This is a genomic window from Myxococcus sp. AM011, assembly GCF_013372595.1.
In the GTDB taxonomy this organism is placed as follows: Bacteria; Myxococcota; Myxococcia; order Myxococcales; family Myxococcaceae; genus Myxococcus; species Myxococcus eversor.
In genome coordinates this window covers 1-57,671 of sequence record NZ_JABXEM010000006.1, presented here as the reverse complement: position 1 = coordinate 57,671, position 57,671 = coordinate 1, and the positions used below count along the sequence as shown (strand labels likewise).

The following is a 57,671-nucleotide window of genomic DNA, read 5'->3' as shown; positions in this document are numbered from 1 at the left end:
CGCTGGACCGCAAGACCTTCAACGAGTTCTTCTACCGTTATTACGCGGGGTTGACCGAGGACCGCCTCGTCACCATCGCGGAGGACATGTTCGAGGACGTGCTGCAGCCGGCGCTCTTCGAGCAGTCCCAGGACCTCATCGACCAGGCCCGCCGCAGCGGGTGCAAGGTCGTCCTGGTGACGGGGGCGCTGGACTTCACCATGCGTCCGCTCGCCCGGCACCTGGGCGCCGATGACCTGATCGCCAACAAGATGCAGTTCGTGGGCGGCAAGGCCACCGGCAAGGTGATTCCGCCCATCATCGAAGGCGCGAACAAGGCCAACTCCATCCGTGCCTATTGCGCCAAGGAGGGCCTGACGCTGGACAAGTGCCACGGCTACTCCGACAGCGCCTCCGACTACGCCATGCTCGCGGTGGTGGGCCGTCCCACCGCGGTGAACCCGGACCTGCGGCTGCGCTCCATCGCGCGCGCCTACAACTGGCCCATCCTCGATCTCAAGTAGCCCCCTGCCCGCCATGCGCCCGTTCAAGACGCTCCAGAAGCTGTACGACGAGGAAAGCCAGGTCGTCATCACCGAGAAGGGCAGCCCCCCGCGCGCCCTCTTCTACGGTGAAGGCTTCCTCCAGGAAGACCTGCCCGTGGGTACTCGGGTCATCTTCCCCCGCCCGCCCATGGCGGGAGTGCCCAACGTCAAGGCCGCCATCCGCTGGGCCATCAACAACCCGGATGGCATGGACCCGCTGCACGCGCTGCTCAAGCCCGGCATGCGGCTGACGTGCGTCATCGACGACATCAGCGTTCCGCTGCCGCCCATGGTGACGCCGGACGTGCGCCAGTCCATCCTGGAGGTGGTGCTGGAGCTGGCCGCCGACAGCGGCGTGGATGACGTGCACCTGGTCATCGCCAACGCGCTGCACCGTCGCATGACGGAAGGCGAGATGAAGCGGATGGTGGGCGAGAAGATCTACGACGCCTTCTATCCGGACCGCTACTACAACCACGACGCGGAGGACCCGGACGGCATCGTCGCGCTGGAGCGCACGTCCCACGGCGAGGAAGTCTCCGTCAACCGCCGCGTCGCGGAGAGCGACCTCATCATCTACGTGAACGTGAACTTCGTGCCCATGAATGGCGGGCACAAGTCCATGGGCACCGGCGTGTCCAACTACGCGTCGCTGCGCCACCACCACAACCCGAAGACCATCCGCGCTTCGGAAAGCTACATGGAGCCGAAGGCGAGCGCGCTGTACCGCAGCAACGAGCGCATCGGCCGCAACATCGACAAGCACCTGAAGGTCTTCCACATCGAGACCACGCTGAACAACCGCATGTTCGGCGCGCCCACGGACTTCCTCGCCAAGCGCGAGGAGGACTACACCGAGGGCGACCGGCTGAAGTTCCAGGCCATGCGCTACGCGTTGTCCAAGATGCCGCGCGCGGCGGCCCGCAAAATCCTCAACGCGATTCCGGCGCCCTACGACGTCACGGGCGTGTACGCCGGGGCCACCGAGCCCGCGCACGCCAAGACGCTGGAGACCAGTTGGAAGCAGTACGTGGTGCCGGTGGAGGGGCAGAGCGACATCGTCATCTTCCCGATTCCGTTCGTCTCGCCGTACAGCGTCAACTCCATCCTCAACCCGCTGCTGGTGCAGGTGATGGGGCTGGGCTACTTCTTCAACCTGAACCGCGGCGTGCCGCTGGTGAAGAAGGGCGGCGTGCTCATCCTGCTGCACCCGGCCTACGACGAGTTCGACCCGGAGCACCACCCCAGCTACATCGAGTTCTTCCACCGGCTGCTTCCCGAGACGCGTGACTCCATGAAGCTGGAGCACAAGTACGAGAAGGAGTTCGCGGAGAACCCTAGCTACGTGCACCTGTACCGGAAGAACAACGCCTACCACGGCGTGCACCCCTTCTACATGTGGTACTGGGGCGAGAACGGTCGCCAGCACGTGGGCAAGGTCATCGTCGCGGGCGCGGAGAACAACCACGTCCCCGCGCTGCTCGGCTGGGACCGCACCGACACGCTCACCGAGGCCATCGAGGAAGCGCGTGGCTTCATGGGCCGCTCGGCCACCATCAGCCTGTTGCGCATCGCCCCCACGGTGATGGTGGACGTGAAGTGAGGCCGGACATGTCACCGCAACCCGAGCTGAACGTCTCCCAGGTCTTCACCGGCAAGCGCCTGTTGTTCGCGGGCGCCACGGGCTTCGTGGGCAAGGTGACGCTGTCCATGCTGCTGCACCGCTACGGGCAGGAGCTGGAGCGCGTGTACGTGCTCGTCCGCAAGGGCAGCGCGGCCTCCGCCGAGCGTCGCTTCTTCGACAAGGTCGCCACCAGCGAGCCCTTCCAACCCCTGCGCGACACCTACGGGGAAGAGGGCGCGCTCGAGTTCCTGCGCAAGAAGTGCCACGTCCTCGACGGCGATATCACCGACCCGTGGGTGGGCCTGGAAGAGGCCCAGGTGGCGGAGCTGACGGGCAAGGTGCACGCCTTCGTCAACTGCGCGGGCCTGGTGTCCTTCAACCCCTCGTTGGAGGTCGGCCTCAACGTCAACACCCACGGCGTGAAGTACGCGGTGGAGCTGGCGCTGCGCTGGGCGGTGCCCCTCATCCACATGTCCACGTCGTTCGTCGCGGGCAACCGCAGCGGGCTCGTGTTCGAGGACGAGGAGGTCCGAGGCTACTTCCCGAAGAAGGACGAGCTGGACGGGCGCGACTTCAGCCTGGAGCAGGAGCTGAAGGACGCGGAGCGAATCGTGGCGCGGCTGCGCGAGCAGGCCGATGACCGGGCGCTGACGTCCACCTTCCGCAAGAAGGCATTGGACCGGCTGGCCGAGGAAGGCCGCGACGTCAACGACGAGAAGACGCTGCGGCTCGCGGTCGGCCGTGAGCGCAAGCTGTGGCTGAGCGGCGAGCTGGTGCGCGCGGGCATGGAGCGCGCGGCGCACTGGGGCTGGCCCAACACGTACACGTACACGAAGTCCCTGGGCGAGCAGGTCATCGCCGGCACGCCGGGGCTGCGCTACGCGATTGTGCGGCCCTCGATTGTGGAGAGCGCGCGGCACTTCCCGTTCCCGGGTTGGAACGAGGGCTTCACCACGTCCGCGCCGCTGGCCTTCGCCGGCATCAAGGGCCCGGGTGGCATCCCCGCGGGCGAGAACACCATCCTGGACATCATCCCGGTGGACCAGGTGGCGGGCGCGACGATTGGCATCACCGCGCAGTCCATCGACGTGGAGGAGCGGCGCGTCTACCAGTTGGCCTCCGGCGACGTGAATCCGTTCTACGCCAGCCGCTCCGTGGAGCTGGTGGGCCTGTACCGTCGGCGCTACTACCGGAACAAGGAGTCGGGCAACAAGGTGCTCAACTCGCTGCGCTCGCGGCTGGAGCCGCAGCCGGTCAGCAAGCTCGAGTTCGAGTGGATGAGCGCGCCCATGCTCGTCCGGGGCGCCAAATTCCTGAGGAAGGCCATCGACGAGGTGCGGCCCGCTTGGGGCGCGCCGGCCGTGCAGGCGATGTTGGACAAGGCCAAGGTGTCGCTCGAGGAGGTGGAGACGAGCAACGCGGGCCTCATCGCGATGACGGACCTGTTCCTCCCCTTCCTCTACGAGAACCGTTACGTCTTCCGCTGTGACAACACGCGCTCGGTCTACACGCGCATGGTGCACGCGGACCGGCTGAAGATTCCGTGGGACCCGGAGCACATCGACTGGCGCGCGTACTTCATGGAGACGCACCTGCCGGGCCTGGAGAAGTGGGTGTTCCCCGGCCTGGAGGAGGAGCGCGAGAAGCGCACCGTCATCCCCGCGCACCGCGACTTGCTGGAGCTGTTCGAGGCGACGGTGCATGCGTACCGGCACCGGGTGGCCTTCCGCATGGTGGCGGGCGAGAAGGAGGAGCGCTTCACCTTCGGCGAGGTGCACCGCTATGCGGCGCGCGTGGGCAGCTTCCTGGTGCGCTCAGGCGTGAAGCCTGGAGACCGGGTGCTGCTGGTGTCGGAGAACCGGCCCGAGTGGGGCACGTGCTTCTTCGGCATCCTGCGTGCTGGCGCGACGATGGTGCCGGTGGACCCGGGCCTGAGCGAGGCGGAGGTCATCAACATCGCGAAGCGGGCGGAGGCGAAGGTCTGCCTGATGTCCGAGGACGCGTCGCGGGACTTCTCTGGCCTGTTCGGCGCGCTGGGTGACAACGTCATCATCGCGAGCCTCGCGGAGGCGATGACGGGCGACCCGGCGTACCCGGAGGACCGCATCGGGCCGGTGCGCAAGTCGGCGTCGGCGGATGACCTGGCGAGCCTCATCTTCACGTCCGGGACGACGGGCACGCCCAAGGGCGTGATGCTCACCCACCGCAACTTCTCCTCGCTGGTGGCGAAGCTGGCTGGCGTGTTCAACGTGGGCGTGGGCGACGGCGTGTTGTCCGTGCTGCCGCTGCACCACACGTTCGAGTTCTCCGCGGGCTTCCTCACCCCGTTCTCGCGCGGCGCTGAAATCACGTACATCGACGAGCTGACGTCGGACCGGCTGGGCGAGGTCTTCGAGACGGGCCGCATCACCGCGATGATTGGCGTGCCGGCGCTGTGGCAGTTGCTGCACCGGAAGATGACGCAGGAGTTCGCCAGCCGTCCGCCGCTGGTGGAGCAGGCCATCAAGGCGATGATGGCCACGCACGGCGAGCTGCGGAACCGCGCCAACGTCAACCTGGGCAAGCTCTTGTTCTGGCCCGTGCACCGCAAGTTCGGCGGGCGCATCAAGGTGCTGGTGTCGGGTGGCTCGGCGCTGCCCGAGGAAGTGCACAAGGCCTTCCACGAGCTGGGCTTCAACATCACGGAGGGCTACGGCCTGACGGAGGCCGCGCCGGTGCTCGCCGTCGCGACGCCTGGCAACAAGCGCACGCCCGGCTCGGTGGGCAAGCCGCTCGCAGGCATCGAAGTGCGCATCCTCCAGCCGGACAACGACGGCATTGGCGAGGTGCTGGCCAAGGGCCCCAACGTCATGGCGGGCTACTTCGGGGACCGCGAGGCGACGGAGGTGGTGCTGAAGGAAGGCTGGCTGCACACCGGCGACCTGGGCCGCGTGGACGCGGAGGGCCGGCTGTACCTGGTGGGTCGAGCCAAGGACGTCATCATCGACCACAACGGGAAGAACATCTACCCGGACGAGCTGGAGGAGCTGTACCAGGAGCACCCGCACGTCAAGGAGCTGTCCATCGTCGGCCTGACGGACGACGCGGGTGGCGAGAAGGTGGCGTGTCTGTGCGTGCCGGACTACGGAGACCGTCCCCGCGAGGAGGTGCGCCGCGAGTTGGAGGAGCACTTCCGCAAGGTGGGCGCGGGCATGCCCTTCTACCGGCGCATGAAGGTGCTGCGCTTCTGGGATGGCGAGCTGCCGCGCACCTCCACGCGCAAGGTGAAGCGCAAGCAGGTGGTGGAGGAGCTGCAGCGGTTGGAGCGCGTTGCGGCCAGCGCCACCAAGGCGCGAGAGAAGGTGGCCGCCACGGTGGCGGGCACCGGCGGCGCGTCCGAGTGGCTCTACCCGCTCATCGCCGAGGTCTGCCACAAGCCGCTCTCCGACGTGCGTCCGGAGACGCACCTCACGGGGGACTTGGGCTTCGACTCGCTGATGCTCACGGAGCTGTCCTCCGCGCTGGAAGGCGCGGGCGTGCCGCTGCCGGCGATTGAGGATTTGACGCAGGTGCAGACGGTGGAGGACCTGCGCAAGGTGGTGATTGCGTCGGGTCGCCGGCCGTCGGCGGAGACGCGGGCGAAGGAGATCTCCAAGGAGAACGCGAAGGCGGAGGAGGTGGAGATTCCGGTGCCGGACGTCGTCGCGGACGTGGGCCGGCAGCTGCTGTCCTTCGGGCAGAAGGTCCTCTACGGCGGCGTCTTCGACGTGAAGGTGACCGGCCGCTCCTTCATCCCGATGAACCGCAACTTCCTGGTCATCGCCAACCACGCCAGCCACCTGGACGCGGGCCTGGTGCGGGTGGTGCTGGAGGAGCAGGGAGACCGGCTCGTCTCGCTGGCCGCGCGCGACTACTTCTTCGACACGCCGCTCAAGCGCGCGTGGTTCGAGAACTTCACCAACCTGGTCCCCATCGAACGGCACGGCTCGCTGCGCCAGTCGCTGCGTCAGGCGGGCGAGGCGCTGCGCCAGGGCTTCAACGTCCTCATCTTCCCGGAGGGCACGCGCTCGCCCACCGGCGAGCTGCAGGAGTTCAAGTCCACGCTGGGTTATCTGGCGTTGACGTACCGGGTGGACGTGCTGCCGCTCTACATCCACGGCGCCTTCGACGCGCTGCCCAAGGGCAGCGTCTTCCCCAAGTCCAAGGACCTCAAGGTGAGCATCGGCCCCGCGCTGGGACACGAGGCGCTGCGCGCGCGCTCGCAGGGCATGTCGCGCTCGGAGAGCTACCGCTACGCCACCCGCATCGCCGAGGACGCGGTGCGCGAGCTGCGTGACGGACGTGTCCTCAACCTGGGCGGACCGCCCTCGACGGACGTGGACGTCCTGCCCGCGCTTCCCTCGGGAGGGAAGAACTCGTGAAGCTGCTCGTCACTGGAGGCACGGGGTTCCTGGGCACGCATCTGGTGCCCAAGCTGGTGGCGGCGGGCCACACGGTGCGCCTCATCGGACGCTCGCGTCCGACGGGGCCGGCGTATGCGGGCACGGAGTACGTCGCCGGCGACTTGAAGGACCGGGACGCGGTGCGCCGCGCGCTGGACGGAGTCGAGGGCGTCTATCACCTCGCCGGGCTCGTCTCCTTCCAGCCGAAGGACGCCCGGAAGATGTTCGAGCTGCACGTGGACAGCACGCGCGAGCTGCTGCGCGACGTGCGCGAGGCGGGCGTGAAGCGCGTCGTCCTCGCGTCCACGTCCGGCACCACGGCGGTGTCGAAGGAGGAGGCGGTGCTCGACGAGTCCGCTGACTACCCGATTACCGTGGTAGCGCGGTGGCCGTACTACATCTCCAAAATCTACGAGGAGAAGCTGGCGCTGGAGTACTGCCGCAAGCACGCCATTCCGCTCGTGGTGCTCAACCCCAGCCTGTTGATGGGGCCCGGGGATGACCGGCTGTCGTCGACGTGGACGGTGGTGAAGTTCCTCAACCGGGAGATTCCGGCGATGCCGGGTGGCGGCATCTCCTTCGTGGACGTGCGCGACGCCGCGGAGGCGTTCCTCCAGGCGCTCACCCGGGGCGAGCTGTATGGCCGCCACCTGATGGGCGTGAACATGACGACCCGGGAGTTCTTCGAACGGCTGGAGCGCCTCACCGGCGTGCCCGCGCCCCGGCTGCGGCTGCCCAAGCAGGTGAACATCCTGGGCGGCCAGTTGCTGGAGCGCTGGGCGAAGCTGCGTGGCACGCCCGCGCCGTTGGACCCGCAGGAAGTGGAGATTGGCGAGCACTACTTCTGGCTGGATGCCGCCAAGGCCCAGGCCGAGCTCGGCTTCCACGCGCGCGACGTGCAGGAGACGCTCGTCGACACCGTGAAGCACATCTACGCGAAGCTGCCGCCCGGGAGCCTGCCCGGCACCAAGGGCCGGCTCGGCGACTTGCGCGAAGGCACCTGAGCTTCGCGCGCACGCGAGTAGGCGCCGCCTCATGAAGGGCGGCGCTTCACCCGTCTCCGGTGTGGTGCCCCGGACGGACGCTCCGCAGCGTCACCGCCGCGAGGACGGAGAGCGCGAGGAAGACCCCCGCGCCAATCACCGCGGCGGTGTTGAGTCCCAGGGTGAAGGACTCCCGCGCGGCCCCCAGCAGCGACGCCTGGATTGAGGAAGGCAGCGAGGGCGCCACGGCCGCCGCGCCGATGAGGCTCTCGCGGACGCGGTCGGCCACCTCCACCGGGACGTCGGGCATCACCACCGGGTCCATCCGCTTGCGGTAGATGAAGGTGCCCAGGCTCCCCATCACCGCGACGCCCAGGGCGAAGCCCAGCTCGTTGGCGGTCTCCGAAGTCGAAGCCGCGGAGCCGGCCTTCTCTGGAGGCGCCGAGCCCACCACCAGGTCCGTGCCCAGCACGGCCATGGGCGCGAAGCCGATGGCCGCCACGACGGTGCCGACCACCAGCAACATTCCTCCCCCCACGCTGTCCGCCTGGGTCATCACCGCATAGCCCAGGCTCGACAACAGGAGGCCCGCGGCCATGACGAAGCCCGGGCGCATCCGTCGGATGATGAAGGGCCCCAGGAGCGAGCCCGCCATCATCCCCACCATCTGCGGCACCATCCGCAGCCCGGCGTCCAGGGGCGACAGGCCCGCCACCAGTTGGAAGTACATGGGGACGAGCAAGGCCATCCCGCCCGAGCAGATGGCCATGAACAGCATGATGACCAGGGTCGCGCTGAACGCCCGGTTCGCGAACAGCCGGGGGTCCAACAACGGATGCGCCAACCTCCGCTGCCTCTGGACGAACACCACGCCCAGGGCCAGTCCTCCCAGCAGCACGGCCACGGGCAACGGATGCCAGCCATGACGGGCCAGTTGCTTGAGGCCGTAGACGGTGGGGAGAATCGCGGCCAGGGACAGCGCCACGCTGGTCAGCTCCACGCGCCCTCCCGAGGGGTCCTTGTACTCGGGGAGCAACAGCGGCGCCGCCACCAGCAACACGAGCATCACCGGGACGCCCATCAGGAACGCGGCGCCCCACCAGAAGTGTTGCAACAGCAGCCCCCCGAGCAGCGGCGCGACGACCATGCCCAGGAGGAAGCAGTTGAGCCACACGGCAATGGCCAGCGAGCGCTGCTGGGGCACCTGGAACATGTTGCTGATGAGCGCCAGCGTGGAGGGCATCAGCGTCGCGCCGGCCATGCCCAGCGCGGCACGCGAGGCGATGAGCATCTCCGGGGTGCGGGAGTACGCCGCCGCCACCGACGCGAGACAGAAGGCCGACGCGCCTATCAGCAGCAGCTTGCGCCGGCCGATGCGGTCTCCCAGCGTGCCCATCGTCACGAGCAGGCCGGAGAGCATGAAGCCGTAGATGTCCATGATCCACAGCTGCTGGACGCTGCTCGCCCCCAGCTCCGCGCTCAGGTGCGGCAGCGCCAGGTAGAGCACGCTGACATCCACCGAGATGAGCAACGTGGGGAGCGCGAGCACCACCAGGCCAATCCACTCCCGGCGTCCCGCCAGGGGAGGCCCTCCACCCACGGCATCCTCGGACTTCGTCATCGCGCCACCCTCTCATGCTTCTGACGCGGCCTCGACGAAACCCGGACGCGTCCAGGCACGCCGTGATGGCGAGCGAGGACTCACTCCAGCCCTCGGACAGCGTCCAGGGCGAAGAGCGGTCAGCGGGAAATCGGGAACGAACGGAGCTTCAGCGAACCTACCGCTTCACCGTCTCACGGGCGCGGTCCACCATCTGCCCCGCCCAGGGCTCGGAGCGGTGGCTCCACACCCACGCGGCGCCCAGGAAGCCCAGTCCGAGCAGCACGAGCACCAGTCGCGCCAGCATGGAGGGTCCCTGCTCGCCTTGCGCCATGACTAGCCCACCACCCTGTTGCGGCCCGTCTTCTTGGCCTTGTACAGGTTGGCGTCCGCCACCTTGATGAAGTGGGTGGGCTCCGCCATGTCCGCCGCCATCTCCGCCACGCCAATGGAGATGGTCACCGGAATCTCCTTGTCGTCGTAGAAGAAGGTCTTCTCCTCGACGAGCTTGCGAATCTTCTCCGCGAACAGGCGCGCCTTGTCCGGCCCGTCCTCGGGCATGACCACGGCGAACTCCTCGCCGCCGTAGCGAGCGAAGCACTGCTCACGGCGCACCAGTCGCTTGATGGACTGGGCCAGCTCCCGCAGCACGTAGTCCCCGGCCAGGTGCCCGTGCTCGTCGTTGATCTTCTTGAAGTGGTCGATGTCGAACATCATCAGCGACAACGTGCGCTGGTACCTGCTGGAGCGGCCCATCTCCCGCTCGAGGTACTCCAGGAAGAAGCGCTTGTTGTTCACGCCGGTGAGGCCATCCGCGATGGTCAGCGTGTAGATGGTCTCGTGGTACTGCGTCTCGATGTTGTCGCCATTGAGGAACTTGAAGATGGAGCCCCCGACCTTGATGAGGTCGCCGTTGCGAAGCGGCTGGGCCTGGAGCACTTCCTGGTCGTTCAGGTAGGTGCCGTTGGTGGAGCCCAAGTCCTCCACCAGCATCTTCCCGCCCCGGCTCAGCACGCGGGCGTGCCGGCGCGAGACGTTGTCCAGGTCCACCACGATGTGGTTGCCCTCTTCCCGGCCAATCGTCAGCTCGGAGTCGACAAGGTACTTCTTGCCGAGCTCCGGGCCGTGAATCTGGACGAGGCAACACTCGGCGCTGCGCTCGTTGCGCAGATCCAGGGAGGAAATCTTGGTGACGCGCGTTTCGTCTCCTGACATCGCCGCCAAGGCTAACACGAGCCCCTTTTCGGAAGCCAAGTAACCCCAGCGGGAACCGCGCTTCCCGGCGCGCCCGGGACGGCCCCGACGGCGACGATGTCCCACATCTGGGGAGTCCGGCCCGGTGGGGAGGACGTGGCCGGGCGGTTGGGCACTCAACGAAGGCAACCGAGCAGGCCTCGGCGGCCTTGTCGCCCGAGGGAGCCGGACTAACGTCCGGCCCAACTATGTCCAAAGTCCTGGCGATGATTCTGGCGGGCGGCGCGGGTACGCGCCTGGAGCCCCTCACCCGTGAGCGGGCCAAGCCCGCCGTCCCTTTCGGGGGCCGTTACCGCATCATCGATTTCGCCCTGTCCAACTTCACCAACTCGGGAGTCTACCGGGTCAAGGTGCTCACCCAATACAAGAGCGACTCGCTCAACAACCACCTGTCCCGCGCATGGCGGATGTCCGCGTTCCTCGGCCACTACGTCGAGGCGGTGCCCGCGCAGATGCGCACCGGCGTGGACTGGTACAAGGGCAGCGCCGACGCCATCTACCAGAACCTCAACATCATCACCGACGAGGAGCCGGACTACATCTTCGTCTTCGGCGCGGACCACGTGTACCGGATGGACACGCGGCAGATGCTCGACTTCCACATGTCCAAGAAGGCCGCGTGCACCGTGGCGGCCATCCCCGTCCCGATTGAGCAGGGGCGCGAGTTCGGCATCATCGACGTGGGCCCCGACGGGCGCATGCGCGCGTTCCTGGAGAAGCCCAAGAACCCGCCGCCCATGCCGGGCAACCCGAAGATGTGCCTGGCCTCCATGGGCAACTACCTCTTCACCACCGACGCGCTGGTGCAGGAGGTGGTGCGCGACGCGGCCAACGAGACGAGCGCTCACGACTTCGGCAAGTCCATCATCAGCGAGCTGTACAAGACGGCGCCGGTGTACGTGTACGACTTCGCGCAGAACGAGATTGCCGGGCAGGAAGGCAAGGAGCGCGGCTACTGGCGGGACGTGGGGAACATCGACATCTACTACCAGTCCAACATGGAGTTGGTGGAGGTGGACCCCATCTTCAACCTGTACAACGACCGCTGGCCCATCCACACGCAGTCCAACAACTACCCGCCGGCCAAGTTCGTCTTCGCGGACAAGGACAACCAAAGGGTCGGCCACGCCATGGACTCGCTGGTGGCGGAGGGCTGCATCATCTCCGGCGGGCGCGTGAATCGCTCCGTGCTTTCCCCGAAGGTGCGCGTCAACTCGTACTCGGAAGTGGAGGCGTCCATCCTCTTCGAGAACGTCACCATCGGCCGCCGCAGCCGCATCCGGAAGGCCATCATCGACAAGAACGTGGAGATTCCGCCGGGGACCACCATTGGCTACGACCCGGTGGAGGACAAGCGGCGCTTCCACGTCACGCCGGACGGAGTCGTCGTCATCCCCAAGGGCATGAAGGTGGTGTGAGCGGCCATGGTCTCATCGGGGGGCCTTCACCTGCGGCCAGCGCGCGACTCGGACCGTCGCGCGCTGTGGCGTGTCCACACCGAGGCGGTGGAGACGCTGTGCCAGGGTGTCTATGCCCCCGATGAGCTGAACACCTGGGTGAGTCTGCTCCGGCCGGAGGGCTATCTCCGGCCGGACCGGCCGCGCACGGTGTTGGTGGCGGAGCGGGGCCGGCGCCTGGTGGGCTTCGGCCAACTCCACTGCCGCGCCGGAGAGCTGGAGGCCCTCTACGTGGTGCCGGACGAGGTGGGTCACGGCGTCGGCTCCCAGTTGCTCGCCGCGCTGGAGTCGGTGGCCTGGGGTGTCGGCACGCCGCTGTTGGGCCTGGATGCCAGCCTCAACGCGGAGGACTTCTACCGGCACCGGGGTTACGTGTCGCTGCATCCGGCCACACGGCCGCTGACGCAGCGGGTGCAGCTGGCCTGCGTGCGGATGCAGAAGCGCAGGCCCATGGCCTCCTCGCGGCGCGAGTCGAGCGCCGGAGCGATGCCCCCTACCTGAAGGCGGCCTTCACCTCGGGCTTGGCCAAGACCACCAGCGCCCAGATGCCGATGGGCAGGGCAAGGCAGCCACAGGTGCCACAGCATGGCACGAGCGACGCGATGGCACCCGCCATGGCCAGTCCGCGACTCTGGAGCTGCCGCATCTTGAACGCGCCGAAGAAGGTGAGCGCATTGAGGAGGAGAACCGGGCCGAACATCACCAGCCGTCCGCCCACGGAGACGAACCAGTCGAGGGTCCCCTTGTTCTTCTCCAGCACGTCCCGGTACTGCGCCAGGTTCGGGTCGTTGTAGAGCTGCTCCAACTGCTCCGGCCCGACGGGTGTCGCCAGGTTGGTGAGGGCCCAGAGGAACGTCACCGCGGAGGTGACCATCAGGAGGATGGCCGGCAGGGACACGGCCTCCTTCGGGTTGGTGCCTGGAAAGCCATCCGTGGGGGCTCCGTATGCGTTCTCCATGTTTCCAGCTCCCGTGACACGTGAAGGGTGCGTGGGCCCACGGCCCAGGATGGCGCGTATTCCAACCAGGAGACGGTGCGGGCACCAAGCGAAATGGCGCCGCACCGTCCCCCAGTCGTCGTCAGGCTCACGCCTTGAAGGTGAGCAAGGGCGCCAGACGCGCCACCTCGCGGACGATGCCGGCCTTCACCTGCGAGTCCACCACCGGACGGATGGGCTTGTAGGCGGCGGGGGCCTCCTCCACCCGTCGCTCCGAGCGCAGGGTGATGCAGTCCACGCCCTTCAGGCCCAGCGCCGCCTCGCTCTGGTCGGCCCCACCCCGTGACAGGGAGAAGCGCGAGCGCGCCCGCCCCGCCCCATGGGACGCGGACTCCAGCGCCCGCGCATCACCGCACCCCACCATGAGGAAGGACGTGGCGCCCATGGAGCCGGGGATGATGACGGGCTGCTCGGCGCCCGCGGGGCAGGCGCCCTTGCGCGCCAACCAGCCCCCCTCGTACGGGAGGGTGAGGTTGTGCGGCACGTCGTAGACGAGCGGTGCCTCCACGTCGCCGAACAGCTCGCGCAGCGTCTGTCGCAACAGCTCCGCGAGCAGCAGCCGGTTGAGGAAGGCATAGTTGGCGGCGGTGGCCTCGGCCTCCAGGTAGCCAGCGACGAGCGCCTCGTCCGCCAGCGGGAGGATGCCGCTCTCCGGGAAGGGAGCCCCCTGGGGCCAGGCCTTGCGGGTGCGCTCACGCCAGGCCACCCCGACGTGTTTACCCACGTCGCGGCTGCCGGTGTGAATCATGAACGCCAGCTGTCCTTCGCGGACGCCCCACTGCCAGGCTCGCGCCCGGTCCTCGACGGCCTCCACGCGCTGCACCTCGACGAAGTGGTTGCCTCCGCCGATGGTGCCCAGGCCCGCGTCGCGCACCACGCCCTCGCGGGTGAGTGCGTCCGGTGCCCAGCTCGGGTTGCCGCGCAGCGCGCCGCCCAGGTGGATGCGTCCCACCTCCGCGTCGAGCTGCGCCAGGTCCGCCGCTTTCGCGCAGCCCAGCGGTGCGTCCAGCGTCTCCAGGAGCCAGCCTGGGATGCCGTCGCGCAGCAGGGCCGTGGACGCTCGCGAGGACATCGCCACGTCCCTCGTGCCGAAGAAGTAGTGGCCCTTCATGCGCTCGACGAAGTCGTCACGTCGCGCCAGGAAGTCCTCCACGGAGAGGTCCGCGACGTGCAAGCGCATGCCGCAGTTGATGTCGGTGCCCACGGCGCCCGGGACGACGAGCCCACGCGTGTGCAGCACCGAGCCGATGGCCACGCCGGAGTCGCCCGGGTGGAAGTCAGGGGTGGCGCGCACGCGCAGCACCTCGCCACCACCCGGGTGCTTCAGGGCGGCGAGCTGTGCGAGCTGTTGGAAGGCCTTGCCCTCGACGGGCAGGTCCGGGGGGAGAAGCACCTCGGCGGGTGGCGCGTTCGCGTCACCGTGGAGGCGCACGGTGTAGAGATGACCGTCATAGGTCACCTCGAGCCCCTCGCGGGCAAGCGCCCGCAGGAGCCGATTCAGTTTCGGCTGCATGACCCAACTCAGGGAATGCCCCGGTGCTCGCGGACGAGCCGCTCGGGGAGACGTGGCGGAGAGAGATGGTGGACCTTGGGTCAGCAGCCGCGGTCGCCGGACGGCTCGAAAGCCATCCTCACCGCGCAGGGACGCATGCCGCGCCGGAGGCTGACGAAACAGTCCACCCGAGGCCGCCTCACTGCCTCACCTCACGCCAAATCACAGCTCGCCGTGCCCCGCTTCACTCGACGGCAAGCATCCGCTCGGCCCCCGCGGCCACCAGCCGAGCGTCGCGCGCCATCGCCGCGTCGGGACTACACCGCCCCGGACAAACCGCCGTCGACGTTGATGGCCGTGCCGCTGATGTAGCCACCCCGAGGAGACAGCAGGAAGGCGACGACGTCCGCGAACTCCTCCGCGCGCCCTACTCGCCCCAAGGGGATGCCCGCGTTGCGCGCCATCTCCGCCTGGAACGACTCCACCGACTTGCCCAGCTCCTGCGCCCGGCGCCCCCACTGGCCGCTCTCGATGATGCCCACGAGCACGGCATTCACGCGGATGTTCTTCGCTCCGAGCTCCTTCGACAGCGCCTTCGTCAGCGCCATGCCCGCAGCGCGTGACACCGAGGACGGCGTCGACTGCACCCCGGGCGTCTTCGCGCCAATCGCCAGCACGTTGACGATGGACCCGCCCCCGGACTCGCTCAGGTGGGGCAGCACGTGCCGCGATGCGCGCACCGCCGCGAACAACTTGAGCTGGAGGTCCGTCTCCCACTCGGCGTCCGTCACCGAGGCGAACGGACGGGCCGCGGCGGTGCCGGCGTTGTTCACCAGCGCGTCCACCCGCCCCCACCGCGCATGGGCCGCGTCCACGAAGTGCTCCACTTCCCACGCCTTGGACACGTCCGCCTGCACCGCGAGGACGTCACCGCCCTCCGCGCGCAGGGCCGAGGCCGTGGCCTCCAGCCGCTCCGTGCCCCGGGCACACAGGGCCACCTTGGCCCCTTCCCGGACGAGCCGTCGGGCCACCGCCGCGCCCAGCCCATCCGAACCGCCCGTCACCAACACCACCCTGCCACCCAGTTCCAGGTCCATGTGCGCCTCCTTCGCGGGCCACGGCACCGGAAGCTCGCGAGAGCCTCCGGCCTGGACACCGGTGCGTGGCCGATGACGCCGCGCACGCACCGGAGGCTACGCCATCACGCCGGCTGCTTCACGGGCACATGCCGCTTCTTGTCGAAGGCGGCCAGAGTGGTGGCGATCTCCTCGTTCACCAGCCGCAGCATGTCCTGCTTCTCGCGGAACGGGAGGAAGGCGCTCTTGAAGCCGGAGACGATGATGGTGGCCAGGTCATCCAGCGACAGGCCGAGTTCCTTGTGGGCCACCCACAGCTCCTTCGTCACCGTGGTGTCGGTGATGAGGCGGTTGTCGGTGTTGATGGTCACCCGCAGGCCGTAGTCGAAGTAGAACTTCAACGGGTGCGCGGCGAGGCTCGACACCGCGCCCGTCTGCACGTTCGACGTGGGGCAGACCTCCAACGGAATCCGGTGGTCGTTGACGTAGTTGAGCAGGTCCCCGTCCTCGCGCAGCCGCGTGCCGTGGCCGATGCGATGCGAGCCCAGGTTGTGGATGGCCTGGGAGATGGACTCGGGGCCGTATGCCTCGCCGGCGTGGGCGGTGCAGTTGACGTTGTTCTTCAGGATGAGCTGGAAGGCATCCTTGTGGTCCTTGGCCGGGAAGCTCGCCTCGGCGCCCGCGAGGTCGAAGCCGATGACTCCCCGGTTCTTGTAGGCCACCGACAGCTCCGCCAGCCGCATGGACGTCTGCGGATTGATGTGGCGGATGCCGCACACGATGACGCCGCACTTGATGCCCGTCTCGCGCTTGGCCACGCGCAGGCCCTCGAGCACCGAGTCGATGACGGTGGTCATCTTCAGGCCCTTCTGAAGGTGCAGCGCGGGCGAGTAGCGCACCTCCAGCCACCGCACGTTCTCCGCCGCCGCATCCACCGCCAGTTCGTAGGCCGCGCGGTAGAGGGAGTCCGCCGTCTGGAGCACGGAGAGCGTCACGTCGAACGCGACGAGATACTCCTCCAGGCTCTCGCAGACCTCACCCATGTGGATGGCCTTGGCCAGTCCGTCCACGGTGTCCGCCGGCAGCTTGACCTTCTGCTGCTCGGCGAGTTCGAGGATGGTCTTCACCCGCATCGAGCCATCCAGGTGGCAATGCAGGTCCGTCTTGGGCAGGGCGTGCAGCAGCTCTTCCGTCACCGCCAGCGTGGGGGGCGGGACGAAGTCCGTCCGCCGGGCCCCAGAAGGGATGCCGGTGGCGCTGGGAATCTCGTCGTCACGAATCGTAGGCATGGTCGAACTTCCTTCCTTACGCCATCCTCCAAACCATGTCGCCCCGCGCGTGTCCATGCAGGCCCCTCGCCCCCGCCCTCGCCCTGACATTGGTGATGGCCGTGGGGTGCCGGGAGCCCGCGGAAACGGCCTTCCGGTACTCCACGGATGCATCCTCCCGTGCCGGGCTGACACCCCTGCCGGATGGGGTCATCACCGGCAACGAGGCCGGCGCCGTGGTGCGGCTGGACCGCGCCGGAGCGGTGGTCTGGCGGGTGGCGCTCGGACGGGAAGTGGCGACGCGGCCCGTCGTGGCCGGCGACAGCGTCATCGTCGGAACAGTCGCCGGAGACCTGGTGCGACTGGCCCTCGTGGACGGAGCGGAGCGCTGGCGCCTCACCGGCGAGCCCCCGGTCCTCACTCCCCTGGTCGCGACCTCCGACGGAGCCTCGGTCTTCGTCGTGGCTCCGGATGGCGCGGTGCGTTCACACGCGGTGGACACGGGCAAGGTCCGGTGGCGGACGCCCGTGCCCAAGGCCGACGAAGCCCACCTGGATGCCCGTCGCGGGCTCCCCTCCCCCGTCCTCGTGGACGGGCGGCTGGTGGTGGCGCTCGGGGATGTGGGGCTGGTGGCCCTATCCTCGGAGGACGGAGCCCGGGTCTGGCGGCAGGAGGTCCGGGGCGTGCTGGGACTGGAGGTCTCCGGGGACGTCCTCTTCGCCAGCACGCGAGACAAGCGCGTCTGGGCCTTGAAGGCCCGGGATGGCGCACCGCTCTGGGAGAAGAGCCCCGCGAAGGAGCTCACCAGCCCGCCCTCCCTGGCCCTGGGCCTGCTGTGGGTGGGCGCGCGCGTGGAGGACGCCGCGGTGCTGGTGGCGCTCTCGCCGGAGGACGGGAAGGAGGTGGCGCGGGTGGGACTGCCGGACGCGCTCACCACCAGCGTGGCCGAGGCTCCTGGCGACATGCTGCTGGTGCCCACCCACGGACGACAGGGACGGCTGGTGGCCCTGAAGCGGCCCACGTGGGAGCGCGCGTTCTCCCTTCGCACGGACACGGCACTGCGCTCGCGGCCGGTCGTCCTGGGGCAACAGGTGTTCGTGCTCGGCCAGGATGGGCGGGTGCTGTCGTGGAAGCTGCGCCCACCGGAGCCTGTGCGCGGGCCCTGAAGATTCCCGGCGCGACGTCGTCAGGGGGCCCCACGGGCGGGCGTCCTCTTCTCCGCGCCCGGCAGAAGAGGCCCTACACGCTCTCGGACTTCGCTGGTTCGAATCCAGCTCCCTCCGCCATCTGGAGGGATAGCCAAGCGGTCGACGGCACCAGACTTCCATCTGGCAGGTCTTCCTCACGGCTTCCTCACTCGGGCGCGGAAGAAACCCCGCGCGTTCCCCTGCTAGCCTGGCATCAGGAAGCGGGCGATGACGCGCTTGAGTCCCACGGCACCGCCGAACTCCACCGTCACCTTGGCATTCGGCCCCGAGCCATCCGTGGCGACGATGCGGCCCACGCCGAACTGCTCGTGTCGCACGCGCATGCCGCGCACGTCCCCGCTCACCGCGTCCATGTCCGACGCCTGTGAGTAGGAGCGGTCGATGCGCGGCCCGTCGTCCTCGTCCCAGGTCCGCTTGCGCGGGGGCGCCATGGGCGCGGGCCGAGGTGGCTCCGGGATGTCCTGCTCGCTGATGCCGAACAGTTTGGGCGGCACGTCTCGCAGGAAGCGGCTGGGCTGGTTGTAGCGCAGCTCACCGAACAGCGAGCGGCACTGCGCCAGGCTCACGAAGAGCCGCTTGCGCGCACGGGTGAAACCCACGTAGCAGAGGCGCCGTTCCTCGGCCATCTCCTCCCCGTTGTCCGGGTCCTCGCCCTTCAGCGCTCGCGAGTGAGGGAAGACGCCGTCCTCCAGGCCCGTGAGGAACACCGCGTCGAACTCCAGGCCCTTGGCCGCATGCAGCGTCATCAGCGCCACCCGGCCCTCACCGACCTCCGCGTCCGCGTCACCCACGAGTGAAATCTGCTCGAGGAACGCCTGGAGCGGAGGCGTGTCCGCCGACAGCGGCGCGGCGTCCACCTCGGGCGGCACCTCCGCGGGGGGATTCGCCGCGGCGGCCACCGACGCGGCCGCGCGGTTCAAGTCGAACTCCTGCGCGGCGCCCAGGAACTCGCGAAGGTTCTCCGCGCGCGTCGTCGCCTCGTCGCTGCCCTCGGCGACGAGCGTGTCCACCAGCTTCGTCTCGCGCAGCATCTCGTCCACGGCGCTCGCCGCGTCCGTCGTTCCCTCCGCGTAGGCGTTCAGCGACTTCAGCAGCCCGTGGAACGTGCGCAGCCGCTTCACCGCCGTGCTGTTCAGCGCGGGGATTCGCTCGGGCTCGGCGAGGACCTCGAACAAGCTCTGGCCCTGGGTGTTGGCGTGGTCCGTCACCCGCTCCACGGTGGTGTCGCCGATTCCGCGCGCGGGCGTGTTGATGATGCGCAGCAGGTCGGCGTCCGAGCGCGGGTTCACCATCAGCCGCAGGTACGCGGAGGCGTCCCGCACTTCCGCGCGGTCATAGAAGCTGCGGCCGCTCACCAGCGTGTACGGCACGCGCGCCAGCCGCAGTCCCTCTTCCAGCACACGGCTCTGCGCATTGACGCGGTAGAAGACCGCCATGCTGGAGTACTTGATGAAGCCCTCCCTCTGGAGCGCGAGAATCTGCCGCGCCACCTCCTGCGCCTCCATCCGCTCGTCGCGGTTGAGCATGAGCTGGAGCGTCTGGCCCGCGGGCCGGTCCGACCACAGCTTCTTCTCCATCCGCCGCGTGTTCTTCCGGATGACCTCGTAGGCCGCGTCCAGGATGTTCCGGTCCGAGCGGTAGTTCTGCTCCAGCTTCACCACCTTCGCGCCCGGATACTCGCGAGGGAAGTTGAGGATGTTGTCCACGTCCGCGCCACGCCAGCGGTAGATGGACTGGTCGTCGTCCCCCACCACCACCAGGTTCGCCGACGGCGGCGGCGCCAGTTGCTGCAGGAGCGCGTACTGCACCGGGTTGGTGTCCTGGAACTCGTCCACCAGCACGTGGTGGAAGCGGCGCCGGTAGTTCTCCAGCACCTCCGGCCGCTTGCGGAACAGCGTCACCAAGAGGAGCAGCAGATCGCCGAAGTCCACGGCGTTGGCCGCGCGCAGGCGGTCCTGATAGGCGCGGTACACCTTGTGGACCAACTGGCCGCGCTCGTCACCGGGTGCCACCTCCATGTCCTCGGGCAGCCGGGCCGCGTTCTTCTCCTGGTCGATGCGGCTGAGGATTTCGCGCGGTTGCATGGACTGCTCCAGCCCCGCCTCCCGCATGGCCCGCTTCACGACGTTGAGCTGGTCCCCATCGTCATAGATGACGAACGAGCGGGTGAGCCCCACGTGCTCCGCCTCGCGCCGCAGAATCATCGCCGCGGCCGAGTGGAAGGTGCTCACCACCAGGTCGTTCGCCTGGCGCCCCAGCAACTGCACCAGGCGCTCGCGCATCTCCCTCGCTGCCTTGTTGGTGAAGGTGACGGCGAGGATGCGCCACGGGAAGACCTCTTGGACCTTCACCAGGTGCGCCACCCGGCGGGTGATGACGCGCGTCTTGCCGCTGCCGGCGCCCGACAGGACCAGGAGCGGGCCCTGCTGGTGCAGCACGGCCTCCCGCTGGGGAGGATTCAGGTCTTCGAGGAGGGCGGATTCGTGGACGTTCACGGTGGGACTCAAGGGGGAGCCTCTGCTTCTAACGTCTTTCTCCGTCCGGTGGGCGGCCTTCCACCGCCCCGGGACGCCCGGCCGGTCCCCTGGCTTTTCGCGCTCGGGTATATAGGGCGGAACACCATGTCCGACTCCTCTTCAGGTCCCCCTTCGCGGCCCACCCAGGCCGCACTGGAACGCTACGCGGAGCTCTTCAACCAGAGCCTGACGATGCGCCACTTCGGCGCCTCCGTGTCCTTCCCCGAAGGCCGCAAGGTCGTCGTCTCCCTGCCCGAGCTGCGACCGGAGCACCGAGGGGGCGTGGGCAGCGCCGCCGCCGTCAACGGCGGCATCCTCGCCGCCCTCTTCGACCTGGCCATCGGCACCTGCGGCGCGCTGGTGGACCCCAGCCGCCGCTGCGCCACCGTGCAGCTCTCCATGAGCTTCGAGCGACCCGTCACCGGCGACCACATTCGCGTGGAGGCCGAAATCGACAGCCAGGGCCTCACCCTCCTCTTCGCCACCGCCCGCGTGTACGACGCGGAGGGCCGGATGTGTGGGCGCTGCCAGGGCGTCGTCCGCCTCTCCAACCTCCCCTGGTCCTCTGGGGAAAGCCCCGCCATCAACTGACCCTTGACCACCCCTCCGCACATCTTCCCGGTTCCCGACGATATGTCCGCCACGGACACACGTTACCCGGGCACCGGGGAGCGGCGGCCACGCCCCGGAGACGCTTCAGAGCGACGGGAAGACGGCATGAGTGCAGCCGTGCAGGGCCTGCGGATGACGACGGTTCGACTACCGAGGGAAGCCGAGGAGCCGATGGAGGCGTCGCGCGGGGTGGACGAGGAGTCCCTGTCGCGCAAGGCCCTCGCCGGTGACAGGAGCGCGTGGGACGCACTGGTTGCGCGCCACCACCGCCGCGTCGTGGTATCGCTGCTGGCCCGAGGCGTCCGGGTGGACCGGGCGCACGAGCTGGCCCAGGAGACGTGGGCCCGGCTCATCCAACAACAGCAGCGAGGGCTGCTGACGGAGCTGCGCCTGCCCAACCTCGCCCTCACCCAAGCGGCCTTCCTGGCCGCGGACGATGCCCGCCGCGTCCGGCGAGAGTCCATCTCCGGGGCGGTGGAGGAATTGCCCGAGCGTCAGCATCCCGTGGACCCGGCCGTGTCCGCCGAGCGTCGCCTGCTTTCCGAAGAGCAGTTGTCCCGCGCCCATGCCGCGCTCGCCCAGGTGTCGCCGAGCGCGCGGAGCGTGTTTCTCCTGGCCTGTGACGGCCAGGAGCTACCCCATGCCGAAGTCGCCGCGAAGGTCGGTCTCTCCGTCCAGCGCGTGCGGCAGATCCTGTGCGAGGTCCGGAAGAAGCTGCGGACCGCGCTCGAGGAGGAGACCCATGCTTAAGCCCCACCTGACCCGCGACTCCGCGGAGCAGTACATCCTGGGCGCACTGGCCCCGGAGAAGGCGGCGGCGTTGGAGGCCCACACGCTGGAGTGTGAGCCTTGCGCCGTGCTGCTGCAGGAGGAAGCCCTCCTGTCCGAACAGCTCACCGAGGCGGCCAGCACCTTCCCCCGGGAAGAGCGCGTCGTGCGTCCCCTCGTGTGGCACGCAAGACGCGCGGGGACGGGCGCGGCCATCGCGGCCCTGGCGGCGGCGGCCTCGCTCACGCTGGTGCTGCTGACCGGCGACAAGGCGACGCATCCCTCGGTGCCCGACACCCTGGATGTGAGGCCGCCCACCGTGGCCCTGGAGCTGGACGAGGTCGACTCGCCGACGAAGTCGAACGTCGTCGCATGTCCGGACCTGGCCACGCAGGACTTCTGCACGCGCAAGGCCGCCGAGCGCGGCCTGCTGGTCATGAATCCCTGGGGCACCGCCGAGGTCCCCCGCTACGAGGCCCGCACCGGCCTCCCCGAAGGCGCGCTGAGCGCGCGCCAGCCCGTGTCGCTGTGAGGACGCCCGCCATGGACTTCCGGAAGAATCTCGTCGCCCTGCTGCTCGCCCTGGCCGCTCCAGCGGCCGTGGCGCAGTCGTCGGGCGGCGCCCAGAAGCTGCCAGTCGGCTGGTACGTCACGGAGAGCGCGCCCAAGCGCTACGAGGCGGGTGTCGACAACAGCGAGCCCTGCGAGGGCGCCCGCAGCGCGTACCTGCGCTCGCTGTCGCTCGATGAAGCGGGCTACGGCACGTTCATGCAGGCCTTCGGCGCGCAGGACTTCCGCGGCAAGCGGCTGCGCTTCTCCGCCGCCGCGCGCGTGAAGGACGTGGACGGCTGGGCTGGCCTGTGGATGCGCGTGGAGGGACCTGACCCGAAGCAGCCGCTCGCCTTCGACAACATGCAGTCGCGCGCGCTGGTCGGCACCCGGGGCTGCAAGCGCTACGAGGTGGTGCTGGACGTCCCCAAGGAGGCCACCACCATCATGGCCGGCCTCATCATGAGCGGCACGGGACAGGCGTGGCTGGACGGCGTGCGCTTCGACATCGTGGACAACACGGTCCCCGTGACGGACCTCCTCGCCGGGCGCCCGGTGGTGGCCTCCACTGGCCCCGCCGGACTGGACGAAGTCGCCACCCCCGTGGCGAAGAACGACCAGGTCCCCCTGGGCCGCGTGGGCGACGTCTGGTTCAACCATGGCCGCGTCGCGGCGGAAAAGGCATACACCAAGCGCGCGGATGGCGTCTGGGTGAGCATCCTCTCCGAGGAGATCTACGAACACGGCATCGAGGTGACGGGCACCTTCGGCCAGCGCCAGTTGGAGCTGAAGGTACGGGCCGGCACCTCGAAGACGCTCATCGACGGCACGTGGGGCGGAGAGCCCGTCAGCATCGCGCTCTCTCCGGACGCCCTCACCATGAAGTGGGGCCGGCTGACGCGGGAGCTGCAGCGGGACAAGGACGCCGCGGTGGACAGCACCTGCAACCGCTACCAGGTCAACGAAGGGCCGCGCGTCATGGACCAGATAGACGTGTGCGGCGCGGCGCTCGGCACCAAGCCTCCCGCGGCCCAGCTCGTCACGGCCTTCCTGGCCAACGGCTTCCGCCGCAGCATGCCGGCTCGCAACTTCCCCATCCCGCAGCCGCCCGTGCTCAGCCGCGAGGCGCTCGACACGCAGCGCACCGGCACTCCGAACCAGTAGCAGCAGCCCGGGAAGTGTGGGGCCCGCGCTCACCGCGAGGGCCCCGTCCCGCGAAGTCAGAAGGCGAAGTCCCGCTCCAGCGTCTCGCCGCCAGCCTGCACCGTGAGGTGGGCGGAGCGCGCGCCGGTGGAAGACGCCGTGGACAAGTCGAATGCCAGGCCCTCGGGCCCGGACGTGGGCTTGAGCGAGGGACGGCCGGGACTGAGGAACACCGCCGCCGTCACCGTCCGGCCCGTCAGGGGCTGCACCAACAGCCGGACGCGCTGACGCTCGCGAACCAGCACCACTCGAAACTCCCGCCGCTCCTCCAGCACCTCCCGATGCTCCGGGTGGCGCGCCGCGGAGGGACGCTGAGAGGCCGGCTCACGCGAAGAGCGCGCGGCGCGGGCCATCGTCCCGTCGCCCTCCTCCATCTCCAGGGCCTCTTCAATCGCGTCGTCGCCCTCACCGAGGGCCAGCACCGCCTGGGCGCATTCGCCACAGCGGGCCGTGTGCGCGTCCATCCGCTCGCGCTCGTCGGCGGACATCATCCCCATGTCGAAGCGCCAGAGGTCATCTTGCGTGAGGTGGCGACGCGGGGGCGCATCCACGGGCGCCGCATCCGCGATATCCGCGCGGCACTCGACACAGCCCTGGATGTGGGGAGTGGGTGTCTGGGGCCCGCCTGTCCAGGTGGCCACCAGGTCATCGCAGCCGGCCCGGGAACCAAACCACCAGGCCTTGTCCTGCTCCGCGGAGTCGAGCAACTCCAACTCCTGACGGCGCTGCGGGTTGAGGGGAATGAACCAACGGGCTCTGGGGCGAAGCGACGAATCCAGGCTCCCGAGCGACTCCAGATAGCGGTCTCGATTTCGAGCGGCCTCACCATCCAAGGCACCATGGAGACCCTCCCAGGCGGCCAGTGCAAATGCGGCGGAGGCGGCCCTGTCCCGAGCGGCAAGTCCCTCCAGCGCCGAGGCCCGCCACACCTCCGCCTCGTCACCACCCTCCAGCGCCACCTCCATCGCTTCTTCCGCGGCCCTCAACAGCACGGGCTGGAGTGCCTGCGGTTTCTGCGCCTGGAGCCAGGTCCCCACCCCCGGTCGACCGAGGCCGCGAAGGGCGGCCTCCACACCTTCCGTCCCCAACCGGGTCGCCCTCCTCAGAAAGTCCCCAGCGGCCTCGAGGACGACTCCTGGTGAGGTGGACCCGGCGGTGAGAACAGCGCGACGGGTGGCGTAGCGAGACATGGCATCGGTCTTCATGACTTCATTCCTCCTGAATACCCCGGGATGTGACCGGGAAGGAGGCTCACGCTTCCTCCCCTCGTGGCGACTCTCGCTGGAGATCCAGCAGGTAGAGCTTCAAGTAGGCCTGGGCGCGACTGACGCGCTTGTAGGAGTTGACCACGGTGATGTTCAGCCGACGTGCGCATTCCTCGTGATCCTCCACGTCCTCGTGGTGATACAGCTCCCATGCCGAGGCTTCCTTGGGGTGCTCCTGCTGGAGCCGGGCGAACGCGGCCCAGTACAGCTCCTGGGCATCCGCGCGCTCCTCGGTCCTCCGGCCCAGCTCCACGGCGCGAGACCGCTCCGATGGAGACTCTTCCATGGCGTCATCGGGGTCCGACGGAGGCGCCGCGAGCTCCTCGCGGTGCCGCCGGTAGAAGTCGATGGCGACGTGCTTGACGATGCGCAGGAAGAACGTCTTGGGAGACGCGCTCCGGCCTGGCATCTGTTGGGAGATGCCACGGAACTGATCCAACCCGCGGTCGAGGAACTTGCCGACCGCGTCCTGGAAGAGCTCATCCGAGTCCGCTGGGGACCCGCGGCCGTAGCTCGCCTGAATCTTGCTGATGACATACCGGGCAGGCCGGTTCCATCGCTGGACCAACGTACCGAGCGGGCCTCCAATGGGCTCGCCCGAAGCGCGGCGGCGGACCACCTCCGCGAACAATTCGTCATCCGTGAGCTGCTCGAACACCGGAAGGACCTGAGGGCTGTGCCCGGAGAACCGCCCCGGGAGATGGGGATACAGGGATGTGGCGCGGCAAGGTACCACGTTGGCATCCGCAGGCAGCCTCCGAGTGGAGCAGGGGACCCCGGCTACCCGGACGACCGGACAGACGGAGCACCCAAGGAGGCCCGACCCTCGACGCGCCGATTTCCTGACAAACTATCCCTCAGGGAATGCGGGCGGGGGAGCGGGAATTTTCGCGTCAGGAACCGGAAAAGGTCGCGTCCCTGGCCGCAACGCTTTCGAGCGCCCGGCCCGAGAGGCCCTACACGCAGTGGTTCGACTCCACACCCCCACCACCCGGTGGGGCGACGCCGGGCGGACCGGCACTGACCTCGTAAATCAGCCCGCCGGCCTCTCGACTCGGGCGCTCACCCTCTTTCTTGAAGGAGCCGTGTCATGTCCCCCCGCACCATCGTCATCGGAGACCTCCATGGCTGCCACGACGAGGCCCTGGAGCTGCTCGCCAAGGTGGGGGCCACGTCCAGCGACCGCGTCATCTTCGCCGGGGACCTGGTGGACCGGGGCCCGAAGCCCCGCGAGTGCGTGGAGCTGGCGATGCGGCACGAGGCCATCCTCGGCAATCACGAGGAGAAGCACCTCCAGCAGCGCCACCGCGAGGACAGCCGCCTGCTGCCGGACCACCTGGCGACGCGACAGGCCCTCGACGCCACGCACTACGACTGGATGGCGGCGCTGCCCCACTACATCCGCCTGCCCGAGCACAACGCCCTCGTCGTGCACGCCGGCATGCTGCCCGACCTCCCCGTCGAGGCGCAGGACCCCTACCACCTGCTCCACGCGCAGTGCATCCAGCCACCCGGCAAGAAGAGCTACTGGCCGTCCAAGGCACCGGAGGGCTGGACGTTCTGGACCCATCACTGGAAGGGGCCGGAGCGGGTCATCTTCGGACACACCGTCTTCGACCAGCCGCTCGTCACCGAGCACGCAGTGGGTATCGACACCGGCTGCGTGTATGGCCGCTCACTGACGGCGGTGGTGCTGCCCACGTGGGAGCTCGTCTCCGTGCCCGCCCGGAAGTCCCACCGGAGTGGCAAGGACGTGGCGCGCATCCCCATCCACGGCGACGTGTGCGTCTTCTCCTGAGCACCTGAGCACCGATACGATTTCGCGCCCGGCCGACGGGGCCAGACACGCCTGAGAGATGCGGGTTCGAGTCCCGCCGACGGCCGTCAGGCCTCGTAGTTCAACTGGCAGAACACTGGACAGTCAATCCAGCAACACAGGCCTCGTCACTCGGGCGCACCCTCTCTCTCCCTCACATCCCAGCTTCGCGCGGGTGGCCGTGCCTTGAGCACGAAAGGCCCCCGTGCGTTCCACGCGCGGTGCACTCCCCTATCGCCCTCGGGCGCCTGGGGTCCGCCCCGCGCCTGACCCGCCGCACGTCCCGAAAGGTGGCACCCCATGACGACCCCGACGCAGAACACTCCGCTGCTGCCCGAGACGCAGCGTGGCCCCGCCGAGCGCCTGCTGGACCTGGTGCTCAGTGGCTCCGCGCACCTGTGGCACAACCGGCCGGGACTGGACGTGAATGGCACCTGGGTGGCCGCGGCGCACGCCACTCCGGCGCAGCGCACGCTCGGCAAGCCCGTGAAGCCGGGCCTCTTCGTGCCGGCGGCGGTGCGCCTCTACCGACAGCTGTTGGACATCCACCGACTCAACTCGGAGCTGATGGCGCACTTCGCGTCGTACGCGCTGACGCAGACGGACTGGCGTGACCTGAAGGTGGCCACGTGCGCGCTCATGCTGGTGCAGGAGCACGCGGGCCAGCCCGTCGTCGGCGAGGACGGGAAGGTGGCGTTCCACGACGATGACTGGCGGGCCATCGGCGAGGCCATGGTGCTGCACTACGAGCGCAAGTCCACGCGCATGCTCACGCCCAAGGCGGTGCTGCGAGTGGCGGAGCTGCTCGAGCTGCCGGACATCGCGCGCCTCAACCGAGAGGCGGGCTTCGGCGACCCGGCGTCTCGCAAGGCGCCCATGGGCCGCTGGAAGCGCGTGGCGTCCCGGTGGCTGGCGGCGCGTGAGGCCAACCTGCCGATGCTCCAGGGTCTGGTGAAGGCGGGCTACAAGGAGACGCTGAAGAAGCTGGCGCGCAAGGCGGGGTACAAGCCGCGCGCGCAGGGCTTCTTCGAGGTGCTCGGCTGGAAGCAGAAGCAGGCCGAGGGCGGGCACCGCACGGTGGGCCTGAGCGGGCTGACGTTGGTCAAGAGCCAGCGCTTCGACGGGTTGTCGGAGGCGGAGATCTGCGAGTGGATCGAGCTGGAGCGCCTCTCCTACAAGGAGGTGGTGGGCCGGCTGCCGAAGGACCTGGGCATGACTCCGGCCATCATGGCGGCGCTGCTGCCCTCGTTGTCGGACCGTGACTTGCGACTGATGACGCCGACGCTCGAGGAGCTGGGGCTGTTGGCGGAGCCCTCCGTGCGCGGGCGATGGGAGCTGGCCGTCCAGACGGCGACGGACCAGCGCGCGCTGAACATCGCGAAGAACGTGCGCAGCGACGTGCTGCGCCAGAAGCTGGAGGAGGCGAGCGACAACGCGGCACGACAGGCGGTGGCGGAGGCGACGGCGGAGACCGACGTGAGGGTGATGTTCCTCATCGACAAGTCGGGCTCCATGGAGGGCGCCATCGAGAACTCGAAGGAGGCGCTGGCGCGCATCCTCGCGGGCTTCCCGATGGAGAAGCTGCACATCGCGGCGTTCGACACGATGGGCACCGTCCTCAAGCCGAAGGCCGCCAACCGCACGGCGGTGCAGCACATGCTCGAGCGGCTCAAGGCGTCGGGCGGCACGACTCACGCGGCCGGGGTGCATGCCCTGCACCGCGACGGCGTGAAGGTGCCTGAGGGGGCGAAGCTGGTGGTCATCGTCGTGGGTGACGAGGCGGGCGAGGCGGGTGACCAGTTCGCCCGCGCGTTCCGCGACTGCGGCTACACGGTGGCGGCGCTGGCGTTGCTGGTGAGCGTGGCGGGGGCCCGTGGCAACACGGTCCGCACGTGCGCGAGCTTCATGAAGGTGCCCTTCAGCGAGGTGAACGTGGACCAGTTCGCGGACCCGTACCAGGTCCCCCGGGTGCTCAAGGCGCTGCTGGATGCGCCGACTCAGCCCGGTGCCAGCCAGTCCGGCTGGGTGGAGCGGGTGATGCGCACGCCGTTGCTGAAGGTGGCGTGAACCCGAAGTCGTGGTGACAAGGAGGCGGCGTGGACTACCGGAAGTTCCTCGGGAAGGTGGAGTCGGCGGTGCTGCCGTATCTGGGCGGCGGCACCGTGGACACCGCTTCGCGCCGCCTCCGTGTCACCTCCCCCGTGGCGCCGGGGTGGTGGCGCTTCGAGGTGAAGGGGCGGGAGGCCACGGCGTGCGAGCCGGCCAGTCCGGAAGGTCTGGACAGGCTGCCGCGCGTGCGAGGCCACATGTGGGGCTCGCGGCTGGTGCGCGAAGGCGCGGTGGCCGAGCCCCTGGAGTTGATGCCAGAGGAGGAGCCCGCCGTGCTCGCGCCCGTGAGTGCCCGGCGCTGGCATGACGGCTCGCTGCTGTTCGACGGGGTGGACTTCGAGGGCGAGGCGGAGGACCAGGCACGCCGTGCCCTGGAGGAGGGTCAGCCGCTCTCCACCGTGAAGGGCGTGAGCGCGCCGCTGCGGGCGGCCTATGGCTACGCGCTCTTGGGGTCGGCGTCCAGGACGCTGGGCATCCGCTTCGCACCAGCGGAGACGCGCGGCCGGGTGCTGCGGGTGGCCGAGCAGGGCCGGACCGAGGCGGAGTCCTGTCTGCGGGCCCTGGTGGCGGAGCGAGAGGCCCATCAGCGCGCGCTCGCGGCGAGGCTGCTGGCGGCGAACGTGCAAGCGCAAGCGGCACAGACAGCGGAGGCAGCTCGGGCCCGTGCCGTGGAGCTCGCGGAGAGGGCTCGGCGACACCTCGATGGCGCGGGGGCCCGACATGGGCGGGGTGCGCCAGTGGGCGACCACTCGCGCGCGGAGGTCGCGCTCCAGGGCGCGGGGGCGCGGTTGCTGAACCATCGAAGGATGGCGGGAAATCAGTTGGAGGTGACGTTCGCCTTCATGGGGGAGCGCTTCATCTCCGTCGTCGACGCGGGCACGCTCCAGGTCATCGACGCGGGCGTGTGTCTCGCGGGCGCGGACAGCGAGGTGACGCTGGAGAGCCTGCCCTCGGTCATCCGCGAGGCCATCGAGACGGACGTCCTGGTCATCACGCGGCACGGGTGACGTGCGGAGAGGAGGAGTCATGTCGATGCAAGAGGTGTGTCTGCTCATCGGTCGCGACGAGGAGGTGCTGTGGTGCGAGACCTCCGACAGTCCCGTCCTGCTGCCTGACTCCCGCACGCGGTGGGAGGCCATCTGGTACTGGCGTCACGAGCTGGTGGAGGTCGCGCACAGCCACCCCGAAGGCCCGCTCGGCTTCTCCACCGAGGATGAGACGACGATGACGGCGTTGACGGAGGCGCTCGGTCGCGCACCGCGCTTCTCCGTCGTGGCTCCCGGCGGAATGGTCGCCCGCGTCGAGGGCCGCGATGTCTGGGTCTCCGACGAGCCCTGGTGGGCCGAGCCCTTGCGCGAAGTCTCGGGAATGACTCACTCGCCCATGGCGCGCGCGTAAGGCTCCGCTCAGCTCGGGTGACGCCACAGCTCCTTGAGGTCCTCGGGGAGCTGGTCCATGACATCCTCGGCCTCGCCTTCGCTGATCTGATCTCTCACGGCGTTGAGGACCGCGCGAACCACGGGCGCCACCGCGTCCGGGTTGAGCGCCAGGTCCTCACCCACGCGCTTGAGCAGCTCCTCGCGGCCAAAGCCCCCCGGCAGCTCGTCCTCGTGGCGCTCGCACCGGTGCAACAGCTCCGTCAGCTTGCCGGGGAGTTGCGCCTCCAGGTCCTCTGTCTCCTCGCTGTTGATGCGCTGCTCCACCGCGCAGAGCACGGACACGGCGGCCTGCTCCGCCACCGCGGGCGACATGCCACCGCGCTCGCACAGGTGCTTGATGAAGGCCCGGTAGGTCTGGCTCGCGTGCGCGGCGCTTCTCCGGGCACGTCGGGCCTCGATGGGCAGCTCTCCGCGCGCGCCTTCTGGTGAAGCCCGCCGGCCCTCTTGCTCCCGCTTGTCCGCCATGACCTGTCCTCCCGATGTGCCTTCGTGGACATCAGGTTGCCCACGGCTCCCGGGAGGAGCACCACTCGACCTGTGCGGAGGACGGGCCGCCGCCTCCCCGCCCGCTACGCGGCTTTGCGCACGTAGGTGTCGTACAAGGCGCCGAAGAAGAACCGCCCGAAGCGCAGCAGCGCGGACAGCCGACGCTGCGTGTCCCGAGCGCTCGGCACGCGCAGCGTGGAGAGCTGCACGGCGAAGTCCTTCGCATTCAACCGCAGCAGCCCTCGCGCGATGCAGGGGCCCGAGGCGTCACTCCCCCGGTGCACGGACACGAGCAACCGCGTGGTGTCCACCCAGAGGTCGAAGCCCGCGTCGTCGTGGACGTCCTTGTAGCCGTCGAGGAAGAAGCGCTCGCCCGACTCCGCCACCAGGGGAAGCTGGTAGTGCATCCGCCGCCCGCCCGGTCGCGCCGCCTCCCGAGTCATCAGGTGGAGTTCGCCTCGCTCCACCGCGAGGGGCCGAGGAGACAACGACAAGGCCTCCACCACGCCGGAGAGTCCCAGGGGATGCAGCGGGTCCTCCAGCGTGCGCTCCAGGTCATGAGTCTCCACCGTGAGGACGAAGCGCAGGTGGGTCGCATCGACGCGCTTCGGGTCTCCCGCGACGAGCGCGTTCTCCGCCACAGCACCCGAGATGGAGCCGTACATCGTCTCGGTGAAGCGCACGCCCACCGGCGTCCGAGCTCCGGCCTCCAGCTCCTCCGTCGCGGGTGTGTAGTCGATGCTCCACCCGTGCCGCTTCGCCATCAGCGAGACACAGCGCTCGGCCACGGCGGAGAGCGTGAACAGGGGATTGGTCCCCAGCGGTCTCGGAATCACCGAGCCGTCGCTGACATAGAGCCCTTCGTGCACCTCGGTGCCTTCCTCGCGGGCGAAGACACGCCCCTCGTGGTCCACGACGCCCGCGCTGGCGTCCTCGGCCATGACGCAGCCGCCGAGCGGATGCGTGCAGAGGACCTCATGGCCGGTGAGCCGATTCCACAGCGGATTGCGAACGAAGGTCCCACCCAGGGCCGCGGTGGCCTCGCGCAATCTCCGGTCCACCCGCTCCAGCTCCGGCTGCGTGCCCGCGTCCGGCCAGTTCACCCGCACCCGGTCGCCCTCCAGCCGCAGCTCACCGGTGCCCGCGTCGTGGGACATGACGAGGAAGGTCTGCGTGTTGCGCATGGCCCCGTGGTACGGCCCCCGCACCGCGCTGTCCGCCACGCGCGCCAGCTCCTCCAGCTTGTCCCGCAGCCCCTCGTCCGTGTCGTCCCCGGCCACCGCGGAAGCGGCGGCGAGCAGGCCCAGCATCGGCCTTCCGAACGCGCCCGGCATGGCGCCGTTCTCGATGACCATGCCGTCCTCCTGCCGGGACGTCCCGCGCTCATCGATGATGCCGCTGATGGTGGGGCCCACGGGCTCACGGCCCTCCACGGGATGGGTCCCATGGCCCACGCCGTTGATGGGGACGTCCGTGTTGTAGCCGAACGCCATCACATCGCCGTTGGAGCTGAAGCGCTGGCCCAGCATCCGCGACAACGGCAACCCCAGTGCCTGGGAGCGAAGCAGGATTTCCGCCGAGCCCATGGTTCCCGCCGCGAGGACGACCATGTCCGCCGTCACCCAGAGGTCCGGCGCCTCGAAGCGCTCACGGCCGCTGTTCATCGGCCGGTAGTAGATGCGCCAGCGTCCGCCATCGCGCGCCAGGTAGCGCACGCCCACTTCAGTGAAGAGCTTCGCGCCGTGGCGGTGCGCATCCGGCAGGTAGTTCATCAGCACGGAGTTCTTCGCGCCCTGATTGCACCCGGTGAGGCAGTCGCCGCACAACGAGCAGGCGCCCTGACGCACGCCCGCTTCATTCACTCCGCCCGCGAAGGAGACGGCCAGGGGCGGACGCCGGAAGGTGCCACCCAGGTGGCGCGCGGCGCGCTCCATCGCCTCCAGCGAGGCCAGGGGCGGCGAGGACTCCGGATAGGGCGTGGGACGCAACATGCGCTCGGCCCAGGTGAACCCGTCTTCGAGGCGGCCGGGCACATCCGCCCGGAGCGCCTCCGGCCAGCGTGCGTCCTGGAACACGCGCGGGTCCGGCCGCAGCGTGACGCCCGCGTTGATGAGTGAAGTGCCGCCCAGACCGCAGCCCGTCACGACGGCCACATCTCCACCCCGGTGCAGCTCGAAGAGGGCCGTGGGGCTTCCCAGGTCCACGCCGCTCTCGGCCTCGAGGTGTATCTGCAGTTCCTTGGCGAAGTCCGCCTCCGTGCGTGGATAGTCGCCCGGCTGCAGCTCCCGTCCCCGCTCCAGGACGCACACCTGACGCCCTGCTCGCGCGAGCCGGCTGGCGGTGATGGCGCCGCCATAGCCCGACCCGATGACGACCACGGAGTAATGGGACTCCAACTCACTCCACCGTGCTGACAGCCTCCGCATCGGCACTCCCAATGGCGACCCCCGCCCTCGCTTCACCACCCTCGAGGTACGGTGCCAACGCCCTGGCACGGCTTCCCGCGAAGGCGGCCGGGGTGACGTCCGCCCGAGCACCCTGGCGCCCGGACCACGACCCCGTCATGAGGACTTCGGACATAGAGGGGGAAGGGCCCGCGGTCAAATCCACGGGGGTGCCTCACTCCAGCTCGGCCGCCTCACCGTCCGCGCGCCTGAGCGCGTTCACCAGCCGGTGCGCCTGTCGCGTGGTCTCCGGCTCGCGGTACTTCGGACTCGCCCGCAGCACCAACTCCACCGCCGTGGGCAGATCCATCAGATGGCCTGGCGACACATACACGGGCTGAACCGCCTTGCGCGTGCGGACCGCCATCCCCACCACCTCTCCCCTGTGAATGATAGGTGACGTCGCGCCTCGCTCTTCGCCCAGCTTGCCGTGTGTCCCGACCAACAGGGACTTGCCACAGCCGATGGAGGGGACGCCGAACAACAACCCGCCATGGCTGGCGATGCCCAACGTGCGCGGGTGCGCGATGCCGTGCCCATCGAAGATGAGCACGTCGGGCCGCACCGTGAGCCGCTCCCAGGCGACCGCCACCACGGGCAGCTCCCGGAAGGACAACAGGCCTGGCACATACGGAAACCCGAGGGTCACCGCCGAGCCCGCCCGCGCCACCGGTGCAAGCGTGGCCGCGTCCAGCACCACGATGCCGCCGAAGCCCGTGTCGTTCCCTTTCTCCGTGGACACATCCGCGCCCGCGATGAGCTCCACTCGCAGACCCGGCGGAGGCCGGAGCACCACCCGGTCCTTGAGTTGACGTTGCAGCGCCACCGCCTCCGTCGGCGAGACATTCCAACGATGCATCTCCGGCTGAAGCTCCATGCGGGGTCCACCTCCTGGTGCGTCTCCAGTCTGTGAACCCGCATGGACTCGGCAACCCGGCACGACACTCGCGAGCGGGGTCTCCGTGGACCATCCAACGTCCTCACCGCCCCGAGGGGCCGAGCGCGTGTCCCCTGTCACACTGCCCTCCGGGTCCGGCCTGGAATGCCGAGGCACCGTGCCTACCGTGCTCGCTCCCAGGCATCGGTGAAGCCGCTCCCACGGACCTCTCCCCGAGCCACGCCTGGGTCATCACAGGGGCCGGCCCACGGGAGCGTCGCATGTTCGGGAGTCACTGATGCGTCGAGTCCTCGCAGGCTGTCTGGCCCTATCCGCGCTGGGAACCACCCTCCCCGCCGCCGCGTCCGAGTGCGGCTACACCGCCGCGGGCTGGAACGCCCCCAACGGCGCGGTGGTGTTCAGTCGGAGTGATGACGGCCCCATCCGCAATGTGATTGATGCCATTGGCGAGTTCCGCACGCACTCCATGCTCTCGCATGGCGCGACAGGAGGCGTCACCCACGCCACCATGAAGGACCCGGAACAGCACTCGTTGCCCACTGTCTGCGGAACACCGCTCAAGGCCGGCCAACTCCAGAACGGCTACCCGGGGCTGGAGCAGATCAATCAGGGCGGCATCTATCATTATCTCTACGACGCGAATGGCCACGGGCCGGACTGGACCGCGTGGCAATTGGGAGACGCGGTGGGCGCGGCGCGCATCGCGGACAGCCTCTGGTTCAACCACCCCTATATCAGTGACGTGTCCCGCGCCGACGGCAGCCAGCTCATCGACCGACCCCTGTGGAACGGGGCGCGCGTGCCGTATTCGTTGTTCCAGTACAGAGACGTGGAGTCGACGCACCAGATTCCCGGCAACGCGGCCAACAACGGGATGATGTGCTCCAGCTTTCTCGCCTACGCCCACAACTACGCGGGCAGAGGCATTGTCACCACGCACACCTATCCGCACGAAGTCGTCGCCAACGCGGCCAACACCATCCACTGGGGCGTGCATGGCCAGTGCAAGTCGTCGCTCGGCTGGTTCGAGAAAGCCGCGCTGACGGTCCTCTGTCCCTTCTCCAACGTATGCACCAACGCCGGCAACCAGGTGGCCAACTGCATGTCAGCCAATCGCTGTGACGTGAGCACCGGCGGCATCTGGAAGGGCGTGCGTGACGACCCCGCCACCACCGCCACCTCCATCAGCCCGGACCGCATCGGCGGCTGGAGCGTGCACCCCTCCACCACCACCCTGTGGGCCAGCGACTACTCGCACCAGCTCCAGTGGAACTCCGGCGGCAACGTCTACGGCTGCTGGCAGTGAGCACCCCCTCCCGCTGAATCAATCGACAGGAGCCCCGGATGAATCCCTCGGAACCGCCCTGGTGGCGCCGACGCCTCACCCTCATGCTCGGTCTCGGAATCGCGGCGCTGGTGGCCGGCGGGCTCCTCTCCCTGGAGTCGCCCGCGCATCCCGAAGCCATTCCGCTCGCCGTGGAGGCCTCACGCCCTCCAGCGGCGTCCGCGCGCACGGCCCCCATCCTGCCCACGGGGATGGTTAGCGCCGTTCGCCCCGCTCCGGAGCGTGCTCCCGCCCCCATCATCGACAGCGTGACGGTGGAGAAGCGGGAGGTCTGCTCCGGCGAAGACAATCTCATCAGCGTCAGGGCTCATTCACCGGATGGCAATGACGCCTATCTCCACACCACCGTCGGCGCGGGCATCGGCATGCGCGTTCCCCTGCGCGTCTGGCGTGAGCCGGATGGGACGTACGAGCTGCCCACCGTGACGGTGTTCGGCAAGGACAACGTCGCCACCACCGTGCAGGTGCCCCGCTACACCGTGAAGGACTGCGAGCCCGAGCGCCTGGTCGAGGTCTTCTCCCGGCGAGCCCCCAACACCGAGGAGGACTTCGAGTTCCTCGCTCGCATCCTCGAGCCACCTCGCCAGGACACCGCTTCACGGGCACCCTTCACGCCCGTGCGCTTCGTCTGGACCTTCGATGACCGGCACACGGTGACGACGAGCACGCCCATGGTGACACAGACCGTGAGCCCCGACGTCACCCAGCCTCCTTCCATGTACAGCCAGCACATGGTGCGGGTGGACGTGTTCGACGCCACGGGCAAGAAGGTGACGGGCCGCTCCTCGCTCCAGCTCCTCGACAACACGTTCGAGAACTTCGACAAGAAGGGCGTCGTCACCGTGCTCGCGGCGGGGATACCGCGCTTCCCCGTGGAGGACGCCGAGGGCGTGGTCCGACAGACCTTCCGCCTGTCCCACCGGTGGAAGGGCTCGGTGAGGCTGGAGCGTGTCACCGCGCTGCGCGCGCGAGCGCCAGAGCCCGATGCCCCGCCCCTGCCCGAGGACACCGAGGAGGTGAGCCTGGGCGTGGACTCCCTTCCCGAAGGCCGGGGCGTGGACGTCTCCGTCGCATTGGACACCCGGACCGAGGCGGACGTGAGGCAAATCACCTATCTGCTGGAAGGCACCACCGTGGATGGACACCCCGCGCGCGGGACCTTCTCCGTGATGCGGCCCCCACCCCGCCCGACGCGAGAGAACAGCACGGCCGTGACGGACCCGCTGCTGCTCGCGAAGGTGAAGCGGGCGCGCGAGCTGCTCGGCCAGCCCTTCGTCACGGACGAGGACCTCTGGCGCCTGGAGCGAGAGGGGCACTTCAAGGACCTCAAGGCCCAGCGCGACACGCCGTGAGCCTCCGCCGTCCACCCCGTGGGAGCGACCACTCCCCTCGGACTGGCGACCGGTGAGCCCGACTCGATGACCTGGGCCCGGGGGGCGTGCTGTCCTCCGGGCCGCCCATGCCTCGCTCCTTCCTCCGAGCCCTGCCTCCGCTGCTGGCCCTGCTGACCGCGAGCCCTGGCGCCGCCGAGACTCCTTCTCACTCGTCCTCGCCCGACCTGAACGTCCCCTCGGGCCAGGCGCTCCAGGCGCTGGAACAGCGCATCCTCGGACGCGGCTGCGAGCCCCAGCTCCTGGGCGATGCGAGCCGGCGATTCTCCGAGGCCCAGCTCCTGTGCGCCGCGCACTTGTCCTTCCTCCTGGTCCAGTTGTCACTGGATGGCGGCGCTCCACCCGAGACGCCCCGGCGCGTGAAGGCCCTGCTCGACAACGCGCTGACGAAGGGCCGCGCGCCCTTCCTCTCCGATGGCGCCGCGCTCGTGGAGAAGCATCACCTGCCGCACAGCGTGCTCTACCGGGGTTATGTGTTGTTGATGCTCGCGGGCATGGAGCGCGCGAGCCTGGCCGACGCGGCGTCCACCGCACTGTTCGATGCCCTGGCCGCGCGGCTCGTGGAGGCCCTCTCGAAGCAACTCCTGCTGCCTTCCTTCGGCAAGTCCGTCTGGCCCTGTGACAGCGCTCCCGCCGCCGCGGGCCTGCTGTTGCACGGGAGGCTGCGCGGCAACGCCGAGTCACTCGCGATGGGAGAGCGCCTCACGGCCCGACTGGTGGAACTCGCCGCCCTGCCCTCGGGCTTTCCCACCAAGATGAACGCCAAGGGCCGGCTCGTCGAGCCCACTCCTCGAGGCACCACGCTGGCGTGGACGGGCGCCTTCCTCGCCATGGGCTCGCACTCCTCCGCCGCCACCTTCACCACTGCGCTGGTGAAGGGCTACTGCGACCGCCCGGGCGGAGAACTGCTTCCCTTCGCCGCCTGTCGGGAGTGGCCCCGAGGCGTGAACGGCCGCCAGGATGCCGCGAGCGGCCCGTTGCTGCACGGCGGCTACTCCGTGGGCGCGAGCGCCCTGGCCATCGCCGCCACCCGCCTCTCTCCAGAGCACCGCGCCTGGCACCAGGACCTGCTCAATGCCGCACGAGAAATGGGCATCCGACCCATGCTCGAAAAGCCACACATGCACCCGCTCGAAACCGCCCTGTATTGGTGGGGGGCCAACGCTCGCCCCTGGTAGGCAATGCCCCCGCATGTCGGCGCACACCCCGGACGTTCAATGACGAACCGCTGTCTCATCCCTGAGGGCTAAATCAGGATTAAGCCGAATTTAAAGTCGATTCGTATCATTCCGCGTAACCCATTGCAGGGGGATGAGACATGAATCGACGGATGACCACGCTGACCCTGGCCATGAGTGGACTGGCGATGCTGGGGGCCTGCTCGAGCAGCCGGCCCGTCTGCAAGGACCCGTCGGCCTCCGCCGCGCTCCGCGCGCCTCCGACGGGGAAGTTCCTCACCGTCAGCAAGAAGATACCGGGCGAGTACGTGGTGGTGCTCAAGACGCCCGAGCCGGGGCTGCAGCCGCTCGCCGTCACCCAGGCCACCCAGGCCCTCACGGAGCAGTACGGTGGCGCCGCGTTCGCGGTGTACGAGCATGCACTGCGCGGCTTCGCCAGCAGGATGAGCGAGGACCAGGCGCGCGCCCTCGCGGAGGACCCCAGGGTCGCCTACGTCCAGGAGAACGGGGTGATGTCCATCCGCGAGAGCCAGCCGAGCCCCACCTGGGGCATCGACCGCGTGGACCAGCGCACGCTGCCGCTCGACAAGCTCTACATGTACAACGCCACCGGGCTGGGGGTGCATGTCTACATCCTCGACACCGGCGTGCGCTTCTCGCACCGCGAGTTCGGCGGCAGGGCCTCTGTCGGGTTCGACGCCATTGGCGACAGCATGAAGGGCAATGATTGCCATGGCCACGGCACGCACGTGGCGGGCACGGCGGCGGGCAGCACGTATGGGCTGGCCAAGAACGCCACCGTGCACTCCGTCCGCGTGCTCGCGTGCAACGGCTCGGGCTCCACGGCCCAGGTCATCGCGGGCATCGACTGGGTGACGAAGAACCACCAGTCCCCGGCCGTGGCGAACATGAGCCTGGGTGGAGATTCCGACCCGGCCATCGACGAAGCAGTCCGCCGCTCCATCGCCTCGGGCGTCACCTACGTGCTCGCCGCGGGCAACGAGTCCGGCGATGCCTGCAGGCACTCTCCGGCCCGGACGGAGGAGGCCATCACCGTGGCCGCCACCGACACCAGCGACAAGCGCACGCCCTTCTCCAACTACGGCGACTGCGTGGATGTCTTCGCGCCCGGCAACAGAATCACCTCGGCCTGGCACTACGGAGACCAGGAGTCGCGCGAGCTGAGCGGCACCTCCATGTCCGCGCCCCACGTGACGGGCGTGGCCGCGCTCTGGCTGGAGCTGAATCCCGACTCCACGCCCGCCATCGTCGCCAGCGCGCTGTTCGAAAACGCCACGCTCGACAAGGTGCGAAGCCCCGGTGAGTGCACCCCCAACCGGATGGCGTACTCGGGCTTCATCGGCGCCGTGCCGGTGCTGCCCACCGTGAGCACCGAGCCCGAGACGTCGCCAGCACCGGTGAGCGGCGAAAGTTCGAAGTAAGCGTCCGGCCGCGAGGACCCCTCCCCCTCGCGGCCCCCGAGGGCCGGACTCCGTCAGCACGACGGAGCCCGGCCTTCGTCTTTTCACGGGCGCCCCTTGCGCCGAGTCAGGACGCCCCGCGCGCTCCCGTCCCGCGAGGTGCCTGGCCGGCCGCCCTTTTCGCGGCCCCTGGCACGCGCGAGGAGGCGCGAGACGACCATGGCGACCCTGAACATCACCTATGACGGCATGTCCGCGGACGTGCCGGTGGAGCTGGACCGGCCGGTGTCGGACTCCGACGTGCGCCGCATCGCCGCGGAGCTGATTCGCGCGGGCGGAGTGCCCGGCCTGCACCTGGCGCACCTGCGCGACGACGTCTTCCAGCACTTCGTCGTGGACCGGTTCCGGGGTGCGCGTGGCGACGAGCGCATCTACCTGCGCCCCAAGGTGCCCTTCGGCGCCCGCTGAGGAGAAGCCATGCGCATCCTCTTCTGCGGTGTGGGCGCCATCGGCTCCCAGGCGGCCGTCCTGTGCCGCAACCTGGAGGCCACCCTGGTCTTCATCGACTTCGACCGGGTGGAGTCCAAGAACCTGCTCGCCCAGGCCTACGTGAAGCCCTCTGTCGGGAAGAACAAGGCCGAGGCCCTCAAGCTCCAGCTCCTCAACCTGCACGGCGTGAAGTCGGAGTCCTTCGGCGTGCGAGTCACCCGCGACAACGTGGCGGCCCTGTGTGGCGGCGCGGACCTGCTGGTGGACTGCTTCGACAACCAGGACAGCCGCCAGCTCCTCGGCGATTTCGCCCGGAGAGCAGGTAAGCCCCTGGTGCACGGCGCGGTGAGCGCGGACGGGACTTTTGGCCTTGTCCGCTGGGACGAGCGCTTCGTCCCGGATGCCGAGGACACCGCCGGGCAGGCCACCTGCGAGGGCGGCGCGCACCTGCCTCTCCTGGGCCTGCTGGCCGCCACCCTCGCCCGCTGCGTGCAGGACTTCGTCAAGCAGGGCATCAGGCGGGACGCACTCGTGAACCTCTCCTCCGTCGTCCCCACCTCGAGTCACTGACGTGATTTGACCAAGACGTCACACCCCACGCCCCACGCGGAGCCTCCCATGGCCCTGGACATCCTCTTCGACATGGAGACGAGCGACCCCGACGACGCGCTCACGCTCTGCCTGTTGGCCACGCACCCCGCCGTCACCCTGAGGGCGGTGACCGTGACGCCGGGCACACTCGCTCAGGTGGGAATGGTGAGACACCTGCTCGCGCGTGCCGGCCGGAGTGACATACCCGTCGGCGCGCGCAATCCAGCAGCGGAGAAGGAGAGCCTCTCGGCTTTCCATACGAAGTGGCTGGGCCCCCTGCCTCCCGCCGCGCCGGATGCCCTGGCGCACGAGGTGCTGGCACTCGCGCTCGGGCGATTTCCCGAGGCGACACTGGTGACGGGCGCGCCGCTCCAGAATCTGCGGCTGCTCCTGGAGCACCATCCGGACCTCCACCTGCGTCGTTGGGTGGCACAGGGCGGCTTCGCGGGTGACAACGTGGTCCCTCCGGAGCACCGGCTGCCCAAGTTCGAGGGCCGGCGCACCTGCCCGACCTTCAACTTCAACGGAGACCCCAAGGGCGCGCTGCTGGCCCTCTCCTCGGACCGAGTGGGTCGACGCGAGCTGGTGTCCAAGAACGTCACCCATGGACTGGCCTATGACGGCGCCTTCCACGAGCGGATGAGGCCCTACGCCTCGGCGACGCCCGGGCTGGCGCTCATCTTCGAGGCCATGGAGCGCTACCTGGCACAGCGGCCCGAAGGAAAGCTCCTGCACGACCCCATCGCCGCATGCGCGGCCATCGACCCGGGAATCGTCACCTGGGCGGAAGTAGAGATGGTGCGCGAGCGCGGAGAGTGGGGAGCCGAGCTGGCGCAAGGCACCCGGACGTTCATCTCGGTGGCCCTGGACCCCGAGCGCTTCTTCCGAACCTTCGTGGGAATCGACGCCGCGACAAATTAATCGCGGCGCTGTCAGGGATGAAAATCAACCGCCGTAGATTCCCCCAGAAAGGAGCGGTGACATGACAACGGCGAAGATGCAGTCGAACGAGACGAAGCGCAGCTATCGACACAACCTCTGGTCCCAGTTCGACGCCGCCTCCTGCTCCTTCTCGAGCACAGGCTCGATTCGCAACGTGGGATTCAGCCACCTTCACGGCCATCCGCCCGTACCCTGCTGACGCTCGCGCTTCGTCACTGACGCGCCAAGCCACGCAGAGGCCGGGCTCCCATCCAGGGGACCCGGCCTTTCGGCTTTCGGGCCTCCAATCCAGGGGACGTAGAGCGTTACGGCAGACGCGCGGGCCTGTAGAGCCCGAGCCCGACAGGGCCTGCTGGGTTCAACTCCCAGCGTCCCCATGCTCCGCACGAGCAGGGCTGCATCATCCAAACCCAGACGTAATTTTCCAGGGGTATAGCTCAAAGGCAGAGCACTCGCTTGATAAGCGGGTGATCCCGGTTCGACTCCGGGTACCCCGACTCCATGTTGGCCGAAGGCGATTGGTGAGCCACCGGGATGTGACCCCGGGGAAGAGGGTTCGATTCCCTCCGGTCAACCTGACAGTCCCAGCTCTCTGACAACTGAATCGTCGTGGTGAATGCACGCCGCCTGCTCACACAGGGGTGGCGGCAAAATGCCTCCGTAGCTCATTGGTAGAGCATCCGCCTCTTAAGCGGACGGCGAGGGTTCGAATCCCTCCGGAGGTACTCGAAGCAGCAGCAACGCGGGTGTCGTCCAGCGGCAGGATGGCGGTTTCCCATACCGTCGACACGGGTTCGAATCCCGTCACCCGCTTCACATGTGTCACTTCCATACCGGAGTCGTCTAATCAGCAGGATGGCGGATTCTGACTCCGCAGGCGCAGGTGCGATTCCTGCCTCCGGTTCTCTCTTCACGCAGCACATTCCCCGGTAGCTCAATGGCAGAGCGCGCGGCTGTTAACCGCGAAGTTGGGGGTTCGAGTCCCTCCCGGGGAGCTTGCAACAGACGCAACTGGCCAGTTCCGCCCGGGGTGGCAACGGTCTGCAAAACCGTTTGGGACGGGTTCGACTCCCGTATTGGCCTCACTTTCATTGCCGACCTGGCGTAGGTGGTCCGCGCGCCCGTCTGAAGAGCGGGAGGACTCGGTTCGATTCCGAGGGTCGGCACTTCGCAGCACGTTTCACTTCATAGGCCGCGCTCCGGGAGCAGCTTGGACTCCAAATCCGAGCGCGCGGGGTTCAACTCCCTGGCGGCCTGCTCGTTTCGCCCCTGTAGCTCAACTGGTAGCAGCACCGGTTTCGTAAACCGGGGGTTGTCGGTTCGAACCCGACCGGGGGCACTTCACGCAACACGCAGTCGTCACATGGGTTCGTGGCTCAATGGGAGAGCACTCGGTTTGCACCCGAGGGGTTCCGGGTTCGAGTCCCGGCGGATCCACTTCATGCCCTTGTAGCTCAGTGGATGAGAGCGCACGGTTCCGAACCGTGAGGTCGCAGGTTCAATCCCTGCCAGGGGCACTCGCTTCAGCCAAAGCCATTCCGCTTCCGTAGCTCAGTGGATTCAGAGCAGGCGCGTCCTAAGCGCGAGGTCGCAGGTTCGAATCCTGCCGGGAGCACACACGTTTCACGTTTTTTCTGCGGGGAGAGGCTGGTGCCTCACCGGGCCTCATAAGCCTGGCCTCCAGGGTTCGACTCCCTGCTCCGCAACTCTTCATGCACGCCGAGCCAGCTGGAGACGGCGACGGTCCCACACACCGTTTTCGCCGGGTTCGATCCCCGGGGCGTGCACTCGTATTTCCGTGGTCTTGCCGGTGTAGCCCAATGGGTAGAGGTGCCAGGTCGAGAACCTGGAGGATGCGGGTTCGACTCCCGCCACCGGCACTGTCGTCGCAGTCCGTAGCCCGCAGTCGCAAGTCAGCAGGACATCCCGAAGTCCGTCCGCGTAGCCCAAACGGGAGAGGCCGCCGGCTCAAACCCGGCACAGTGCGAGTTCGACTCTCGCCGCGGATACAACCGAAAGGCGTTGCGTCATGGAGACGCTGGTTCTCAGTCAGTCCTTCGAGCCCGTCGCGCGGATTCCCTGGCAGCGCGCGGTGATGCTCATCTTCCAGGGCAAGGTCGAGGTGGTCGAGGAGTACGAGGACCGCTTCGTGCGCTCGGTGACGGTGGAGATCCGCATGCCCTCCGTCATTCGTTTCTTCCGCGGGCTGCGCAAGGGCCCCAAGGGCGTGAAGTTCAGCCGGGAGAACGTCTACCTGCGAGACCGCTGCCGCTGCCAGTACTGCGGCCTCAAGGTGTCTCGCGCTGAGGCGACGTATGACCACGTCCTGCCTCGGGCCCAGGGTGGCCGGACGTCCTGGGACAACGTCGTCATCGCGTGTGTGCCCTGCAACCAGAGGAAGGGCAACCGGACTCCGGAGCACGCGAAGATGGCGCTGCGCTGCGCCCCGGTGAAGCCCAAGAAGCTGCCGGACGCGATGCACCTGACGTTCGTCTTCGAGCAGGGCATGCCCATGTCGTGGGCCAAGTTCCTCAGAGACGTGGCGTACTGGCATGGCGAGTTGGAGGCTTGAGGTCCCAGGACGGTGCGCCTGGAGGGGATGAGGAGGTCCGCCAGAGGCGGCCTCCCGCCCATGGACCTCCCCGCGAGCCGGCAGGCGGGTGCGCTGCTGCCGGCGACTTTTCTGGAAGACCGACGCTGGAGGCCGGCGGCCCGTTTCGAAAACGGTGCGGGTGCATGACGCGCTCGGGGTTCGAGTCCCCTGTCTTCCGCTGTGACTTGGAGCATGCGGGCCGGGTGGCCGGCCGCCTGGCTGGAAACCAGGAGAGCCCTTCGGGGCTCGTGGTTCGACTCCACCGTGTTCCGCTCGCTTCACATGTTTGGAAGTTGGACTGGCGATGGCGCCAGGCCCCGCTGCTACCGGGTGCGAGCCGGCCTTCCGGCTTGAGGTTCGAGTCCTCCGACTTCCGCTTCCCTCCGGCCTCGGGCCAGGGGATTCCGGCCGCCCGCCGGGATTGCGCGCTCACCTCGACGGTTCAGCGGTTAGAGTGCGTGCTCCGGCGAGGGGGCGGCTGACGACACATGGCGACGAGGAAGAGCGAGGACCAGGAGCGACTCATCGACCGGGACCTGACCGCGTTGGCCCGAGAGGGTCGGCTGCCGGCCGCGCATGGCGTGGACGCCGCGGTGACGGAGGTTCTGGGCCTGCTGACGCGCGGTGGCAAACACCCGCTGCTGGCGGGAGACCCCGGCGTGGGCAAGAGCGCGCTCGTGCAGGAGGTGGCGCGCCGCATCGCAGAAGGGCGCGTGGACGCGGAGCTGACGCAGTCGCGTCTGGTCGAGGTGTCCGTCGCCAACATCCTCGCGCGAAGCACCCAGCGCCAGGCCGCGGAGAGCTTCGAGGAGCTGCTGGCCCACCTGGCGCGGCACCCTTGTCCCATCGTCTACATCCGGGATTTGCCAGCGGCGCTGGGCGGGCCCCTGGCCCCCGTGGCCGTGCGCGCGCTGCGCACCGGGGGACTGCGCTTCATCTTCGAGACGGAGCCCAAGCGCGTGCAGGAGCTGCTGCGCTCCGACGAGGCGCTGGCGGAGCGGCTGCACCTGCTCCCCCTGCACGAGCCCCCGCTGGAGAAGGCGCGCTGGATACTGGGCCGGGTGGCGGAGGAGCTGGAGCGCGAGCTGCGCCTGCCCATCGACCCGGCCGCGTGCGATTTGGCCCTGCGGCTGTCGTCCAAGTTCCTGCTGGCGCAGCGCATGCCGCGCAAGGCCATCGAGCTCTTGAAGGAGACGGCGGCGGAGGCCGCGAGCGCGGCCAAGGACCATGTCGGTCCCGAGGACGTGCTCACCCGATTCTGTTCCGCCACGCGCCTGCCGCGCTTCGTGGTGGACGACGCGATGCCGTTGGACCTGGAGGAGACGGAGCGCTTCTTCGGGGAGCGGCTGCTCGGCCAGACGGACGCGGTGGGCGCGGTGCTCCGCTCGGTGGCGCTGCTCAAGGCGGGGCTGAACGACCCGCGCCGGCCGCTGGGCGTGTTCCTGTTCGCGGGTCCCACGGGCGTGGGAAAGACGCAGCTCGCGAAGCTGCTGGCGGAGTACCTCTTCGGCTCGGCGGACAGGCTGGTGCGCCTGAACATGGCGGACTACCCCAACGACGGTGACGAGAGCGTGCCCTTCGGCGCGTCCTGGGCCCCGGCGCTGGAGACGCGTCGCGGAGAGCTGAGCGCGCTCCTGGACGGCAAGGTGTTCTCCGTGCTGCTGCTCGACGAGTTCGAGAAGGCCGCGCGCAGCGTGCACGACCGCTTCCTCCAGCTCTTCGACGAGGGCACCTTCGTCAACGGCGCGGGCGAGGTCGTCTCGTGCAACAACACGCTCATCGTCGCCACGTCCAACGTGGGCGCGGAGGTGTACCGGGAGCCCGCCATGGGCTTCGCGGGCACCAAGCGCGCGGACGAGATGGTGTCGGAGGTCGACCGCCGCATCGGCGAGGCCTTCCGCCCCGAGTTCCTCAACCGCTTCGACGCCATCTGTCACTTCCAGCCCCTGTCCAAGGTGGACATCCGCAAAATCGCGCAGCGCGAGGTCGGCCGCGTGCTGGAGCGAGAGGGCATCCGCGCGCGCTCCCTGGACGTGGAGGTGACGCCCGAGGTCGTCGACCGGCTGGTGGAGCGCGGCTACTCGCCCCAGTTCGGCGCGCGCTACCTCCAGCGGGAAATCGAGAAGACGCTCACCGCGGCGCTGGCCGTGGAGATTGCCCGCAAGCCCCTGCCCCCTGGCACCCCCGTGCGCGTGGAAGCACGCCCCGGAGGCAGGGTCATCGCGGTGGCCGAGCCCGCCGCGCCACTGCCCTCGCCCACCGCGCAGCTGCTGTTGCCGTCCGCACGGGCGACGCCGGTGAAGCGGCGGCTGGACCGCAAGTCGCTGCTGGTGGAGATGGACCGGCTGGTGGGCAAGGCCCGCTCGCTGGCGGCCTCCGCTGGGCGGCCGGAGATGGAGGAGCGCCGCACGTCCCTGCTGACGGAGACGCAGGCGCCCAACCTCTGGGACGACCCCACGCACGCGGCGGATGTCATCCGGGCCTTCCGGACAGTCGAGGCCCACCTCAACGAGATGGAGCGACTGGAGGCCGCGTGTCTCTTCGGGCGGCGCCTGGTGCGCGAGGCGAAGAACGAGGTGCAGCTCGCCTCCGCGGCCCGGCAGGTTGAAGACGTCGCGCGCGAGGTACAGATGGCGGAGGCGCTCCACGCCTCCGGCTCCACCACCCTGGACAATGAAGCGCTGGTGGACATCTGCGCGAGCGACTCGGCGGAGACACAGGAGGCGTGGGTGCAGGAATTGGCCACCATGTACCTGGGCTGGGCGCAGCGGCGCGGCTACGAGGCGGTAGCGGTGGCGGAAGCCGACGAGCCGGCCCGCGTCGTGGTGCGCATCGCCGGCCCCGGAGCCTACGGCTTCCTCGCGGGCGAGGCGGGCATGCACCGACGGCTGGAGGACGAGAAGCGCCAGCGCGCCTATGTCCGCGTGCACCGGGGCGGCGCTCTCTCGGAGGAGGAGCTGGAGCTGCTGGAGGTGCTGGGCCGGCCCGTGAAGAGCCATGAGGGCACCTATCTCCAGCGCGTGCGCACCGAGGTGACGGTGAAGGACGAGTCCACCGGCCGGGTGCTGACGCTCACGGGCGCGGGCGAATTGGATGAGCTGAAGGACATCGCCGCTCGCGTGGTGGCCGGACAGGGCGGAAGCACGGACGAGGTGCGGCGCTACTACCTGGGCCGCAGCGCGCGGGTGGAGGACCCTCGCACCGGCGCCGGGACTCCTCGCGTGAAGGACGTGCTGCGCGGCGAGCTGGACGTGTTCATCGCCGCGTGGATTTCGCGCCCGCCGTCGGAGCCCCCGCTGGGGAGCTGAGCCGTCGGGAAAACAGTGAGGGGACGGGCCATCCCGCCCCGTCCCCTCGTCAAGACATCAGCGCGCTACTGGTTGATTTGGAGCGCGATGGCGCGGGAGTTGTTGTCCTCGCGCAGCTCCGTCAGCGACTGGTACGGGTCCACGTAGGCGCCCAGGAAGTAGGCGCCGCCCTGCCCCATCGCATCCATCGGCAACCACGCCGACACGTTCAGCGTCTGCGTGATGCAGTCACCCGGGTTCAGGGCGATGACATTCACGCCCCCCAGCTCACGCTGGTCCGAGTTGGCGTTGCCGCCAGGGCCCGGCATGGAGGGCTCCGGGGAGAGGTTCGCGTCGAGGGACGAGTAGAGCGACACCCAGGCCGGGGGGCTTGCCTGCGTACCCTGGTTGCACACGCGCACCGTCGAGGAGAAGGTGTTCCCCTGGAGGATGGAAGCAGGCCCCGTGAGCGAGGTGACGACGAGGTCCGGCCTCGTCCCCACTCCGATGAGCCCCTTCACGAAGGTGTTGTTGTCCTCGCGAAGCTCCTGCACCCCGCCGCTCGAGTCGACGAGCGCGCCCAGGAAAAAGGCGGTCCCCTGACCACCGGGCGGCACGTACGCGTTGGCGGTCGTGCTGCGCGAGATGCACTGGGCCGCGAGCAGGGACGGCACGGACACCGAGCCAATCATCACCTGGTCCGCCACCGTCGGCGACGTCGACAGGGAGAGCACATCGTCCAGCGACAGGACCACGTCGACGTACGTGGCGGCGCTGGACTGGGTCCCCTGGTTGCACACCGTCACCGTCGTGCTGAAGGACTGTCCCTGCGTCACGCTCGTGGGCGAGGTCATCGCGGTGATGACCAGGTCCGCGCGGCTGCCCACGCCGATGAGCCCCTTCACGAAGCTGTTGTTGTCCTCGCGCAGCTCCTGCACCGACGCCGGGTCATCGACGATGGCGCCCAGGTAGTACGCCCCGTCGCCCTGCGCGTCCGGCGGCAGCCACGCGGTGGCACTCACCGAGCGCGTCGCGCACTGCCCCACCGTCAGCGAAGGGATGCTCACGTTCGCGACCTCGGTCTGGTCTCCCGCGGGATAGCCGGGCCCTGACATCGGCGACAGGACCGCGTCCACCGACAGGAGGAGGCGCGCCTGCGTCGAGGTGCTGGGGGTGGTGCCCTGGTTGCACACCGTCACGCCGGCGGTGAACGGCTGGCTGATGGACGCGCTCGTGGGCGCGGTCATCGCGGTGATGACGAGGTCCGGCCGATTGCCAATGCCGATGGGACCCTTCACGAAGCTGTTGTTGTCCTCACGAAGCTCCTGCACGCTGGCCGGGTCATCGACGATGGCGCCCACGTAGTACGCCCCGTCGTTCCCCTGCGCGTCGGGCGGCAGCCCGGCCCAGGCCGTCGTCGAGCGCGTCGCGCACTGCCCCGGATTCAGCGACGGCAAGGGGACGTATCCCGCCGGAGACTGGTCCGTGGCCGGGGAGCCGCCGGGCCCGTACGGCATCGGCGTCAACACGGTGTCCGTCGACACGTAGATTTGCGCCTGCGTCGAGTAGCTGCTGGTGGTGCCCTGGTTGCACACCGTCACGGCGGCGGTGAAGGACTGACCATTCTGAAGGACTTGCGGCACGTTCAGCGCCGTGACGACAAGGTCCGGCCGGTTGCCCACGCCGATGAGGCCATTCACGAAGACGTTGTTGTCCTCGCGCAGCTCCTGCACGGAGCTCGGGTCATCCACGATGGCCGCCAGATAGTACGCGCCATCCCCCGTCCCATCCGGCGGCGGAGGACTCCCAGCGAACATGCCACTGCGCGTCAGGCACGCTCCGGCATTCAGCGCGGGCACGGGCATGGAGCCCAGCGGCACCTGGTCCAACGGCGGACCGCCAGGGCCAGCCGCCATCGGCGTCAGCGTCGTGTCCGTCGACAGGTAGAGCTGCGCCTGCGTCGAGGGGCTGGACTGGAGGCCCTGGTTGCAGAACGTCACCGTCGCGGCGAAGGACTGGCTGGAGTTGAAACTCGCGGGCCCGGTCATCGCGGTGATGATGAGGTCCGCACGGCTGCCCACGCCGACGAGTCCCTTCACGAAGGCATTGTTGTCCTCGCGAAGCTCCTGCACGGAGGCCGGCTCGTCCGCGATGGCCCCCACGTAGTAGGCCCCTTCTCCCTGCCCATCCATGGGGAAGTTCACCCAGGCACTCGTGCTGCGAGTCGCACACTGCCCCGGGCTCAGCGAGGGCAGGCCAATCATTCCCAACGGAGCCTGGTCCGTCGGCGGGGGTCCGCCAGGGCCAGGGCCGGGGGACATCGGCGTCAGCGTCGTGTCCATCGACAGGTAGAGCTGCGCGTTCGTCGAGGAGCTGCTGGTCGTGCCCTGGTTGCACACCGTCACCGACGCGGTGAAGGACTGACCGGGCGACAGGGTCGGCGGAACGTTCACGTCCGTGACGATGAGGTCCGGCCGGTTGCCCATGCCGACGAGCCCCTTCACGAAGACGTTGTTGTCCTCGCGCAACTCCTGCACGGAGCTGGGGTCGTCCACGATGGCCGCCAGATAGAACGCGGTGGCGTCCGTGGGGAACGGCGGAGGCGAAGCCCAGAGGTTCTCTCCGCGCGTCGCGCACTGACCGGGAGCCAGCCCCGGAATCATGATGTAGCCCATCGGCGACTGGTCACCCGGAGGAGGCCCCATGGGCCCCATGGGCGTCACCGTCGCGTCGATGGAGAGGTACAGCTGGGCCATCGCCGAGGTGCTCTGCGCCGTGCCCTGGTTGCAGACCGTCACGCTGAACGGAGCGGACTGTCCCGAGCTCAGGCTCGCCGGCGACGTCAACGCGGTGACGATGAGGTCCGGACGGTTGCCCACGCCGATGAGGTCCTTCGCATAGGTGTTGTTGTCCTCGCGCAGCTCCTGCACGGAGTTCCCGTCGTCCACGATGCCCCCCAGGTAGAAGGCACCGGGGCTGACGCCCGCGGGAGGCAGCCAGGCCTGGGCGGAACCGGAGCGCGTCACGCACTGCCCCGGGTTCAACAGGGGGACCTGCACCATGCCCACGTCCCGCTGGTCCGTGGGAGGCGCTCCCGGGCCCATCTGCGTCAGCACGGTGTCCAGCGACAGCAGGAGCCGCACGGACGTCGCATTGGCATAGGTCGTCCCCTGGTTGCAGACGCGCGCCTGGACCTCGAAGTTCTGACCATCCGACACACTGGCGGGACCGCGCAGCTCGGTGATGATGAGGTCGGAGCGGTTGCCCACGCCGATGAGGTCCTTCGCATAGGCGTTGTTGTCCTCCCGCAGCTCCTGCACCGACGCCGGGTCATCGACGATGGCGCCCAGGTAGAACGCCCCGGGGCCCGGCGACGCGGGCGGTTGCATCGCGTAGACCGAGACAGTGCGGCGGACACAGGCGCCCGCGTTCAGCGTCGTCTGGGTCTGCACCTCGCCAATCGGCGCCTGGTCCGTGGGAGGAGCGCCCGGGCCGGACGGCGTCAGCACGTTGTCGGTCGACAGGAAGAGCTGCGTGCGGACCGAGGGGACGCTCACGGTGCCCTGGTTGCACACCGTCACCGCCACGGTGAAGTACCCGCCCTGCGGCACGCTGGGAGGGCTCGACAGCTCGGTGATGACGAGGTCCGGCCGGTTGCCCACGCCGATGCGCGTCTGCGCATGGGTGTTGTTGTTCTCGTTCAGCTCCGCCACGGACTGGTTCGCGTCGACGATGGCGCCCAGGAAATAGGCACCGTCACCCTGCGCCGCGGGAGGCAACCAGGACGTACCGGGCACGCGGACGTCCGAGCACTGGCCGGCCGACAGGTCCACCTGGAGCGTCTCCTGGCCCGCCAGGGACTGGTCCGTCGGAGGAGGCATCGTCGTCAGCGGGGACAGTACGTTGTCCACGGACAGCAGCACCGCCACGCGGGAGCCCCGGTACGCGGGGGCCGTGCCCTGGTTGCAGACCGTCACCGTCGTGGTGAACGAACTCCCCGAGATGACACTCGCGGGGCCTCGGACGTCCGTCACCACCAGGTCGGGCCCCGGGTTCAGGGAACTCGACGCCGTCTCCAGTGCGGGTTGCTCCTGTGCGGGCTCTCCACCCGAACAGCCCGTGCCCACACCGACAAACAAGCCCATGACCAGCCACCTCGTGGCGGTCGCGCTCCACTCCAGCCTCTTCATGAAGTCTCCCGTTGCATGGCATGCGGAGCGACACGGCGGACGCCGGGTCGGACTCCAGGCACGCGCCCTAAGTGCGTAGCAGGAAGACTGAAAGTACCGAAGTGCCTGGGAGGTATTGCTCCCAGGGAAGCCTCATGAAGTCTGAAAAGACTCCAGCAAACCCCAGCCGACTCTCGGAGCTTGAGGTTCCATGAAACAAACGGGGCGATGTCGACACCTGAATGTTTCCAAATGTGTCGCGAGACGCATGTCACATCCACCGATGTTTCAAGCGGGTCTCAGCGGACCACGCCGGCCAGGCGCGCGGGCGCGGGCGCGGTGGGCGAGACGGCCACGGCCCTGCCGAGCGTCCCCGCGCTCTGGGGGAAGGGGCCTCGCGCCAGCTCGTGCCCCGCGGGGTCCAGCACCTGCGCATAGACAGTCTTGAAGCCCTTCTTCAGGCCCACCGACTGGTGAGGCTCGCCCTTGCTGTCGGCGACCATGAAGAGCGAGGAGTCGAGTTCAGGGGGCGGCGACTCGCCGTGCCGCTGGAAGAGGTCTCGCATGAGGTCGAGCGACTCCGCGTGGCTCTTGCGAATCTCGCCCTTCGCCATGCCCTTGAAGAGACCCGGGACGTCACGCAGGTCCACGCGGACCACGACGATGGGTTTGACCGCTCGGACGTCGTACACGAACTTGTAGGCGTGCTCCTTCAGCTCCTCCCGGGTGCCCTTGTTGGCATACAGCACCACGGTGGGACGCCCCTTCCCGATGGGGACTTCCTTTCCGAACACGTCCTTCAGCTCGGCGGCATGCGCTGGCAGGACTCCCAGGACGCCCAGCAGACCTACGAGCGCGGCGAACTTCCTCATGTGACGTGTCCTTTCAAAAGACGTTGTGATGGGTGCAACGGCTTCTACGAACACCACCGCCTCCATCCCGAATCCCTGGCGACGTCCACCGGTGGCTCCATGGGACACCCGCTCACCAGGCCACACGACTCCTGCGCGCCCGCTCGGTTGCTCGGCGGCACCGCCTCTGCTATCGCCTTGCCCCGCGCCTCCAGAGGCGCGCGGGGGATGTCCATGATTGAGCGGTTCCGGAAGTTGCCATTCATTGCCACGCTGCTGCTGGGGACGCTCCATGCATCCGCGTTCGCCGCCCAGCCTTTCGAACAGGGCATGGTCACCATCACGTTGGATGACGGATGGTCCACGCAGTACACGAAGGCCCGGCCCGCGCTCAACGCGAGGAACATCCCCGCTACGTATGCCCTCATCACCCAGGCGCTCGCGCAGGGCTGGGGTGGTTACATGAGCATCGCGCAAGCGCAGACACTGGTCGCCGAGGGCAACGGCATCGCCAGCCACACGCTGACCCATCCGGACCTGACCACGCTGTCCGCGCCCGAGCTGGAGTCGGAGCTCGGGGACTCGCGGGACTGGCTGGTGACGAACCTGGGGCTGACGTCGGTGCCCGACTTCGTCATCCCCTATGGGCTCTATGACGCCAACGTGCTCGCGGCCATCCGGCAGCATTACGGCAGCAGCCGCACGGTGAACGCCGGGCGCAACTTCCGCGACACCCTCGTCTACGAGCTGCGGGGCAACGACGTGGCTCGCAACGTGCCGGTGAGCACGGTGCGCGGCTGGATTGACCAGGCGCTCGTGGAGAAGAGCTGGCTCATCCTCGTGTTCCACGAGTTCGTGGACGGCACGCCGACGCGCGACACGCAGTACCGGACGTCGAACTTCACGACCATCCTGAACTACATCCAGACGCGCGGCGCGCGCACCGTGACGCTGTCCCAGGGCCTGGCGCTGATGGACGGCCGCACCGAGCCGGACCCGTCCTCGGGCGTGTCCATCTATGGCGACGCATTGGAGAGCGGTTTCGCGGATTGGAGCTGGGCGGAGCACTCGCTCGAAGAGACGGGCATCGTCCACGCGGGCTCGGCCTCCATCCGCTTCGAGCCGGACACGTGGGCGGGGGTGCTCCTGCATCACTCGGGTGTGGAGGTCGCGGGGTACCAGTCCCTGGAGCTGTGGGTCCATGGCGGCACCGCCGGGGGACAGTCGGTGCGCGTCGTATTGCATGACGGCACCGATGTGCTCGGGACGATGCGGCTGGATGAGGCCCTGGGCGGACCGCTGGTCGCCGGCGAGTGGCGGAAGGTGACGCTGTCGTTCGATGCGATGGGCGCGACGTCGGGCACGCTGCGCGACCTGTACTTCCAGGACGACTCCGGGGATGACCAGGCGGCAGTGTACCTGGACGACATCTCGCTCGTTCCCAGGTGAAGGGATTCGAGGCGGGGCGGAGAGGGATTCCGCTTCGCCGCGCCATATCCAGCTGAACACTTGCGGGCCCAGGTCAATACCTGGCGGGCTTCTTGACGGGGCCCCCTTCTCAGAAACCTGTCACGTGGTGGAACATCCCGGTTCGTGTCCTGCTTCGACGAGAAGACCGCGCGGGCGCTGGCCACCGGAATGCTCTCCGCCGTGGAGGCACAGCGTCTTCGGCGCCACGCGGAGGGCTGCCGTCAGTGCGCGGCGCTCCTGACCCGTGTGACGCCGCCTGGCACGGCCGCTCGTCGAATCACACTCGTGCAAGACGGGGCCACGGACCTGGCCATCCCGCGCCCCACGCTGCTGGGCGATGCGTTGGACCTCGAGTTGCCCACCGAGCCCGTCCGGACCGCCAAGTCCGCGCGCGCTTCCAATGACAGCTCAGCATCGGCCAAGGCGCCTCCGCAGACCTCACACAATCCCGGTGCGCCCGCGGTCTCCGCGGAGGCAGAGCCGCACACGGACGCCTTTGCGCGCCCGCTGACTTCGAGCCCCAGGGCCCCTACCCTGTTGGACCCCGACCTCCATGCGGCATTGGAGTCGAGGCTGCGCGCGGACGGTTCGAGTGAGTTGACGGAGGAGGCGCCTCCGGATGCCGGAACACTGATTGCGCCTCTGCCACGTCGTCCAGGTGAAGCAGGCGCGCAGCAACCCATGTCTGGCGCGGGAGCATCCGCATCGCGGGCTCAACCGGATGTTGGGGCACGTTCGCGCGCGGCCACTCCGCAACCTTCCGCGAGCGCGGCGGGCAAGTCGGGCGCACCGGCCCAGCCTTCGTCCGGTGCGAGCACACCAGCCTCGGCGGCTTCGTCCGGTGCGGCGAGCCCACGCATCAAGACACCCGAGGCGCGTCCCAGCACGACCTCACCACCAGCTCCGCCCGCACCATCCAGCGGAGCGAGTTCGCGCGTACAGCCACCCGCGAGCGCATCCCCACATCCCGCGCCTCAACCATCGTCATCCATCGGTGCGAGCTCGCGCATCCAGCCGCCACAGTCCTCGCCTTCCTCTGCATCGGCCGGCGCCGCGGGCTCACGCGGGCCTCCCGCTGACGTGGGCACCCTGATTGCGCCTCCGCCACAACCACCCGCGGGCGAGGGCACCTGGGCTGCTCCTCCTCCCGCCCCTCCGCTGGGCTCCAGCGTGCGTGTCCCTCCTCCCGCGCAGGGTGCACAGGGGCGCTCACGTCATCCCGACGATGGCGCCGCTCGCAAGGGCGAGGCGAGGGAGACTGCATCGCGCGCCTCGGTGGGGCGCTACCACATCCTCGACAAGCTGGGCTCCGGCGGAATGGGCGTCGTCTACAGCGCCTATGACCCGGACCTCCATCGTCGCGTGGCCATCAAGCTGCTCCACCCGGACGCCAACACCGTGGTCCGCACCGACGGCGCCTCTCGCCTGCTGCGCGAAGCCCAGGCCATGGCCCGCCTCTCCCACCCCAACGTCGTCTCCGTCTACGACGCGGGCACCTTCGCCGGTCGCGTCTTCATCACCATGGAGCTCGTCGAGGGCCTGTCCCTCCGTCACTGGCTTCGCGCCGAACATCGCTCCTGGCGCGAGGTCCTCGACCTCTTCCTTCAGGCGGGCCAAGGACTCGCCGCCGCCCACGCCGCCGGACTCGTCCACCGCGACTTCAAGCCCGCCAACGTGCTCGTCAACCGGGACGGCCGCGCCCAGGTGACGGACTTCGGCCTCGCACGCAACACCACGGACCAGGACGCCATGGAGGAAGGGCGTCCCACCACCCCCTCACGACTCGCGCTGCGCGAGGAGGACCTGCTCGAATCGCCCCTCACCGAGGCCGGCCTCGTCATGGGCACCCCCGCGTACATGCCGCCCGAGCAACACGAGGACGGCCGCACCGATGCGCGCGGCGACCAGTTCAGCTTCTGCGCCTCGCTCTACGAAGCCCTCTACGGCCAGCTCCCCTTCGAAGGGAAACAAGCCACCGCCTACCTCCAGGAGTCCCTCGCAAACCGCGTGCGCCAGCCCCCGCGCGGCAGCCGCGTCCCCGCCTGGCTGTTCCGCGCCGTCACCCGAGGCCTCTCGCCCACGCCCGACGCGCGCTACCCCTCCATGGAGGCCCTGCTGACGGAGCTCGGCAAGGACTCGTCCGTTGCGTGGCGACGCCGGAGCATCCTGGCCGCCGGATTCCTCCTCATCTACGGCTTCATGGGCGTCACCTGGTGGATGGGCAACCGTCGCCACGCCCCGTGTCTGCGCCCCGAGGCTCGACTGGCTGGCATCTGGGATGCCTCGCGCAAGGACACCGTGAGCCGGGCCTTCGCCGCCACGAACAAACCCCAGGCCCCCGAGTTCTTCTCCCGCGTGGCCCAGAGCCTGGACACCTTCGCCCAGGAGTGGGCCGGTATGCACCAGGAGGCCTGCGAGGCCACGCGTGTGCACGGCCATCAGTCGGACGCCGTGCTGTCGCTGCGCATGGCCTGCCTGGAGCGCCGTCGCTCCACGCTGGATGCCGTGGTGGGCGTGCTCGCGCAGACCGACGCGGAGTCCCTCACCACCTCGCTGGACGCGGCCCAGCGCCTGCCCTCCGTCGCCGACTGCGCGAACGTGGACGCGCTGCGCATGGGGCTCCCCGAGTCTCCCGAGCAGCGCCAGCGCGTGGAGAAGATCCGCGCCAGCCTGGACCGCACCACCGCGCTGGTGGACGCCGGTCGCTATGAGCAGGCCAACGGGGAGCTGAAGGCGACACTGGAGCAGGCTCGCGCGCTCGACTACCGCCCCGTTCTCGCGGAGGCCCTGGAGCTGGAAGGCCGGCTCGGACTGGTGCTCGGCGATGAGGCGCGCGCGCAGACGGCACTGCGCGAGGCCCTGCTCACCGCGCAGGCCACGCGCCACGACGAGGTGGCCGCACGCGCCGCCGCGCGACTGGTCACCACCCTGTCCCAGACGCCCGCGTTGGAGGAGTGGAGCATCGCGCAGGCGAAGTCCTGCATCGAGCGCGCGGGTGGCACCCCGGACCTGGAGGCCCTGCTCCAGACGAGCCTCGCGCGCAACGCCTTCCTCCGGGGCCAGTACGCGCAGGCCGCCGAGGCCTTCGGCCGCTCCGCGACGCTGCGAGAGCAGGCCCACGGTGCCGTGCACCTGCTCACGCTCGAGTCCCTGCGCAATCAGGCCGCCTCCCTCTCCCGCACGCCCGAGACGGAGCACACCGCCCGCCTGCTGCGCCGCGTGCTGGAGACGACGAAGGAGGTCATGGGGCCCGACCATCCCCAGACGGCGATGGCCGCCAACGCGGTGGGCTACCACCTGACCGTCAGCCGCCGCTTCGAGGAGGCCATCCCCTTCCTCGAGCAGGCCATCGCGCTGGAGGAGCGGGCGATGGGTGCGAACAGCGCCACGCTCAGCTATCCCCTCAACAATCTCGCCAGCGCATTGGAACCGCTCCGCCGCTATGCCGACGCGCGGAAGCTTCGCGAACGCGCCCTGGCGCTGGACCTCCAGACGCACGGCCCCGCGCATCCGGAGACCGCATCGGATTGGGCGCTGCTGGCGGAGCTGGCCCTGAGCGAGGGCCGCACCCGCGACGCGGTGGACCTGGCCCTGCGCAGCACGAAAGCCTACGAGACCTTCCAGAAGGGGCATCCCGACCAGGCCACGCCGCTCACCACGCTTGGACTCGCCCAGCTCGCCCTGGGCAAGCCGCGCGAGGCTCGCGCCACCCTGGAGCGCGCGCTGACCTTGCGCACCGCCGCGCCCGGCCCGGGAGATGGACTCGCGGCCACCCGCTTCGCCCTGGCCCGCGCCCTGCCCTCCAACGAGGTCTCCCGCGCACGCGCCCTCGCCCAGCAGGCCCTGGGCTTCTACGGCGCGGAGCCCGCCGGCTGGTCCACCGAAGCCCAGCGCGTCAAGACGTGGATGAGCGGGCGCACCACCCCGCCCCCCTG

At 69.0% G+C, this 57,671-nt stretch carries 42 protein-coding genes and 17 tRNA genes (1 of these 59 running past the window's edge); 44 read left to right on the top strand and 15 right to left on the bottom strand.

The genetic code is table 11. The annotated features are described in order from the left end of the window. The 4 genes in view from HUW62_RS02470 to HUW62_RS02455 are tightly spaced (at most 13 nt apart) and all read left to right on the top strand, a layout consistent with a single transcriptional unit that may run on beyond the window. On the top strand, positions 1-503 hold the 3' portion of the coding sequence (locus tag HUW62_RS02470) for an HAD family phosphatase (protein WP_163868144.1). 163 nt of this gene lie to the left of the window's left edge; 503 of the gene's 666 nt are visible here — the last part of the coding sequence; its start codon lies beyond the left edge, outside the window; the stop codon is at positions 501-503. A gap of 13 nt (positions 504-516) precedes the next feature. Then, a complete protein-coding gene (locus tag HUW62_RS02465; RefSeq protein ID WP_163868145.1) occupies positions 517-2,127 on the top strand; it encodes a lactate racemase domain-containing protein in 1,611 nt (536 codons plus the stop codon). Positions 2,128-2,135: 8 nt separating this feature from the next. After that, on the top strand, positions 2,136-6,548 hold the full coding sequence (locus tag HUW62_RS02460) for an AMP-binding protein (RefSeq protein ID WP_163868146.1): 4,413 nt from the start codon (positions 2,136-2,138) through the stop codon (positions 6,546-6,548). After that, on the top strand, positions 6,545-7,573 hold the full coding sequence (locus HUW62_RS02455; RefSeq protein ID WP_163868147.1) for an NAD-dependent epimerase/dehydratase family protein: 1,029 nt from the start codon (positions 6,545-6,547) through the stop codon (positions 7,571-7,573). The genes HUW62_RS02460 and HUW62_RS02455 overlap by 4 nt, the downstream gene beginning before the upstream one ends. Positions 7,574-7,619: 46 nt before the next feature. On the opposite strand, the gene HUW62_RS02450 is transcribed toward HUW62_RS02455, so the two are convergent. The 3 genes from HUW62_RS02450 to HUW62_RS02440 all read right to left on the bottom strand — a co-directional run bounded on the left by HUW62_RS02450 (position 7,620) and on the right by HUW62_RS02440 (position 10,367). Next, on the bottom strand, positions 7,620-9,173 hold the full coding sequence (locus HUW62_RS02450) for an MFS transporter (RefSeq protein ID WP_176433448.1): 1,554 nt from the start codon (positions 9,171-9,173) through the stop codon (positions 7,620-7,622). Between the two features lie 157 nt (positions 9,174-9,330). Beyond that, entirely contained in the window at positions 9,331-9,486 is a 156-nt protein-coding gene (locus tag HUW62_RS02445) for a hypothetical protein (RefSeq protein ID WP_176433447.1), read from the bottom strand. A 2-nt stretch (positions 9,487-9,488) separates the two neighbouring features. Next, a complete protein-coding gene (locus tag HUW62_RS02440) occupies positions 9,489-10,367 on the bottom strand; it encodes a GGDEF domain-containing protein (protein WP_163868149.1) in 879 nt (292 codons plus the stop codon). Positions 10,368-10,594: 227 nt separating this feature from the next. Between HUW62_RS02440 and glgC the strand changes: the two genes are divergently transcribed. Together glgC and HUW62_RS02430 are read left to right on the top strand one after the other, a co-directional pair. Beyond that, on the top strand, positions 10,595-11,824 hold the full coding sequence (glgC, locus tag HUW62_RS02435) for a glucose-1-phosphate adenylyltransferase (protein ID WP_163868150.1): 1,230 nt from the start codon (positions 10,595-10,597) through the stop codon (positions 11,822-11,824). 6 nt (positions 11,825-11,830) lie between these two features. Continuing rightward, a complete protein-coding gene (locus tag HUW62_RS02430) occupies positions 11,831-12,364 on the top strand; it encodes a GNAT family N-acetyltransferase (protein WP_163868151.1) in 534 nt (177 codons plus the stop codon). On the opposite strand, the gene HUW62_RS02425 is transcribed toward HUW62_RS02430, so the two are convergent. The 4 genes from HUW62_RS02425 to add form a co-directional block, all read right to left on the bottom strand. After that, positions 12,357-12,821 carry a hypothetical protein gene (locus tag HUW62_RS02425; RefSeq protein ID WP_163868152.1) on the bottom strand — a complete coding sequence of 155 codons (465 nt, stop codon included), beginning with the start codon at positions 12,819-12,821 and terminating at the stop codon, positions 12,357-12,359. The two genes, HUW62_RS02430 and HUW62_RS02425, sit on opposite strands and share 8 nt — an antisense overlap. Positions 12,822-12,948: 127 nt before the next feature. Beyond that, entirely contained in the window at positions 12,949-14,373 is a 1,425-nt protein-coding gene (locus HUW62_RS02420) for an RtcB family protein (protein ID WP_163868153.1), read from the bottom strand. Between the two features lie 296 nt (positions 14,374-14,669). Continuing rightward, positions 14,670-15,449, bottom strand: a complete 780-nt coding sequence (locus tag HUW62_RS02415) for an SDR family NAD(P)-dependent oxidoreductase (RefSeq protein WP_176433446.1) — start codon at positions 15,447-15,449, stop codon at positions 14,670-14,672. Positions 15,450-15,553: 104 nt separating this feature from the next. Beyond that, positions 15,554-16,717: an adenosine deaminase gene (gene add, locus HUW62_RS02410; RefSeq protein WP_163868155.1), complete on the bottom strand. Its 1,164-nt coding sequence runs from the start codon at positions 16,715-16,717 to the stop codon at positions 15,554-15,556. Between the two features lie 95 nt (positions 16,718-16,812). Between add and HUW62_RS02405 the strand changes: the two genes are divergently transcribed. Further along, positions 16,813-17,862: a PQQ-binding-like beta-propeller repeat protein gene (locus HUW62_RS02405; RefSeq protein WP_338041948.1), complete on the top strand. Its 1,050-nt coding sequence runs from the start codon at positions 16,813-16,815 to the stop codon at positions 17,860-17,862. Between the two features lie 224 nt (positions 17,863-18,086). On the opposite strand, the gene HUW62_RS02400 is transcribed toward HUW62_RS02405, so the two are convergent. After that, positions 18,087-20,411 (bottom strand): ATP-dependent helicase, encoded by a 2,325-nt coding sequence (locus tag HUW62_RS02400; RefSeq protein ID WP_163868157.1) that lies wholly within the window; start codon positions 20,409-20,411, stop codon positions 18,087-18,089. A 114-nt stretch (positions 20,412-20,525) separates the two neighbouring features. On the opposite strand from HUW62_RS02400, the gene HUW62_RS02395 reads away from it, so the two are divergent. The 4 genes from HUW62_RS02395 to HUW62_RS02380 all read left to right on the top strand — a co-directional run bounded on the left by HUW62_RS02395 (position 20,526) and on the right by HUW62_RS02380 (position 23,513). Continuing rightward, positions 20,526-21,011, top strand: coding sequence for a PaaI family thioesterase (locus HUW62_RS02395; protein ID WP_176433445.1), 486 nt, complete (start codon positions 20,526-20,528; stop codon positions 21,009-21,011). Between the two features lie 126 nt (positions 21,012-21,137). Continuing rightward, positions 21,138-21,782, top strand: a complete 645-nt coding sequence (locus HUW62_RS02390) for an RNA polymerase sigma factor (RefSeq protein ID WP_240356725.1) — start codon at positions 21,138-21,140, stop codon at positions 21,780-21,782. Next, positions 21,775-22,332 (top strand): zf-HC2 domain-containing protein, encoded by a 558-nt coding sequence (locus HUW62_RS02385; RefSeq protein WP_163868160.1) that lies wholly within the window; start codon positions 21,775-21,777, stop codon positions 22,330-22,332. The genes HUW62_RS02390 and HUW62_RS02385 overlap by 8 nt, the downstream gene beginning before the upstream one ends. A gap of 11 nt (positions 22,333-22,343) precedes the next feature. Continuing rightward, a complete protein-coding gene (locus HUW62_RS02380; RefSeq protein ID WP_163868161.1) occupies positions 22,344-23,513 on the top strand; it encodes an AraC family transcriptional regulator in 1,170 nt (389 codons plus the stop codon). 56 nt (positions 23,514-23,569) lie between these two features. Here the strand turns inward: HUW62_RS02380 and HUW62_RS02375 are convergent, their stop codons facing one another. Continuing rightward, complete coding sequence (locus tag HUW62_RS02375) at positions 23,570-24,757, bottom strand: hypothetical protein (RefSeq protein ID WP_176433444.1); 1,188 nt, start codon at positions 24,755-24,757, stop codon at positions 23,570-23,572. 46 nt (positions 24,758-24,803) lie between these two features. Next, positions 24,804-25,475, bottom strand: a complete 672-nt coding sequence (locus HUW62_RS02370; protein WP_163868163.1) for an RNA polymerase sigma factor — start codon at positions 25,473-25,475, stop codon at positions 24,804-24,806. Positions 25,476-25,907: 432 nt separating this feature from the next. Between HUW62_RS02370 and HUW62_RS02365 the strand changes: the two genes are divergently transcribed. The 4 genes from HUW62_RS02365 (at position 25,908) to HUW62_RS02350 (ending at position 30,140) form a co-directional block, all read left to right on the top strand. Further along, positions 25,908-26,615, top strand: coding sequence for a metallophosphoesterase (locus HUW62_RS02365; protein ID WP_163868164.1), 708 nt, complete (start codon positions 25,908-25,910; stop codon positions 26,613-26,615). A 318-nt stretch (positions 26,616-26,933) separates the two neighbouring features. Next, a complete protein-coding gene (locus tag HUW62_RS02360; RefSeq protein ID WP_163868165.1) occupies positions 26,934-28,700 on the top strand; it encodes a VWA domain-containing protein in 1,767 nt (588 codons plus the stop codon). Between the two features lie 29 nt (positions 28,701-28,729). Then, positions 28,730-29,749: a hypothetical protein gene (locus HUW62_RS02355; RefSeq protein ID WP_163868166.1), complete on the top strand. Its 1,020-nt coding sequence runs from the start codon at positions 28,730-28,732 to the stop codon at positions 29,747-29,749. Between the two features lie 19 nt (positions 29,750-29,768). Then, entirely contained in the window at positions 29,769-30,140 is a 372-nt protein-coding gene (locus tag HUW62_RS02350; RefSeq protein WP_163868167.1) for a hypothetical protein, read from the top strand. A gap of 8 nt (positions 30,141-30,148) precedes the next feature. On the opposite strand, the gene HUW62_RS02345 is transcribed toward HUW62_RS02350, so the two are convergent. The 3 genes from HUW62_RS02345 to HUW62_RS02335 all read right to left on the bottom strand — a co-directional run bounded on the left by HUW62_RS02345 (position 30,149) and on the right by HUW62_RS02335 (position 33,988). Beyond that, a complete protein-coding gene (locus HUW62_RS02345; protein WP_163868168.1) occupies positions 30,149-30,646 on the bottom strand; it encodes a DUF2267 domain-containing protein in 498 nt (165 codons plus the stop codon). Between the two features lie 104 nt (positions 30,647-30,750). Then, positions 30,751-33,093, bottom strand: coding sequence for a GMC family oxidoreductase N-terminal domain-containing protein (locus HUW62_RS02340; RefSeq protein ID WP_176433443.1), 2,343 nt, complete (start codon positions 33,091-33,093; stop codon positions 30,751-30,753). A gap of 193 nt (positions 33,094-33,286) precedes the next feature. Further along, positions 33,287-33,988, bottom strand: coding sequence for an endonuclease V (locus HUW62_RS02335; protein ID WP_176433442.1), 702 nt, complete (start codon positions 33,986-33,988; stop codon positions 33,287-33,289). Positions 33,989-34,286: 298 nt separating this feature from the next. Here HUW62_RS02335 and HUW62_RS02330 point away from each other — a divergent pair, with 298 nt between their 5' ends. The 27 genes from HUW62_RS02330 to HUW62_RS02200 all read left to right on the top strand — a co-directional run bounded on the left by HUW62_RS02330 (position 34,287) and on the right by HUW62_RS02200 (position 47,267). Beyond that, positions 34,287-35,315, top strand: coding sequence for a hypothetical protein (locus HUW62_RS02330; protein WP_176433441.1), 1,029 nt, complete (start codon positions 34,287-34,289; stop codon positions 35,313-35,315). Positions 35,316-35,353: 38 nt separating this feature from the next. Then, positions 35,354-36,706, top strand: coding sequence for a hypothetical protein (locus HUW62_RS02325; RefSeq protein WP_176433440.1), 1,353 nt, complete (start codon positions 35,354-35,356; stop codon positions 36,704-36,706). A 107-nt stretch (positions 36,707-36,813) separates the two neighbouring features. Continuing rightward, on the top strand, positions 36,814-37,923 hold the full coding sequence (locus HUW62_RS02320; RefSeq protein WP_176433439.1) for a hypothetical protein: 1,110 nt from the start codon (positions 36,814-36,816) through the stop codon (positions 37,921-37,923). A gap of 140 nt (positions 37,924-38,063) precedes the next feature. Beyond that, entirely contained in the window at positions 38,064-39,365 is a 1,302-nt protein-coding gene (locus HUW62_RS02315; RefSeq protein WP_176433438.1) for a S8 family peptidase, read from the top strand. 198 nt (positions 39,366-39,563) lie between these two features. Next, complete coding sequence (locus HUW62_RS02310; RefSeq protein WP_163868174.1) at positions 39,564-39,812, top strand: hypothetical protein; 249 nt, start codon at positions 39,564-39,566, stop codon at positions 39,810-39,812. Between the two features lie 9 nt (positions 39,813-39,821). Then, a complete protein-coding gene (locus HUW62_RS02305; RefSeq protein ID WP_176433437.1) occupies positions 39,822-40,403 on the top strand; it encodes a ThiF family adenylyltransferase in 582 nt (193 codons plus the stop codon). A 48-nt stretch (positions 40,404-40,451) separates the two neighbouring features. Continuing rightward, positions 40,452-41,345 carry a nucleoside hydrolase gene (locus HUW62_RS02300; protein ID WP_176433436.1) on the top strand — a complete coding sequence of 298 codons (894 nt, stop codon included), beginning with the start codon at positions 40,452-40,454 and terminating at the stop codon, positions 41,343-41,345. Positions 41,346-41,406: 61 nt separating this feature from the next. Beyond that, positions 41,407-41,565: a hypothetical protein gene (locus tag HUW62_RS02295; RefSeq protein ID WP_176433435.1), complete on the top strand. Its 159-nt coding sequence runs from the start codon at positions 41,407-41,409 to the stop codon at positions 41,563-41,565. A 92-nt stretch (positions 41,566-41,657) separates the two neighbouring features. Continuing rightward, positions 41,658-41,743, top strand: a tRNA-Tyr gene (locus HUW62_RS02290). Between the two features lie 49 nt (positions 41,744-41,792). Continuing rightward, a tRNA-Ile gene (locus HUW62_RS02285) sits at positions 41,793-41,863 on the top strand. Between the two features lie 7 nt (positions 41,864-41,870). Next, positions 41,871-41,941 (top strand) — tRNA-His (locus tag HUW62_RS02280). A gap of 79 nt (positions 41,942-42,020) precedes the next feature. After that, positions 42,021-42,091: transfer RNA gene (locus HUW62_RS02275), tRNA-Lys, on the top strand. A gap of 17 nt (positions 42,092-42,108) precedes the next feature. Then, a tRNA-Gly gene (locus tag HUW62_RS02270) sits at positions 42,109-42,179 on the top strand. Positions 42,180-42,198: 19 nt separating this feature from the next. Continuing rightward, positions 42,199-42,270, top strand: a tRNA-Gln gene (locus tag HUW62_RS02265). A gap of 19 nt (positions 42,271-42,289) precedes the next feature. Next, a tRNA-Asn gene (locus HUW62_RS02260) sits at positions 42,290-42,361 on the top strand. Positions 42,362-42,379: 18 nt separating this feature from the next. Continuing rightward, a tRNA-Cys gene (locus HUW62_RS02255) sits at positions 42,380-42,449 on the top strand. Positions 42,450-42,459: 10 nt separating this feature from the next. Beyond that, positions 42,460-42,532 (top strand) — tRNA-Phe (locus tag HUW62_RS02250). Positions 42,533-42,631: 99 nt separating this feature from the next. Next, positions 42,632-42,705, top strand: a tRNA-Thr gene (locus tag HUW62_RS02245). 26 nt (positions 42,706-42,731) lie between these two features. Then, positions 42,732-42,803: transfer RNA gene (locus tag HUW62_RS02240), tRNA-Ala, on the top strand. Between the two features lie 6 nt (positions 42,804-42,809). Beyond that, a tRNA-Arg gene (locus HUW62_RS02235) sits at positions 42,810-42,883 on the top strand. A gap of 23 nt (positions 42,884-42,906) precedes the next feature. Beyond that, a tRNA-Arg gene (locus tag HUW62_RS02230) sits at positions 42,907-42,981 on the top strand. Positions 42,982-43,001: 20 nt separating this feature from the next. Continuing rightward, positions 43,002-43,072: transfer RNA gene (locus HUW62_RS02225), tRNA-Met, on the top strand. A gap of 100 nt (positions 43,073-43,172) precedes the next feature. Beyond that, a tRNA-Leu gene (locus HUW62_RS02220) sits at positions 43,173-43,246 on the top strand. 55 nt (positions 43,247-43,301) lie between these two features. Next, positions 43,302-43,375: transfer RNA gene (locus tag HUW62_RS02215), tRNA-Leu, on the top strand. 20 nt (positions 43,376-43,395) lie between these two features. Continuing rightward, positions 43,396-43,938 carry an HNH endonuclease gene (locus HUW62_RS02210; protein WP_141646017.1) on the top strand — a complete coding sequence of 181 codons (543 nt, stop codon included), beginning with the start codon at positions 43,396-43,398 and terminating at the stop codon, positions 43,936-43,938. 208 nt (positions 43,939-44,146) lie between these two features. Beyond that, positions 44,147-44,231: transfer RNA gene (locus HUW62_RS02205), tRNA-Ser, on the top strand. Positions 44,232-44,447: 216 nt separating this feature from the next. Beyond that, positions 44,448-47,267, top strand: a complete 2,820-nt coding sequence (locus HUW62_RS02200) for an AAA family ATPase (RefSeq protein WP_163868178.1) — start codon at positions 44,448-44,450, stop codon at positions 47,265-47,267. A gap of 65 nt (positions 47,268-47,332) precedes the next feature. Here HUW62_RS02200 and HUW62_RS02195 read toward each other — a convergent pair whose 3' ends face one another. Together HUW62_RS02195 and HUW62_RS02190 are read right to left on the bottom strand one after the other, a co-directional pair. Continuing rightward, positions 47,333-51,436 (bottom strand): CARDB domain-containing protein, encoded by a 4,104-nt coding sequence (locus HUW62_RS02195; RefSeq protein WP_176433434.1) that lies wholly within the window; start codon positions 51,434-51,436, stop codon positions 47,333-47,335. A 278-nt stretch (positions 51,437-51,714) separates the two neighbouring features. Beyond that, positions 51,715-52,287, bottom strand: a complete 573-nt coding sequence (locus tag HUW62_RS02190; protein WP_163868180.1) for a hypothetical protein — start codon at positions 52,285-52,287, stop codon at positions 51,715-51,717. 213 nt (positions 52,288-52,500) lie between these two features. On the opposite strand from HUW62_RS02190, the gene HUW62_RS02185 reads away from it, so the two are divergent. Together HUW62_RS02185 and HUW62_RS02180 are read left to right on the top strand one after the other, a co-directional pair. After that, entirely contained in the window at positions 52,501-53,715 is a 1,215-nt protein-coding gene (locus HUW62_RS02185) for a polysaccharide deacetylase family protein (protein ID WP_176433433.1), read from the top strand. Positions 53,716-54,816: 1,101 nt separating this feature from the next. Further along, positions 54,817-57,671, top strand: a 2,855-nt coding sequence (locus tag HUW62_RS02180) for a tetratricopeptide repeat protein (protein WP_368670324.1), incomplete at its 3' end; no start/stop codon positions are given.

Excerpts from the sequence above, each read along its gene's own strand:
- HUW62_RS02315 (WP_176433438.1), top strand. The coding sequence starts at position 38,064 with ATGAATCGACGGATGACCACGCTGACCCTGGCCATGAGTGGACTGGCG.
- HUW62_RS02365 (WP_163868164.1), top strand. The coding sequence starts at position 25,908 with ATGTCCCCCCGCACCATCGTCATCGGAGACCTCCATGGCTGCCACGAC.
- HUW62_RS02330 (WP_176433441.1), top strand. The coding sequence starts at position 34,287 with ATGCGTCGAGTCCTCGCAGGCTGTCTGGCCCTATCCGCGCTGGGAACC.
- HUW62_RS02460 (WP_163868146.1), top strand. The coding sequence starts at position 2,136 with ATGTCACCGCAACCCGAGCTGAACGTCTCCCAGGTCTTCACCGGCAAG.
- HUW62_RS02200 (WP_163868178.1), top strand. The coding sequence starts at position 44,448 with ATGGCGACGAGGAAGAGCGAGGACCAGGAGCGACTCATCGACCGGGAC.
- HUW62_RS02300 (WP_176433436.1), top strand. The coding sequence starts at position 40,452 with ATGGCCCTGGACATCCTCTTCGACATGGAGACGAGCGACCCCGACGAC.
- HUW62_RS02185 (WP_176433433.1), top strand. The coding sequence starts at position 52,501 with ATGATTGAGCGGTTCCGGAAGTTGCCATTCATTGCCACGCTGCTGCTG.
- HUW62_RS02380 (WP_163868161.1), top strand. The coding sequence starts at position 22,344 with ATGGACTTCCGGAAGAATCTCGTCGCCCTGCTGCTCGCCCTGGCCGCT.
- HUW62_RS02440 (WP_163868149.1), bottom strand. The coding sequence starts at position 10,367 with ATGTCAGGAGACGAAACGCGCGTCACCAAGATTTCCTCCCTGGATCTG.
- HUW62_RS02320 (WP_176433439.1), top strand. The coding sequence starts at position 36,814 with ATGCCTCGCTCCTTCCTCCGAGCCCTGCCTCCGCTGCTGGCCCTGCTG.
- HUW62_RS02210 (WP_141646017.1), top strand. The coding sequence starts at position 43,396 with ATGGAGACGCTGGTTCTCAGTCAGTCCTTCGAGCCCGTCGCGCGGATT.
- HUW62_RS02430 (WP_163868151.1), top strand. The coding sequence starts at position 11,831 with ATGGTCTCATCGGGGGGCCTTCACCTGCGGCCAGCGCGCGACTCGGAC.
- HUW62_RS02195 (WP_176433434.1), bottom strand. The coding sequence starts at position 51,436 with ATGAAGAGGCTGGAGTGGAGCGCGACCGCCACGAGGTGGCTGGTCATG.
- HUW62_RS02345 (WP_163868168.1), bottom strand. The coding sequence starts at position 30,646 with ATGGCGGACAAGCGGGAGCAAGAGGGCCGGCGGGCTTCACCAGAAGGC.
- HUW62_RS02420 (WP_163868153.1), bottom strand. The coding sequence starts at position 14,373 with ATGCAGCCGAAACTGAATCGGCTCCTGCGGGCGCTTGCCCGCGAGGGG.
- HUW62_RS02465 (WP_163868145.1), top strand. The coding sequence starts at position 517 with ATGCGCCCGTTCAAGACGCTCCAGAAGCTGTACGACGAGGAAAGCCAG.
- glgC (WP_163868150.1), top strand. The coding sequence starts at position 10,595 with ATGTCCAAAGTCCTGGCGATGATTCTGGCGGGCGGCGCGGGTACGCGC.
- add (WP_163868155.1), bottom strand. The coding sequence starts at position 16,717 with ATGCCTACGATTCGTGACGACGAGATTCCCAGCGCCACCGGCATCCCT.
- HUW62_RS02405 (WP_338041948.1), top strand. The coding sequence starts at position 16,813 with ATGGCCGTGGGGTGCCGGGAGCCCGCGGAAACGGCCTTCCGGTACTCC.
- HUW62_RS02395 (WP_176433445.1), top strand. The coding sequence starts at position 20,526 with ATGTCCGACTCCTCTTCAGGTCCCCCTTCGCGGCCCACCCAGGCCGCA.
- HUW62_RS02360 (WP_163868165.1), top strand. The coding sequence starts at position 26,934 with ATGACGACCCCGACGCAGAACACTCCGCTGCTGCCCGAGACGCAGCGT.
- HUW62_RS02340 (WP_176433443.1), bottom strand. The coding sequence starts at position 33,093 with ATGCGGAGGCTGTCAGCACGGTGGAGTGAGTTGGAGTCCCATTACTCC.
- HUW62_RS02310 (WP_163868174.1), top strand. The coding sequence starts at position 39,564 with ATGGCGACCCTGAACATCACCTATGACGGCATGTCCGCGGACGTGCCG.
- HUW62_RS02325 (WP_176433440.1), top strand. The coding sequence starts at position 35,354 with ATGAATCCCTCGGAACCGCCCTGGTGGCGCCGACGCCTCACCCTCATG.
- HUW62_RS02375 (WP_176433444.1), bottom strand. The coding sequence starts at position 24,757 with ATGAAGACCGATGCCATGTCTCGCTACGCCACCCGTCGCGCTGTTCTC.
- HUW62_RS02295 (WP_176433435.1), top strand. The coding sequence starts at position 41,407 with ATGACAACGGCGAAGATGCAGTCGAACGAGACGAAGCGCAGCTATCGA.
- HUW62_RS02350 (WP_163868167.1), top strand. The coding sequence starts at position 29,769 with ATGTCGATGCAAGAGGTGTGTCTGCTCATCGGTCGCGACGAGGAGGTG.
- HUW62_RS02445 (WP_176433447.1), bottom strand. The coding sequence starts at position 9,486 with ATGGCGCAAGGCGAGCAGGGACCCTCCATGCTGGCGCGACTGGTGCTC.
- HUW62_RS02390 (WP_240356725.1), top strand. The coding sequence starts at position 21,138 with ATGAGTGCAGCCGTGCAGGGCCTGCGGATGACGACGGTTCGACTACCG.
- HUW62_RS02425 (WP_163868152.1), bottom strand. The coding sequence starts at position 12,821 with ATGGAGAACGCATACGGAGCCCCCACGGATGGCTTTCCAGGCACCAAC.
- HUW62_RS02335 (WP_176433442.1), bottom strand. The coding sequence starts at position 33,988 with ATGGAGCTTCAGCCGGAGATGCATCGTTGGAATGTCTCGCCGACGGAG.
- HUW62_RS02415 (WP_176433446.1), bottom strand. The coding sequence starts at position 15,449 with ATGGACCTGGAACTGGGTGGCAGGGTGGTGTTGGTGACGGGCGGTTCG.
- HUW62_RS02385 (WP_163868160.1), top strand. The coding sequence starts at position 21,775 with ATGCTTAAGCCCCACCTGACCCGCGACTCCGCGGAGCAGTACATCCTG.
- HUW62_RS02190 (WP_163868180.1), bottom strand. The coding sequence starts at position 52,287 with ATGAGGAAGTTCGCCGCGCTCGTAGGTCTGCTGGGCGTCCTGGGAGTC.
- HUW62_RS02450 (WP_176433448.1), bottom strand. The coding sequence starts at position 9,173 with ATGACGAAGTCCGAGGATGCCGTGGGTGGAGGGCCTCCCCTGGCGGGA.
- HUW62_RS02305 (WP_176433437.1), top strand. The coding sequence starts at position 39,822 with ATGCGCATCCTCTTCTGCGGTGTGGGCGCCATCGGCTCCCAGGCGGCC.